This is a genomic window from Bacteroidota bacterium (assembly GCA_013696965.1).
Lineage (GTDB): Bacteria > Bacteroidota > Bacteroidia > JACCXN01 > JACCXN01 > JACCXN01.
In genome coordinates, this window is the sequence record JACCXN010000024.1 from 1 (window position 1) to 52,991 (window position 52,991).

The window sequence follows — 52,991 nt, forward strand, 5'->3', positions numbered from 1 at the left end:
AAATAGAAAAACAATTTTTGAACCTAAAAACAAATGATATACCTTTGACCAAATTGTGCACTCTTGTTTCCATTTTCTGTGCACTCTTATTTACCATTTTCTGTGCATTGTTGATTACCGACTACAACTTAACTTCATTTGAAACCATTTCAGCTATGCTTGTAATACCGTTAAGACAGGCCCGACAGCTTAGCGTACGGAGTTTGGCATGCTGCAAGCGTAACTAAAAGTTACAGGATAGGTTCCACACTAAGCCCTTCCCACAGGCTGGCCCGGCAGCTTAGCGTACGGGGTTTCATTGACACAGCAACAAATTAATTCACCAACAACTTTCTCCTAACCACTTCCTTACCTATTATAACCTGAACAAAATAAATTCCTTTTGAAAGAAAGCCTACTTCTATTTGTTCCTTGTTTTTTACTTTTTTATTCAGAATGTTTTTTCCTGAAAACGCTGCAATTGTTAAATCAGCATAATCTCCTTCAAAAGAAATGATGAAATGAGTAGTTACAGGATTAGGGTATAGAAAAAAAGAATTCAGGTCTAAATGATCTGTTAAATTAAGAGATCCTGCATATAAAATTTGTGACTTAGCCCAGCAGTCCTCCCCTTTAAAGGATACTATTAAGTGATAAGTGGCTGTTGAGTCATCTGGGGTGAAGCATCTTTGGTAAGCTCCATAAGAAATCAAACTATCATTTTTATGCCACATATAAAAAGTAGGCGGTATACTATCATAAGGATAACAGAACTGACCACTTTCATCTATTACCTCTATTTCATCAAAATCTACAATAAACAAGTCTTTGAACAAAACAGAATCTTCTCCCGAAGTATTTCTTATAACTACTGAGGCTGAATATTTGCCTGAATCATAATACGTCATTTCGGGATTAAACTTAAAAAGGGTATTGTCCTGAAAGACATATTTATATCCTTCAATTTCCCATTTTAATGAGTTCACATTTTTAAAAACAGCTCTTATTATTTCCTTTTTTCCAACACAGGTGATGATCGTGTCAGTTTTTAAATAGACCTCGGGTAAAGGTTGTTTCTTATTTGAGTTTATTTTGGCTAAAAATTGTTGACCGTTAGAACCAATTTCATAGGATCCCAATGTTGCAAATTTTTCACATGCACCTGTTAAAAACAAATTATTATTACTGATTGTAATAGATTGAGATCTAATTGAATAATAACTAGCATTGTTTGAACTCAATGAGTATTCTAATTCTGAATTAAAACTCTGCACTAATAAACCTGCTGCATTTAAGTCTGATCCATATGAAATACTCCCTGCAGTTGCTAATTTTTTACCATTTATTGCAAATGCACAAGGGTTATTTGCGCGATGAGTTTGATAAAACTTTCTGTTTAAGTCTTCATCTAAATATCCAATTCGCGAATGCCCTACTGAATGATTTGCCCCTTGTGACATATAAACTAAAATTTCCCTTTGATCAGAAATTTCTAATCCAATAATCCTATTGTAAATATGGTTGGCATCTAATGTATGAGACTTTACAAACTTTCCTAAAGCATTAAATTTCAAAACAATATAGACCATTTCATAATTCGGTTCATAAATATTCTTACCTGAAAAACTTGTTACTAAAATGATATTTTCTTGATGATCTAATCTTGCTTTAAAAATTGTTGCAGAAGGTTCTATTACATTTCCCCAAGAAGTTGTATCGGGGCTAACCTCAATTTCATTTGCAATTAAATTAGTGCCTAAAAAATCATATGTAGCAAAAAATGCATTTTGATAAGTGGACATAGAGGCGAAGTTGTGATTTGCAATTTTTCCTCCATTAGTAAAGGAACCAGCGAGTAGAATTTTTTTTGAGCTTATATCAATACTTTTTACTTCTTCATTTACTGGTCCTCCATCTGTTTTAATCAGCTGTAAATTTCCATTACCATCATAAGAAGCAATAAAAATATCCCTTCCACCTGCTGAGGTATAATTTCCTGAACCTGATTTTAATTTACCAGTAAAACTGCCTCCAATATATGCTGTTTCAGCCCTTGCTTTGAGTTCGATCATTTCAATTGTATCGGTACTGGCAAGTGTTTTCCACCACATTATGTTTCCCTGATCATTGAATTTTAAAACAAAACAATTTGATTTTTCAGAAGATTTTATAGTTGTTGTTCCAATCCTACATGAACCTTTAAAGTTTCCCGAAGCAAATAGGTTTCCTTTTTCATCGGAAGCCGTTTGAAGATTTTCAATTCCTTCTGCTTCTAATACCCATTCCCAGTCCTGGGCAAACAGATTAATCCTGAATAGAATTAATACAATTATTATTGTAAGCATTTTCATTTTATCTCTTTGAAAAAAACAGTAAAAAACTCTGCCTTTTTTGTTACAATATTTATTATTGAAGTTTTGGAGGTTCCTTAAATTAAGAAGGAAGAAACATTTTCTCATGATGAGGATATTTAGCTCCTTTTTTTACATAAAGAAATATTTATCAACCTATTTAATGTAAAAGCGAAAAGTGCTTGAGTAATGCACTTTATAGTTGACCTATACCAAATGCTTTATCCATCAAACAAAAAGGAATAATTTTGGAAATATTACAGTCTAACAAATTGTGTATGAAAAAATTATCCTCATTACTGTTTTTGATTTTGTTCCTTGTTTCAGGATATGCCCAGCAAATCCAATGGGCAAAAAAAAGGCAGGTACCTTATGGTGCTGCAACTGAAATTTTAACTGATAAATGGGGAAACATTTATGAATATGGAGGAACTTCTTATCAATCCAAATCCTATTTGCAAAAATTTTCTTCCTTAGGGGACAGTATTTTCTCCATAACCTGGCAACCCAATTTTTATATTTCCAAATTAATTTATAATGGAGAGGATCATTTTTATTTTGCTGGTTATTTTTCTAATGAGCATACCTACAATGGCATTACTATAAAAAGCAGAGGAGGAAGAGATGGTATGTTTGGCAGAATGGATTTAAACGGCAATATAGAATGGTTAAAAAGCTTGGGAGGGTCAGGAATGAACTCAGTGAATTCTATTTATTTTAACCAGATTACCAATCAGTTAATTATTACAGGAGGGATAGAAAATGAGATCTATCTTAATAATAATTTTCAAGGAAATTTTTCACAAAGTGCCTTTATTGCCACATTAAATCTACAGGGTGATTTAATCTATTTAAAAACATATGATTTTCTAGATAACTTGGATGATGTTTATGGATCCAATGCAGGAATTGAAGTGACAGGAGACAATTCCGGGAATTATTATTTATTGTTTGACAGGAAAGGGTTACATCCACTTGAAGCCCCAGAACCCAGAGCTGGAAGATATGTGGGAAAATTAACTTCCAGCTTTGATATTATTTGGAGCAAATATGTTAATGGGCCTGGATGTTATTATGGTTGGTCATTAAAAAAATTAAAACTCGATAAGGCCGGAGATCCTTATTTATTAAATTACTGTAGTGGTAAATATGGTGGTACGGGCACTATTATTCAATATAATGCTAAAACGGGAAATTCTTTATGGAGTTATAGTTATAAATGTGAAATAGGGTATACAGATTTTCATTTCACCAAAGATAATTCACTTTTCCTGACAGGAAATGAAGGAGCAAACATTTATCCAGGCCCAGGTACCTCTAGTGGGTATCATATCATTAAAAAATTTGATGCAGATAAAAAAATATTAGGAGAAACAAGATTTCATGAAGCCCGGATACATGGAATAACCGAAGATAATCAGGGAAATTTATATGTGATTGGGCAAACACTAAGTGACACAGTAGCCATAGGAAATGATGTTATAATTAATACCGGTCCTTATTATGCTCATTTTATTTCCAAAATTCAGGATATTCCTTGTACTCCGCCTTTAGTTAATATTTCCGCAAGATATTTTTATGATTATAGATACCATTTCTGCTTTGGAGATACAGCTACTCTTGAAGCAACAGATGGGTATACAAATTATGAATGGTCAACAGGAGAAACAGCAAGAATTATTAAATCTGCCGAAAGTGCTACCTATTGGGTTAAAGTTACTGAAAAATCAGGCTGTGTTTCCAGGTCACAAGAATACACCACTTATTCACATAGGGGTCCTGCTGCATCAAATATCTGTTTAATTACTGTTGATGAAGAAACAGGTAATAATAGAATTTTATGGCGTAGCGTTGATTCTTATGGAATTTTATATTATAACGTTTATAAGGAAGTTTCAGAAGGATATTTTGAATTTATTGATACCGTTTCTTATAATAATAATGCTGAATATATTGACAGTATGTCCTATTCTTTTGAAAAACCAGCAAGATATAAAATTTCAGCTGTTGACACTTGCGAGTACGAATCCACTTTGAGTGAAAGTAATAGAAGCATTCATTTGAAAGTGAAAAAGGAAGATCAAAATTATATTTTATCATGGAACGCCTATGATGGATTAAACTTCAATAATTACTATATTTTTCAAGGCCCTTCTCCCGAAAATTTAACTTTAGTTGATTCTGTAAAGCTTGAACAGTTACACTATGAAACCTCTATTGGATCTACTCCTTCGTATTTTAAAGTGCAAGCTACCAGACCTTATGGAGGATGCTCGAACCAATATGGGATTTACTATAAAAACTCTTCTTCCAATATTGCTTATGATAAAAATCCATTTACAGGAACAACAGAACAAAAAGGAAATGAAATGAATTTTTTCCCAAACCCCGTAAAGGATTTTATTTCAATACAAATTTCAGAAAAAGGAACTTATGTCCTTAGGCTATACAATGTTTTAGGAGAATTGATTAAAAGAGAGATTATAACTGAAAATGTTTCCAAATTTTCAATGGAATCATTACAACCAGGCATCTATTTTATATTAATAGGTGATGAAAACAACCTGCAAAGATTTAAAATAATAAAAAGTCATTAAAGCCAAGGTTGGAAAATAAGCAGTGTTTTCAAAAAAGATTAGACCAATGTTGGGCGGCTTTCAGGTGGGGTTTATAGAATGAGCAGGAAAAGTAGTAGAATGCACTGAATTTTGCAAACCACAAAACCCTTTACTTGAGGCACCTGTTGCGAAGCTTGAGGAAATACCAAAAATGCAAATATTTTCAACAGATTAACAAATGTGCATTCTCTTCATACTTTTCATGAGCTTCCGTTTTTTCTTTTTTATTTTTTTGTCTTACTTATAATTTTCTGAATTCTTATATGTCTCATTCCAATAAATATATCTCATTTCTTGAAATTAAAAACTTAGTTAGTTGAGCCTTAAAAAGATGTTAACACATTGATTGTTAGTATTTTGAAAGCAGAAATATGTGTTTTATTTTGCAAGATTTCGTATATTTATTTCGTAAAACTTGCAAATTGAAACTATGTTATCAAAACCAAAAATATTAAATCAGTCTAGTTTTTTCTTTTCTTTACCAGACACTCTAAATCAACGGCATCCTTTGTATGTTTTAGCCAACAGGGTTGATTGGCAGATGTTTGAAAATGCATTCAGCCCACTTTACTGCCTGGATAATGGCCGTCCAGCCAAACCTATTAGATTGATGGTGGGATTATTGATTTTGAAACACATTCTTAACATTTCAGATGAAAGTGTTGATGAACAGTGGGCCGAAAATCTTTACTACCAATATTTTTGCGGCTACCAAGAGTTTTTATCTTCTGCTCCATGTGAAGCCTCTGAGTTAGTTCATTTTCGTAAGCGGAGAGGTGAATCAGGGATAGAATTGATTTTAAAGGAAAGCATTCGAATTAATGAAAATAATGGCGATGACGAAAATGTAAGCATTGATACAACCGTTCAGGAGAAAAACATTACATTTCCTACAGATAGCAAGTTGCATAAAAAACAAACTTACACAAGAGTATTAAAAAAAATAAGTGTAGATCAACGCTTTCGGAACCATCAAAAAACAAAGCAAAAGCACGAAAAGCTGATAAAAAGGTAAAAACAATTGCAGGGAGGTTAGTTCGTGAATTAGAACGAAATCTCAAAACGGATTCTGTGCATCAAAAGGTAATTGTACTTTTTAAACAGGTGCTTCAGCAAAAGAGAAACAGTAAGAATAAAATTTATTCATTACATGAACCAAATACAGTATGTATTTCTAAAGGGAAAGAGCATAAAAAGTTCGAGTTTGGCAATAAAGCATCATTCATTTACACCCAAAACACCGGTGTGATTATCGGAGCAATGGGTTTTAGGAACGAGTTTGACGGACACACCTTAGAACCAGCTTTAGAACAGGCTGAAAGAATGGTCGGTAAAGTGCCAAAAAAGCTGCGGTGGATCGAGGCTATCGCGGAAAAATCAAAAAAGGAGAAACTCACATTCTAATACCAAAGCCCTTCAACAATAAAACACAAACAAAGTATCAGCAACAAAAACTAAAACAAGCACACACCACTAGAACTGCAATCGAACCAGTGATAGGCCATCTTAAAACAGATCATCATTTGGGCAGGAACTTTTACAAAGGTATTGTGGGGGACAATATCAATATTATTCTAGCTGCTGCTGCTTTTAATTTCAAAAGAATGATGAACAAATGGAAATCATCTTTTTGTTCTCTTTTTCAAAAACATATTGTCAGTTTTGAAAATATGTTTATAGAAATATTTATTCTAAAATGGGGTTTTTAAGGCTCAACCAATACTTATTTACATTGTTGATTTACACCCCTTTTTAATTCATTTTCCTTCAAATTAATATATTCATAATCCTATACTTCCCCTCAGAAATATCATTTCCAATTTGCCCGATCCATTTTTTTGAAAAGAAAAAGGCTTTAATTTATCAACTCTTAAGGCTTAGGTTTGCTTTTTTCAAATGCCTGCTTCATATATTTATCCTGGTATTGTACCCATGCAGCAAGCCTTTTTCTTCCTTCGTTCTCATAGTCTTTTTTTGTGTTTACCACGTTCTTTTTTTCATCAGGGTCAAATTCCAAATCATAAATTTCATGTGAATTGCTCGTTGCGTTATATATGAACTTGATTTTATCATCTCTGTATCCAAAAAGGAAATCAGACCATGGTGCATAAAAATAGGTCCTGGGAATTCTCTCCCTGTTTAATAGGCTCTCGCCTTGCCATTCTTTAGCTGGTTGCAGGTTAAGCATATTAAAAATGGTGGGTGCAATATCTATATGTCCAGCAATTACAGGATTACGTGTACCTTTAAACAATACTGGATTAATAAAAATCAAGGGAACATGAATGTTTTCCTCGTATAACTTAGAGGCATGGCCGGTTTGCCCGTGCTGACCAAATGCTTCGCCATGATCAGCAACAATTACAACCAAAGTAGAATCCATAATATTACTCTCCTCCAAAAATTTTAATAGTTTGCCTATTACTGCATCAGTATGATTAAGTGCATTCAAATATTTGTTAAATTCAGGATTGTCAACCTTGTAATCAACTTCTTTTTCACTTGTAAGAAAGTATGGGTAATGCGTTTGATACGTCCAGAGGACTGAAAAAAACGGTTTCGACTTATCATCTGAAACCCATTTTTTGAAATCATTGACAATACATTCATCATCTGCGCCATCAGAATTTTCCCAGGGATTTTCTTTTACAATAAGTTGATTTGATGCACAAGTCCCATTTTTAAAATCGCTAACCACATCAAAATCTCTGAAAGACAAATATGAACCAACATTTTGAAAATCATTATCCGCAGATGTAAAAAAAGAGGTCCTGAATCCTTGCTTTTGTAATTCAGAACTTAGGGTAGGATGATCGATATTGGTATGTTCTTTCGTAATACTTTTATAGGAAATCCAGGGATAAATTCCGGCAAGTAATGAAACCATTGAGATGTTAGTGGATGGGGCATGAGCATAAGCATTTTCAAAAACCAAAGATTGATTAAAATAAGAAGACAAAACAGGTGTGGCCTTGTAATTAGAACCATATAAATTTAAATACTTTGCTGATACTGATTCCATTACGAATAAAACAACATTTTTTATTCTGGCACTATCGATTTGTTCAACCCGCTTAATTTTACCTTCTTCAAACTCCTGGTTGTATTCTTTTGTAACTTCAAAACTTAGAATGTCAGGGTTCAGGTTCGTATCTATCATTGAACTTAGGAATGCCATTATAGGGTTTTGCAATTTTCCCTTATCTTTAAATGATTGATCTATTGTTAAATAAGAAAAGGCATAAAAAACAACCATTGAGCCCGGAAAAGCATAAGAAAGAATTTTTTTATATTTATTAGTATGCAGGCTATTCCAGACCGATTGAGTTATTTCCTTTAAAATATATAACGATACGCACAAGGCAAGGATATTGACTATTAGTTCAAAATTGATATTGCTTGTAAAAGCATTTCGTGCATCAACACTGCCCAAGAAATCAGAATAATAAAGCCATTGATAATTAAATGGGGTGCCAAGCATTTCAACAGCTTTAATATTAAATACGCCAACTACCAAAGAAAAAAAGCAAAGAAAAATAAAACTTCCATTCATAATTTTGCTTAAAAAAATCCTGTTTTTAAAAAAAACATGGATTACATAAAACAAAATATATAAAAGTGTAATATAAAATACATCATATACCGATGCTTTAAAAACATCAAGGGTAAGCAAAGAGTACGATGTATCTACATCATATTTTATTCCTGCTGCGTTGGCTCTAATTAGAATAAGAAAAACGGCAAGGGAAACAGTCCAGGCTTTTCCTGAATGAAGGAATGAATTCTGATTTTTAAAAAATTTCTTTATTATTAGGTATTTAAAAATTAAATAAATCAGTATAAAAGCTGAAAGAATATAAAAAGAATTTTTTGCAATGTTTGGAAAAGCTTGTGGCCTGTTTACATAGATAATTGCTTGTTCAGAAGGCATATCCATTATTTCACTATTTGATCGTGTAATTGGAAAGTCTTCTTTTTCATCCCAATATTGACATTCTTCAAAAGAAAATTTAATTTTATTTATCATGTATCCATAATTCAAAACGGCTCCTTTGGGCACGGTCAAGGTTGTAATAAAAGTGCCTTTAACGTTCTTCATGGGAATTCTCATAATATTATTTTGAACGAAAGAGCCTTTTGGTCTTAGTGCTTCAGGAACAGAACTCCATCCATTAATCCCCCATACAAGATCCACATCAGCAGCTTTTGGGAAATGATATTTAATGGTAGTTGTTATTAAGGCCGAATCATTGGAAAAATTAATTATTTCACTAAAGTTCATCACTTTGCCAACTTGTTCAATAGTGGTTATTTGGGGCACTATTTCAGATACTGAATCCCTTGCAATTGTGCTATACTCTCCTGTCCAAATATAATCATGGGGAAAATCAGGTGTTTCTGTTTTTATACAAAAACCATAATTTATTTCACTGTTTTCATGCGCTATAATATCAATTGAATAATAATGGCCTTGCTGTTTCATAGGACTATGCATTATTCCATTATTAATTAATGTTCCGGCAGGCCTTAGTTCAAGTGGAGCTACTTTCCATTTTTCACCTCCCCAAACAAAGAACACTTCCCCACTTACAGCTAAATGGTATTTAAAAGAATGGGTAACCAGTTTAGCATTTGTAGGAAATACTAAAAGGGAAAAAAGACTTGTGAAAATTAAAATTAAATAGTTGTTCATCTGCTTGATATTTATTGTTTTTTAGTGCTTTTTTTAATCTTAAAACCTTTTGAAGCAGTGTATACATTGTTGTTTTTGTCATACACATATGCATAGATTCTGTAATCACCGATCTCTGTGGGCAGGGTAACTATTGCAGATTCCCCTTTATCTATCGCTTTAATATTAGGTAATTTCTCAAGCATTATTTTTTCCCCACTGCTGCTCCATTGCTCTGTTTTATATAAAAACCATTCATACCTTATATTTTTGTTGGATTTCCAGTCTGCATTTAATTCTAAGCCGTAAGTAACTTGTTTTGCCCCTGCAACTTTTTCTTCTGGCTTTTTAATGCTTATGTAGGATGTATTTAAATCTTTTTTATCGTATTTCCAGAGATTTTTTAAGGCATAATAAGTCGGTTTTAACCTCCCTTTGTAATCAGTAATGCCATACCAGGTATTCGTGCCTTCCATCCTGTCTCTCCAGGAATAAATAACTCCTCCTAAATTATGCCCCTTGAATTTTTCCACATAATTAGTCCATTCATCTGTATATAGTTTTGCCTTATGAAAATCATTATCTTCCAACAATATCATTTCCTCATCAAATTTTGTAAAGTTTGGATTCCAATAGCCACTAGGACCAAATTCTGAAATCAAATAAGGCCTTTTAGCATCAAAAGCAGATGTAATATCCTGAAGCATTTCAAGTTGTTGGGTGTAATAGGAATTAATGGCAATAATGTCAAGTGATGGAGCATTTTTCTCATAGGCTACTAATTCTCCTGCCAATTGAAACCAATCATGTTCACATGCAGTAATTACCGGTCGGCCAGGATCTAATTCATGGATTCTTTGGGCCATGAATTCTATCATTTTTACATACTCTATTCTCACTTTAGTCAAATAAGGATAAGAGAATTTAAATTTTGTTAAGCCCCAAGCCTCATTTCCGATAGTCCATGAAATAATAGAAGGATCATTTCGGTATCTAACAACCGTATTTTCTACTTCTTTAATGTATTTGTTAACTTGAATTGTGTCAGTAAAATAATCTACTTTGGGATCAAACCAAAAACCATACAGAACCTTTAAATCAAATTTTTTTGCAGTTCGCAATACATTTCGGTCATAAATTCCAGGGTTGTATCTTCTTATAGAATTTGCCCCCATGGCTTTAATCAATTTAAAATCCTTGGTAACCTGTTTTCGTGTAAGGGGGTGGTTGCCATCTCGCCAATCATGACCTGGATTATAAGCAACCCCTTTAATATAAAATGGTTTATCCTCAACCAATAGTTCAAAAGAGCCCGGTTTCCCTTTTATAAATTTTCGTTGTGTGTGTTTTTTTAATTTATAGCTATAATATTTTGATTTCTTTTTTACTGGATCATCAACAAATGGAATTTTTGCCATAACTTCTCTAATCGTTGGATATAAGTTAACGGAATCTTCCAGGGTCCATTTAATGTAGGTTGGCGGGTTTTTTACTGAAGAATTTGGAGGCCAGTTTTTATCCTGGTCGCTGTTAAAAAAAACCACAGAGCTTATCTCCTTATATTTGTTTTTTATTTGTTTCAATGCTGTAGACATCCATTCGCCCTGGTCTCCTCCATAAGTAGTTGAACCGAATTCCGCAAGCATGATAGGTTTATCAATAATCAAAAGATTGTCTCTGAAACGCTCATAAAGTTTTTCGAATGAAATCCATTTTCCACCTGCCTCTCCAAAATTCAATGCTGTAATTGCTACCCAATGAACATAATTTTTTCCAGGATAATATTTTTTCACGTTTTCACTATCCCATGGACTATACACCCAGGTGACATTGGACACTCCGTTTTTTTCGAAAAAAACATACACATATCTCCATGCTGCAATAAAGTCCGCTGGTGTATTGCCACCAGAGGTTGACCAAGGATAGGCAGGATTATCGGGCTCGTGAGCGAAGCGTATAAAAACAGGGTCCCCAAAATTTCTTATCTTCAAAGAATACTCCATTAAGTATTTATCAAACTTCCCTGCTGCTATTGCCTTGCAAACCCCCTTGTTGTTTTTTAATTGGGGATCTAATTCATAATCAGGAAAGGTATTGGACCAGGGTTCCCAGGTTATCATTGGAACAGCCCCTTTATTTGTTATTTCTTTTAAAAACTTTTCCGGAAATTCTTCAAGGCTTTTTGTCCCCCATGCCTGATAAAAGGAAATAATATCAAATGACGTATTAAATGATTTTTCTAGCCCTTCTACAGGATCTAAAGAATAATTTTTTTCGAATTCAGGAAAATAAACCCCAGTATAAAAGCCACCCTCTGGCTTTTCGAAATTACCTGGTTTAACATTACTTAAAAACAAGAAAACACTTAGCCCAATAAAGAAAAATGAACTATACGTTATTGTAGGATTTAAAATAGATTTTGTTCGCCTTTTAAATAAACCGAAAGGAATAAATAAAGAAAAACTGAATTTTGAATTCAATATAGGATGCTTTATAAATTTCCAAACCTTATTCCTGCTTAAAAAAACCATAAGAATAAGAATAAAGGCATTTGTAAAAGCAAATGATGCTATTGCAATACTATAAGGGGTCCAATCTATATATAACCCATAACCTATAGCAGCAAAACACAATACAAATACGAATAAATTTGGTATGAGTACCTTCTGATTATCGGATTCGTTGTTTTTAGGAGTAGGTATATATGGAACTTTGATCCTCAAAATGCTGTAAATCAATCCGAGTAAATATATCCACCAGGTTGCATTCCTTACTATCCCCCCTGCAAGATGCAACCCTCTTTCTTGTTCTTCCATCAGCCATCTTTGAGCGTATAACCTAATAGCCATTGACAAGCCGCAAAGGGGGACAAAGAACAAAGCAAAGTTATTTAAATCAATTGCCCATGGAACTTCTGCTAAACCTAGTGCAAATAAGGGAATGATTATGTCAATTAAAGTAATTAAGCCAAAAAGAAAATAGAATGGAAGAGTGAGATAATGTATTTTCTGTCGAAAATTAAATTTGTTAAACAATTTTGGGTAAGTACAAAACAACAATTCAAATGTTCCACGCGACCACTTCAATTGCTGAGAATAATATGCGCTCAAAGTAGATGGAACCAAACCCCTTGTTAGTATTTCGGGAATATAAACTGATTTCCAACCTTTACTGTGAATTTGCATTGCTGTGTGCATGTCCTCAGACAATCCTGCAGCATGACCGCCAATAGAATCAAGAGCCTCTCTTCTAAAAGCACAGTTTGCGCCAATTGATTGGGCTGTGCCATAAGTATTCATGCACATCATCATTGGGCCATAAAAATGATAGGTTTGTTCTGCTGCTGCCTGCGCTATAAAACTTTCCTTCTGGTTGTAATAGCCTTGTACGGACTGCACAAAACCAATTTTGCTATCCTCAAAATAGGGTATTACCCGGTCTATCATTTCTGGAATAGGAATGTGATCAGGATCAAGAATAATACATATTTCCCCTGATGCTTGTTTTAAAGCATTGTTGATGTTTCCTGCTTTGGCATCTTTTTTCACCTTTCTTGTAACATGTATAACCCCCAAATCTTCACAAACTTGTTTAAGCTCAGCATCATTACCCTCATCGCACAAGTAAGATGTATGTGGATAGCTTATGTTTTTTATAGCAATTAAGGTATTAATAATCATGTCTTTTGGCTCCCCTGGGCATGCTGTGGTAAAAACATCTACTTTCCATTTGGTTTTTATCTCTGGCACCTCTGGTATGCTTACATCCCAGTAATGATACCATTCATGTATCATTTTTAGCAACTTAAACACAAGAGCAGAGGACAGCAGCCAAAACAGGACCGGATGCCCTATGTGTATAGGATCAAAGAACCATTTTGCAAATAAAAGGATGATAATTATTCCGAATACAATGAGAATTCGAATGATTGTTTTATCTTTCTTTCTTATAGAAACAATCCTTGTGACATTTGGTTGAAGAATTTTTCTATTTTCCATTTCCTTTTATTTTAATAGGGGTTTGAATTAAAAAAGGAATATTCCCAGTTGCTGCTTTATTCAGATTGTGGTCAAAAACATAAACAAAAAGCCGGTAAGCTCCATTTTCATTGGGTGAATGAAAAGATACATTTCCGCCTTCGCAATCGAACAGAACTTCTATGTATTCTCCTGAATTAAATGTGGATTCATTTTCTTTAAACAAGGCCCATTTTATATTCAATTCTCCTTCATTTGTAGCCCTGCTTTTTACTTGTGCAGTAATAACCTTCCCTGGTGGAAGAGTAATGTTATCATAAGCTTGCTTTTTTTCCAGGGTTAGGGTGTTCAAAACAGGTGCTTTGGTTTCAGGCCAGTACCCTGTCCACAAATAGCTTAACATATCTACCATTGATGTTGCTTCCCCTGTATTTAGGAACAAGCCAAAAAGGGTATGTGTTCCTTCGTTTTTACTTCCCCAAATAAAAACATAGGTTCCAAGACACAAACCCTTGTCTCTTTTAATAAAATTTTCATAATTGCTCTGACAAGTCAAGGCTTTTTGTGAACTGCTTTCCTCAATAAATGCTTTCCAGGGAGTTACAGCACTCTCCCAGTAACCGGATGCGCCCCATTCGGAAATAATATAAGGCTTGTTCCACCCTGCCTGTTCAAGTATATAAGGCACACTTGGTAGTTCCTTAAAAACATTTATGCCTATTAAGTCCAAATTCTGGCAATGTTTACTGATATATTTCAATACTTTAGGAGGTGCGCCCGCAAGCATTGTTGATGTTGGGTGATTTGGGTCAATTTCATGAATCATTTTGGCTATTTCATTAACAGCATTCCAAACCTTCTTGTTTTTTTCATTCAAGTGAAGCTCATTGCCAATTCCCCACAACAACAAGGCTGGATGATCTTTATATTTTAAAACCTCGCTTTTTATAAAAAGGAATTGCTCCAAAACCTGTTGCTCGTTGTCATAGTCAAATTCTGTTTGTTTTGTTCCCATAAACAATCCAAGAGTAACTGTTAGACCCAGCGCTTGAGCACTATCCAAATAAGATTGTGCATTGTCGGTATTCCATAATCTTAATGAATTTCCGCCACTCGTTTTTAACTGATCCAAATATTTAAATCCTCCTGCCCCTTTTATAAAATAAGGCTTCCCCTCTCTATATAAAATATAGCTGTTTTCTTTTTGCTTTCTTATTTCTACTTTTATAGGTTGGGATAATAGAACTTGTGGTATTGTAAGCACAATTGCTATTAGAATATGGATAAAAAAAGCTCTCATAAAAACATTTTTGATATTTAGATAATTCCTTGTTTTCACTTTAAAATTCCTGCCATTCTTTTTATCAGATAATGGAGAACTACTATTCTGTAAAAGCGAAAGGCTCACCGAATTTTGATAAATTATCTGGGTAGTTTATTTGGGAATTTGTTTCAACACTTTGCGGAAAAAGCCAAGTCTTGATTTTACACAAGTGGGTTTAGAAATTCCACTTCGCTTGTTTAATGCAGCATTGCTTTATTTGCTGTATTTCCAACCTTTGCAATTGCCCATTATGCTCTATTAATTGATTTTCATCAAAAATGCCACAATAAAAACAAGGATAAGCATCGGAAATTAAACAAAGGGGCTTATTTGAAGCAAATGAATTTTAATGCCTGTTGAATTTGAAATTCAAAAAGGTCAATAAATCAAATGAGGAATGTGCGCAAAAGTCAATTGCTTGTTTCCTTACACTGTATTCGATTGTCTTTGCTAATATTCTTAAAAATATTTAAACAAGGAACCTAAAGCTAATTTATCTCAAAAAAGAAAATCAGCTAATGTTTTTCTAATTACTTGGATTTAAGTACAGAAAACACAAGATGTTCAAGAAAATCGGCAATGTTTTGGGATTGATTTTTTTCTGCTTTAATATCGGACAAAGAGGGTAAATGCTGTCCGAAAAACAACTGCTCATGAGCAGTCTCAATAATTGTACTTGCCAGGGAATTGGGATATGGATAATTCGTATTTACTTCCTGAATAACAGAACCTATTTTTTTATTCAAAATTTTATAGCTGCTGAAAAAACCAGCTTTGTTTTCCTTATCAACCAATTTAGTTAAATACGCCTTTGCTGATTCTGCTACCACAATTTTATGAAGAAGACTTTCATCAATATGAGAAATGGCAGGATCTTCTTTATATGACTCAGAAATAATTCTAATAATAATTTTTAATCTTTCCTCGGCAAATACTATGTTATTTGTTTGGTAATCTATTAGATAATCTATCCATGCATAATACCAGGATATAAGATAAACCAACAACTTGTGTTTATTTTCAAAATACCTGTAAATTGAGGCCTCTGTTGAATTAATTTCCTTTGCTGCCTTTTTGAAAGTAAACTCCTCAAAACCAATCTCTTCAATCAAGTGAATACTCTTGCCAATAATTTTCCGACCTAATTCAGAATCTTCTGGGTTGCGTAAGTATAATTTCTCGTTTAATTTAATTTGGATTGCGAAAGGCATTTTTAATACTTTTTAAGAAGTTATTTTCTTTTTAATGTTTTCAAATTTAAAAACACTGGAAAGTTCTGAATCGTCCTTTACTGTTACATCCAGATCAATAATTAATCCATTGTGAATATCATATACCCAGCCATGTACTTCAGGGGCTTTTCTGTTTTTCCAGGCATTTTGAATAATTGAAGTTTTTGACAAATCATAAACTTGTTCAATAACATTGAGTTCAACAAACCTGTTCAACCTTACATTTTCATCTTCAATGCTGTCTAACTCTTCCTGATAAAGTCGATATACATCCTTAATATGCCTTAACCAGTTATCAATAATTCCAAATTGTGAATTTCCCATGGCTGCCTTTATACCTCCGCAACCATAGTGCCCACAAACAACAACATGTTTAACATCAAGTACATTAACTGCATAGTCCAATACGCTTAGCATACTCATATCCGTATGTATAACCATATTTGCAATGTTGCGGGTAACAAAAACTTCCCCTGGTTTTGTTCCTGTAATCTCATTTGCAGGAACCCTGCTATCTGAGCATCCAATCCATAAAAGTGGCGGAGTTTGCCCTTTTGCAAGTTTATCAAAAAAATCAGGGTCTTCTCCCAGTTTTTCTTCAACCCACTTTTTATTGTTGTCCAGTAATGTTTTATAAAATGGATCCATAGTATTGTTTTTCGAATTTTAAATTTAAATTATTTTTCAAAATATACCTATTCTTAATTAACTTCTCGTGTTTATTAAAACCTAATGTCCGGCAATTGTAGTAACTTTTCGTATTCCAATAAGTTCTAAATTAATGCCTTTTAATTTTGCCGTTTCCTTAAAATTTTCAATCATTTCCAGTACATCATAATCTATGGAAGCTGAACTTGAACCATCAATTGTTACTACAGAATTTTCAGGAAGGTTTTCAAGCATTAGAAGAATACTTCCCTTATTTAAAAAGGTAACTTCCTCTGCTAGCATTATGGTAATCTTTTCCCCTTTTTTGAAATCTTCTTTATGAAAAAAGTAAGGGGTGCGGTAATTGTTGCGAAGTATAAAAAATATAGAAAATGCCATGCCTATTCCAATTCCTTTTAATAAATCAGTAAATAAAATAGCTGTAATAGTAACTACAAAAGGAATAAATTGGTCCCAACCCAATATATACATCCTTTTGAACAAACTTATTTTGGCCAGCTTATATCCCACAAGCAACAGAATTGCTGCTAAACATGCAAGAGGAATCTGGTTCAATAATACGGGTATGAATGCTGCGCATACCAATAAAAGAATTCCGTGAAGAATAGTAGACATTCGTGTTCTTCCTCCTGCATTTATATTTGCAGAACTTCTTACAATTACGGCTGTTAATGGAATTCCGCCTATTAATCCTGAAATCATATTACCTATTCCCTGAGCCCTTAATTCCCTATTGGTAGGGGTGTTTCTTTTATATGGATCTAGTTTATCTGTGGCCTCTACACTTAAAAGTGATTCAATACTGGCAATTATGGCAATTGTCCCTGCAATTATATAAACATCAGGATTGCTAAGATGTGTAAAATCAGGAAAAGTAAAAAAACCTATAAAATCAGGAATATTAGATGCAACCGGAAGATTCACCACATGATCCATGCTTAAAAATAATTCAGGTACTGATACTTTAAAAAACTGATTTAAAAGTATTCCTGCAAAAACTACAAACAATGCACCTGGAAGTACTTTAAACAAAGCTATCTTTTTCATAAAAGGCCTTTCCCAAAGAATTAAAATTCCAATTGAAACTACGCTTATAATTACTGCACCAAAATGCATATTTTGAAAGGCAAACCAAATATCGGTAAAGGTATTATGACCTCCTTTTTCGTTAAAAGAAAAATCCCCTTCGTAATCAAAATCATAACCAAGTGCATGAGGAATTTGTTTTAAAACAAGTATAAGTCCTATGGCTGCAAGCATGCCTTTAATAACAGCAGAAGGAAAATAATGTCCTATTATACCTGCTCTTAAAACACCAAAAATAATTTGAAAAAAACCAGCCAAAACAACCGCCACAAGAAAAGCATCATAGGATTGTAACTGATTAATTGCCGCTAATACTATTACTGTTAATCCAGCTGCAGGGCCACTAACACTTAATGGAGAATGACTGTATAAGCCTACTACTATACCACCTATTATACCTGAAATAATTCCAGAAAACAATGGAGCTCCAGAAGCAAGAGCAATTCCTAGACACAAAGGCAGTGCTACAAGGAACACTACAAGTGAAGAAGGCAAATCATATTTAAAATTGGATAACATTCCCAGTTCTTTGGGATCAGGCATTTTTTGAGCCATGAAAAAAATAATTAAATTGTTTTTTATAAATGATAGCAAAGCTACTATTAATTATAGTACTATACAAACTGTTTCTCTATTTAACATAAAAATCAACAAAAATCGCTAATTTTTACTGCATAAAAATTGATATTCTTCTTTAAATTAATTACCTTAATAATTCATTTTTTCCTATTAATTTAATTAAAAAATAATAAACAACTATTTGCATTTTATATAGTAGGAAAAAACGACAGGTTGGAGGAAAACCAATAATAATATTGACTTAATATAATTTTGTTCCTTATTTATTGATGGTTAATATTTAAAAATAGCAAGTTATATTAAAGTTATTATTAACAAGGTGTTTGATTAAAATCACCAAAGTCTTGATTATTAATCTTTATTTTTGTAACTTATTAACATAAAATTTGTTCATAAGGAACAATACTAGTTCATAACTAAATATAAATAAAGCTTGTAATTAAGGATTATTATATTGCTTATAAATTGTTTTTAAATGTTAAAATATAAAGCATAAAAGTTTGCCTTTAATAGTTGGGTATTTATTAACACCGGTTGTTGTTGCTATTTGAAATTATTATGCATTATAAAGTTAATCAACACAATGTTCATATCTTAATATTAATCTAATTTTCATCGGTTTATAAAAATATTTTTGTTAATTACCTGTTATTAATATTTGATATCTGATATAAACTAAATTAAACGTAAAAAGATTAAAACAAAACTAACACGATAATAATAATAACAAATAATTATTAAAATTTATACTATATATAAATGGATACTTTGAATATTGAGAAAGGATACTTGGATTTTGAAATAGATTCTTGCGTAGATTTGTTTGATGAAATCGAAAAACTCAAGAAGGAAAAAAATGCAGTTATACTTGCTCATTATTACCAGGATGCCGATATTCAGGATATTGCAGATTATATTGGCGATAGCCTTGGTTTATCCCAACAAGCGGCCAAAACCAATGCAGATATAATTGTTTTTGCAGGTGTACATTTTATGGCCGAAACGGCAAAAATTCTTTCACCTGGAAAAAAGGTGTTATTGCCCGATTTAAACGCAGGATGTTCCCTTGCCGATAGTTGTGAACCAGTAAAATTCGCTGCCTTTAAAGCACTCCATCCTGATCATGTTGTAATTTCATATGTTAATTGTTCAGCTGAAATTAAAGCACTTACAGATATTGTTTGTACCTCCAGCAATGCTGTTCAAATTGTACAGAGTGTGCCACTAGATAAAAAAATAATTTTTGCCCCTGATAAAAACCTTGGCAGATATATTCAAAAACAAACCGGCCGGGAAATGGTTTTATGGGACGGGGCTTGTATGGTTCATGAAATATTTTCCCTTGAAAAAATAACACGATTGATGGTTAATAATCCCAATGCAAAACTTATTGCCCATCCTGAATGTGAAGAAGCAGTATTGGAGCATGCTCATTTCATTGGTTCAACTACTGCTCTTTTAAACTATGCAATTAATGATGAATGCATGGAGTTTATAGTGGCTACGGAAACAGGAATTTTGCACCAAATGATAAAAGCAGCTCCTCATAAAACATTTATACCTGCACCTCCTAATAATTCCTGTGCTTGTAATGATTGCCCTCATATGAAGTTAAATACACTTGAAAAGGTATATTTATGTTTAAAATATGAACTTCCTGAAATAATTATTGATAATGCTATTCAAAAGAAGGCAGAAATTTGCATTAAAAGAATGTTAAAAATATCTGAAAACCATGGATTATAATTTTAATTACACCAATTATTACCTGAAATTATTTGTATTAATAATTTTTACTTTTTCATTTGTTCCACTTTCGGCCCAAAACCAAATAAACCCAGAAGGCTATAATAAGTTTTATTTTGAAGATGGAACCCTTGCAAGTGAAGGAAATATGGTAAAAGGTAAGCCAGAAGGATATTGGAAAACATATTATAATAGCGGTATTATTAAATCAGAAGGAAACAGGAAAAATTTTGAATTGGATAGTGTTTGGAAGTTTTATGATGAAACCGGTAAAATTAAAAATGAAATAAATTATGTGGAAGGTAAAAAAGACGGACGCTCAATAAATTACAATAAAGATGAAATTATTATTTCTGAAGAAAACTTTATTAACAATCAAATGCAAGGTTTTAGTAAATATTTTTATGATTCAGGCGAACTTAAATTTAAAACTAATTTTATTGATAGCAGAGAAGAGGGGGAGGGTTTTGAATATGCCAAAGATGGAAGCCTTATAACTATTTTGGAATATAAAAGAGGTTATATTTCCAGACAGGAAAAAATTAACCGAAAAGACAAGAATGGATTAAAGCAAGGTGTTTGGAAGGATTTTTATGAAACAGGAGCAATAAAAACCGAAGGCAGGTATGTAAATGATAAAAAAAATGGATATTTTAAGCAGTATGATTTAAACGGAAATCTAAAAATCACTATTAAATATTTAGAAGATATTGTTCAGGAGGAACCTGATGAATTAAAACCTGCAGATGTACAGGTAAAATATTATAAAAATGGAAAACCAAAATCCATTGGCAATTATAAAAATAACAAGCCAGAAGGAATACACAGAGAATATGCCCTTGACGGAAGTATAACCTCCTCAAAAATTTATACCGATGGAATTATTACCGGTGATGGTATTATTGATGAGGCAGGAGTTAAACAAGGTGACTGGAAAGAGTTTTATCCAGAAGGAATATTGAGATCCCAGGGGAAATACCTTGATGGTAAGCGCATTGATGACTGGGTTTTTTACCATCAAAATGGAAAAATTGAACAAAAAGGGAAGTACCTTAAAAATGAAATTCCAACAGGAATTTGGAAATGGTATTATGAAACCGGGGATTTATTAAGGGAGGAAAATTACCGAAAAGGACTGCGGGATGGCCCAATGGTCGAATATTCAGAAACAAATACAGTTGTTACTAAGGGCGAATTTATTGATGATGAAAAAGAGGGTGAATGGTTCTATGAAATGGGAGACCATAGAGAAGAAGGCGCTTATATTGCCGGAAAAATGAACGGGGAGTGGAAGTTCTTTTATGAAAATGGAAAGTTGTATTTCGAAGGAAAATTCATTGACGATAATGCCGATGGAAAGCATAAAAATTATTGGGAAAACGGAAAGCTTAAAGAAGAAGGAAAATATATTATGGGTAAAAAAGAAGGAGAATGGCGTTCATATACAATTGAGGGAACCCTCTACCTTGTTACTTATTATAGAGATGGAATTGAATTGAAATACGATGGAGTTAAGATAAAACCCATTTTTGAAAATTAATTTTGATCTTAAAAAGGTATAATTAGAACAATAAAACCTTCTTTTTATTCTCCCCATGAATAAAAAAAGTGGTTTTTATCGACTTCGAAAAACTCTTTTATGTTTTTACAACAGCTTTTTGAAATTAATAAAACAAACTAAACCAGCCAGTGTTATTTGGCTTTTTAAATGGCAAAAAAAGATACTAAAGAACTATTAATTGAAGAAGTAAAGCTTCTTAAAGAAAAAATTGCTTTGCTTGAAATAGAAAAAGGAAATATATCCTTTCAGGAAAATTTTTTCCCAGGCCTTGCCGTAATAAATAAGCACGAAAAAAACATTGAAAAAAACGAAGAACGTTTAAAATTAGCTTTGGGGGCTTCGGGCATTGGTGTTTGGGAATGGGACATTAGCTCAGATAAAATTAATTGGTCAGATTCAGTTTATGATTTATTTGAAGTTAAAAAATCAAAAGAAAAATTAATTCTTCAATCCCACCTTTCAATAATTTACTCCGAAGATGTTTCTTATTTTCAATCTATTTTAAATAGTTCTATTAAAAATAATGTACCATTTGAGTTAAAGCACAGATTGGAAAAACACAAAGAAAACTGGATTTTGTGCAAGGGTATAATATTGACTGAAAACAATGGCTTAGCGTATAAGGTAATTGGTAATGTTATGGATATTACCAACCGGATTAAACATGAACAACTTTTATTGGCATCTCAGGAAAGACTGAGAAAACAAAACAAAGCATTATTGGAATTATCGGGAAGGGTAAACGTTAAAATGGGAGAAACGCGCCTGGTGATTAATGATGTTTTAATTACTGCTGCCGATATTATGGAGCTTCCAAGGGTTGGCCTATGGGTTTTAAATGATGAAGAGGACTGCCTGAGCCATTTTGCAGGATACTACAACAAAAATTTTTCTACCGAAAACAGGGTATTAGAATTAGCAAACTATCCGGTATATTTCAATGCAATTCGGAATAAAAACGTAATCGTTACACAGGATGTTTATTCCAATGATTTAACGCGGGAATTAGTAAGTTACTGCAGCAAAAATAAAATTACCTCTATGCTTGATATTCCCTTAATTGTGAATGGCAAAATAAAGGGAATTGTTTGTTTTGAACAACAAAATTTTATACGCAACTGGACCTTGGATGAGCAAAATTTTGCTGGAGCGGTTGTAAATATTATTGCACTTGCCATGGAGGTCTCAGAAAGAATAAAGGCGCAAGAGCAATTAAAATTATCAGAAAAAAGCTACTATGAACTTTTCGACAATAGCCCTGAATTAATTTATATACAGGATAAAAACAGCGTTTACATTGATGTAAATAAAGCTGTAATTGAGAAATATGGCTTAACAAGAGAACAAATAATAGGAAATAAACCGGATATGCTTGGGGCATCAGGAATGAACGACAATGCATTACTGCTGGAAAAAATCAATTTAGCCTGGGAGGGAGGCTCCCATAAGTTCAACTGGTGGGGCAAAAAGAAAAACGAGGAGGTTTTTCTCAAGGAAATAGTAGTAAGGAGAGGCAGGTATTTTGGTATGGATGTAATTATTGCATCAGGAAGGGATATTTCAGAACAAAAAAAATATGAAAACCTATTAATAGAAAAAGAACAAAACCTGTCAATGGTTTTAAATAACATTGATTATTTAACATATAGTTCAGATATTATTAATGGAAACATTGAATTAAAATACATTAGCCCCCATTCTCAAAAAATCATTGGATTTACAACAGCCGAATTTATTAGCGCCTTAAAAAGCAATGGGCTAAAAGACCATTATCATATTGACGATGTTCCTAAATTAATGAAAGCTGCGGATGAAATAAAAAACACAAAAAAAAGCGCAACCCTTATATACCGCTTTTTTCATAAAACAAAAAAAAGGTACATATGGATTGAAGAATCCATTTTTCCACAATTTGATAACCAGGGGAAAAGGAGAGCAAATTTTGGAGTTTTAAGAGATGTAACTGAAAGAGTTACAGCCGAACAAAGCCTGATTAAAAGCGAAGAAAGATACAGGTTGTTATTTGAAAGTAATATGGCAGGGGTTTTTAGAACTACCATTTCTGGAAAAATCATTGAGTGCAACAAGGCCTTTGTAGATATATTTAAATATGATTCGGTTGATGAAATACAAGGAAGAAGTGCTGCGGAATTATATGCCAGCAAAAAAGAGAGGGAAATATATATTGAAGACCTCAAAAAATATGGAAGCCTTTATAATTACCAAATAAAGAGTGTAACAAAACAGGGAAAAAACGTGTGGCTATTGGCAAGCGTTACCCTTGTTAATCCAAGTGAAAAAGAAAGGGAACAGGAAATTTTAGGAACCCTTATTGATATAACGGAGCTTAAAGAAGTGCAGGAAACATTGCTTGAGAACGAAGAAAAGTTTAAAAGCATTGGCGAATCTGCCCCGGTGGGTATATTTTTAACAGATATTGAGGGAAGGCCTGAATATATTAATCCAAAGCTTCAGCAATTAATTGAAATACCTCTAAACGATACTGTTGATAAATCCCTTATTAATAGGATTCATCCGGGAGATTTTAAACAATTGCTAACAAGTACAGATTTTGCATTAAAAAACAAAGGCGATTTAAATATTGAGTTCCGATTAATAGGTGAAAAAGCCCAGTTAATCTGGGTTTGTTTAAATGCAACTGTAAGAAAAAACTCAAAAGGAGAAATTGCTGGATGGGTTGGTACCGTTGAAGATATTACAGATAGAAAAACCTCAGAGGATATTATTAAGGAAAGCGAACAGCGCTTTAAACTTTTATCAGAAGTTGCCATAGAAGGCATTGTTTTAACCGAAAATGCTGTGGTTTTTGATTGCAATAACCGATTTTATGAAATGCATGGATACACTTCAAAGGAAGAAGTTATTGGAAAGCACGTTTTAGATTTTTTAATGCCCGAATTTCATCAGCAGGCTTTGAAAAGCATGGAGTTTAAAAAGTCAAAATCAAGCGAAGTAATTGCAGTTACCAAAACAGGAAAACCAATTACAATTGAAATCAGCGGTATGCAAATTCCCTATTACGGTAGAAAGGTTAGAGTTTCTGTGCTTTATGACATTAGCCAGAGAAAAAACATTGAAAATTCTTTGAAGGAAAGCGAACGCGCCCTTTCAACGCTAATGAGCAATCTTCCCGGGATGGCCTATCGTTGTCAGAACAATCCTTCATGGACAATGGAATTTGCAAGCGCAGGTTGCCTGGAGTTAACCGGATATAAATCCAAGGAACTTATTAAGAACAATAAAATAGCTTACGATCAAATAATTCACCCAAAAGACAAAGAAAGAGTCTGGAAAATCATTCAAGGTTCCCTTGCAAGCAAAAATTCTTTCGAATTGGAGTATCGAATTATTACAGCCTCGGGAAAAACAAAATGGGTGTGGGAGCAGGGGGAGGGAGTGTTTGACGAAAAGGGAAAAGTAAAAATCATTGAAGGATTTATTACCGATATCAGTGAAAGGAAGGAATTTGACAGTCTTATACGCCAAAGTAGAAAAAGTTTTAAGGATCTTATTGACTTTTCTCCGGTGGGGGTTATAATTGTGCAGGGAAAAAGTGTAGTTTTTGCCAATCCGGTTGCAAGGGATATTTTAAAAATTTCCGACAACTTTAGAATTGATAAGGCCTCGATATTTGATTATTTGCAACCCGAGTACCATGCAACTGTAAAAAACAGCTTAGGCCGCATTAAAAAGGGCGAAAAACTAGCTTTTGCTGAAGTTAAGGTAAGATCAACAGATGGAGCAATTATAGATATTGAAACCAATGGAACAATTACTAATTTTTTGGGTAAAGAGGCAATACAAATTGTTTGTCACGATATTTCCTATCGCAAGCAGCTTCATAATGAGCAATTAAGGGCCGAAGTGGCAGAGGAGACAAATAAAATACTTAAACAAGAAATTTCCGATCGCGAAAAGGCTGAAAAAATGCTTATTGAAACTCAAAAATTCACAAGAAATATTATTGACAGCTCCCTTGATATTATTTGGGCTACCGATAAAAATGGATTTATCATCGAATTCAACGAAGCGGCACAAAAAGCCTTTGGTTTTGGTTTGAATGAAATGAAAACCCAATCCCCACAAGTTTTGTACGCTGTAAATGAGGATTTTAATAAAAGCAATAAAACGATTATCAAAACGGGTACCTTTTCTGGAGAAATTAAAAACAAAAGGAAAAACGGGGAAATATTTACCAGCTATATGTCTGCATCCTTTCTTTTTGATGAGAACGGGGATCAGATTGGGTCAATGGGAATTTCCAGGGACATAACCGGATTGAAGCTGGAGGAAGAGAGAAAGGAAACTCAATATGCAATAACAAGAATACTTTCAGAAGCTCCCTTCTTCTATGAAGCCGCCCCTGCTATACTAAGTGCATTCGCTTTCGGATTTAATCTTGATTATGGCGAAATATGGCTTGTTAACAATCAAAACAATGAACTTGATTATTACTGTGGATTTGTTAATCCTAATTTTAAGCAAACAGCATCAAAAAAATTTCAGAATGGTTCAAAAAAGATGAAATTTTCTTCAGGAGAAGGCCTGGCAGGTAAAATTTGGAGTAATAACAAAACAATGTGGATTGAAGATTTAGAAAAATCCTCAATTTCTCCTCTTAAGAAAGAAGGCCTGATGGCGGGATATAACAGTGCTTTTGGATTTCCGATCAAAAGTGGAAAATTAACTCTTGGGGTTTTCAACTTCTTTAGTAGCAATACCATTAAAGAAAATCATGAATTATTAAACCTTTTACCAGTAATTGGCTCCCAGATAGGGCAATTTATTGTACGTAAAAAGGCAGAAGAAGAACTCAGGGTCAGTGAAGAAAGATTTAAAGCTATTTATAATGTTGCCGCTGTTGGGATTGCTAGGGTGAGCCTAACCGGGAAATTTATACAGGTAAATCAGCGCTTGTGTGATATTTTTGGTTATACAGATATTGAATTATATGCTAAAACATTTCAGGAATTTACCTATTCAAGAGATCTTCAAAAAAGTATTCTGTTTCTAAAAAAGCTACTTTCAAAAAAAATAGAAAAGTTTACTCAGGAAAAAAGATACATTCATAAAAATGGAAGTATAATTTTTGTTAACCTAACCGTTTCTGTTGTAAAGGATGAAGATGGAAATCCCGATTATTTTGTTTCTGTATTTGAAGATATATCAGAAAGAAAATCATCAGAAGAAAAAATATTTAAACAGGCAGCAAAACTCAATTCAATTTTTGAAAGTTCATCACATCAAATATGGACACTTAATAGAAATTATGAATTAACGTCATTTAACCAGAATTATGTAAGAGCAATAAATAAATTCTTTAATGTTGAACCCCTTTTAGGAACAAATGTACAAAAGGCAAGTAAATTATTGCTGGATGAGAAGACCTTTGAGCAGATAAATAAGATATACAAGGAAGCCTTCAAAGGTATACCCCAGCATTTTGAGATACCATATTATTCTAAAGAAGGCAAAAGCATCTGGTTGGAAACCTTTCTAAATCCTATTAGGCTTGAAAAGGGAAAAATTGAGGAAATTTCATGCATTGCTCAGGACATTACCGGAAAAAAAATAATTGAGCAACAAATTAAAAGCTCGCTTAAAGAAAAAGAAGTGCTTCTTAAAGAAGTTCATCATAGGGTGAAAAATAATTTACAGGTAATTTCAAGCATTCTTAACCTGCAATCCTCTAACCTGACAGATAAAAAAGTACTGGATGTATTAAAGGAAAGCCAGGACAGGATAAAGACAATGGCATATATTCATGAGAGTCTTTACCAATCAAAGGACTTTAGCCAAATAAATTTTTTGGAATACATTGATAATTTATCAAGGAATTTATTACATTCATACCGCGGTCATAATAATTTTGTCGATTTAAAGTTAGATATAGATAAAGTTTACCTAAATTTGGATTTAGCTATTCCATGTGGGTTGATAATAAATGAATTGGTTTCAAATGCTTTAAAGTATGCATTTCCAAAAAACAAAAAGGGAACCATTTTTATTGGTGTGAAGGTTATGGCTGATGATCTTCAAATTACTGTTAAAGATAACGGAATTGGCTTTCCACAGCATATAGTTTTTAAGAATACAGAAACCTTAGGTTTGCAGCTAGTTACCGCCTTGTCTGAGCAAATTTGTGCTACAATAAGTATGGAAACAAAGTTGGATCAGGGCACAAGTTATATATTGAGTTTTAATTACAAATTAAATAAAACAAATCCCAATGGCAAAAGTTAATATTTTAGTAGTAGAGGATGAAAGCATTGTTTCAAAAGATATTCAGCATAGTTTAAAGAAACTTGGATACAATGTTGTTGGAGCAACCGCAACGGGCGAGGAAGCAGTTACTCTTGCTGAGGACACTAATCCAGATATAGTATTAATGGATATAATGCTAAAGGGCGAGATGAGTGGTATAGATGCAGCCTTGAAAATCAAAGAAAAATTTAGTATACCAATTATTTACCTTACTGCTTATGCCGATGAGAGTACCTTGAATAAAGCCAAAATTACTGAGCCATATGCATACATTCTTAAACCGTTTAAGGAAATAGATTTGCATACTTCAATTGAAATGGCTCTTTTTAAGCATAAAAAGCAGGTGGAGCTGAAAAAGGAAAGAGATTTTCTTTATTCAATTGTTGAGGGTAAGGATAGTGCAAATATAATTTTTGTTAAGTCCAATTTAAAACTTGTAAAGTTAAGAACAGAGGAAATCTATTATGTAGAAGCCCTTAAAGATTATGTTGTAATAAACACCATTAAGGCCAGATATACCATTCATTCCACAATGAAGCAAATGCAACAAAAGCTAGGCAGTGATTTTGTAAGGGTGCACAGATCATACATTGTGAGAATTGACAAGATTTCTACTATTGAACAAAACAATTTGATTGTAGAGGACAATAAAAAAATAATTCCAATTGGTGGTTCATATAAAGATGAACTTTCTATAAGATTAAACACTATTTAAGGTAAAAAAAATCTTTTTTAGGTTTTTTAAATTTTTTAAACGAATAAAACCTGCCTAAGACCTTTTTCTTAAGCAGGTTTTTTTATGGATTGAGCTTTTTGAAGCCTCACTGAGATTAATGAAAAAAACAGTAACTTTAGTTGTAAACAAAATTAACTATCCTTTTTTTCAAAATTAACTATGGTTAAACACTACAAAATTAGTATAAGCGGGAAGGTTCAGGGTGTTTTTTTTCGCAAATCTGCTTCTAAAAAAGCAAAAGAACTTGGAGTTGCCGGAATTGTATTGAATAAACCCGAGGGAAGCGTTTATATAGAGGCCGAAGCAGAGGAGGCTGTATTGGGAGAGTTTATTGTTTGGTGTAAAAGAGGGCCTATTGGCGCGAAGGTGGAAGATGTAAATATTTTTGAAGGAGATTTAGTAAATTATGATCAATTTGAAATCATTAGAAGCAATAATTCTTAAATAGGGATTTTGTTGAAACAATAATGGGTTTTATGCCATAAAATATTGAAATGGTATAAATTAATTATATTTTTAAGACGAATCTTTACCTATTAGCTGTAATGGAGGATATTATTATTTAAATTTGAACATTAATTCAAAAGCATTATAAATAATAACGAATATGCAAGAACTAAAATTAGCCCTGGGAGCCGATCATGCAGGATATAAGTTAAAAGAATTGATTGTAAGTTATTTAAAAGAAAAGAATTACCTTATAAAAGATTTCGGTACTAACTCAGAGAGCAGCGTTGATTACCCAGATTTTGCCCATCCCGTAGCTCAAGGAGTACAGGATGGCAATTATAATTTTGGAATATTAATTTGCGGAAGTGCCAATGGAATTAATATGACAGCCAATAAATACCGTAAAATACGTTCTGCTTTATGCTGGAAATCAGAAATAGCCGAACTTGCCAGATTGCACAACGATGCAAACATCCTTGCCCTGCCTGCAAGATACATTTCAGAAGAGGAAGCCATAAAAACCGTAGATGTGTTTTTAAATACAGCCTTTGAAGGTGGAAGGCATCAAAAAAGAGTAGAAAAAATTAACCAGTTGTGTTAATTAATTTCTGGTATTGGTCCTTACAGGCCTAATTGTCTATCATTTACAAAGCATTAAAATTATTATCCCTAAAGAATAACATGAGAAAACCATTGATACTTGTTGCTTTAATAGCATCAGCTTTTTCTTCATTCGCATCAGGAACTAAAGATTCACTTGCTAATAAGTACGCATCAACAATTTCAGTAGATGATTTAACCAGGCATTTAACAATTATAGCTTCAGATGAATTTGAAGGCAGGGAAACAGGAAAGCCCGGACAGAAAAAAGCCGCTGAATATATAAAATCTCAGTTTATTGCCTTTGGATTAGAGCCAGGAAACAAAAACAATTATTTTCAAAAATATCCGGTAATAATGCAGGATCCCGCAGGAGTGGAAATTATGGTTAATGGCAATAAATACAAATTCTTAAAAGATTTTTATTATTTCCCCGGCTTTGGGGATACAGTAATGCATTTAAATGAAATAACGTTTTTGGGTTATGGAATAAGTGATAAAAAATATGATGATTATGAGGGTTTTGATGCAAAGGGAAAAGCGCTTGTTGTATTAAACGGAGAGCCCAAAAACAGCAAAAGCCAATCCTATGTTACAGGCAATAAAACTGTTTCAGATTGGACAGTTAACAATAGAATGAAAAGCAGGATTGCTTCAGAAAATGGCGCCTCGGCCATGTTTGTTGTTGTGGAAGATTTAATGGCGAACCTTAAAACAGTAAAATTTTTTATTGAAAATCCCACGATGAAACTTGATAACAACAAACCAGCTTCTTCCAAAAGGATTCCTGTTTTTTACATCAGCAAGAAAATGGCAGAAGATTTATTTCCCAATGTTGATAATGAAAATAGAATGACTAGGTATGAAAAGCAGATTTCAAAAAATGGCAAACCTAAAAATGAAACGCTTAATTCTAATGTAACTTTGTCAATTCAAAGGGATAGCGAAAAAATTTCTTCGGAAAATGTATTGGGATATGTGGAAGGAAGTGATTTAAAGGATGAATTACTGGTTATTACAGCGCACTATGATCATTTAGGAACAGACGGAGAAAAAATATATAACGGAGCCGATGATGATGGATCAGGCACTGTTGCTGTAATGGAAATTGCGGAAGCTTTTGCAAGAGCCAAACTTGAAGGAAATGGACCGCGCAGGAGTATTTTATTTATGGCAGTTTCAGGGGAAGAAAAAGGTTTGTTCGGTTCGCAGCATTATGTAGAAAACCCGGTTTTCCCGCTTTCCAATACAATAGCAAACCTTAATATTGATATGGTAGGGCGTGTGGATAAGAAGCACAAAGACAATCCAAACTATGTATATATTATTGGTTCAGATAAATTAAGCACGGAGCTGCACAAAATAAATGAAAATGCTAATTCAGCACATACAAACCTTATTTTTGATTACACTTACAACAAGCCCAATGATCCTAACAGGTTTTATTACCGTTCCGATCATTATAATTTTGCTAAAAACAACATCCCTGTTATCTTCTTTTTTAACGGCACACATGATGATTACCACAAATCTACCGACACAGTAGACAAAATCAATTTTGAGGCCCTTAAAATGCGTACAAAGCTGGTTTTTTATACTGCATGGGAATTAGTAAACAGAGATGAGAGAATAAAGGTGGATGTGGTTTCAGATTTTAAATAAAAAGATTTTCTGTTTTAATGCTTTTCGATTAAGCTAAACGATTTTTTTTTGCATTAAAGAGAATTGAATAACACAAGTTGAGGTGTAAACAAAGGCAGCTGGTTTTCTGTTCTTTAAACCTCTTCATTGTGCTTGCCCTTCTATAAAACCATAAAACCCTATAAGTACCTTTGCTGAGAAACAAGGCAACACCCTTTTATTGCCTCAAGGTTTTGCTATTACAGGATTTGAATTTTGCGCAGTTAAAAGAAAAGGAGGATATAATTTAGCGATCAGGCAAATTATTAAAACAGACAACATTAAAAGCATCCGGTAAAAAGGCATGCTTAAATTTAAGAAATATAATATTGCTTATTCTAAATTAATTCCTGTAACGGCTTCGTTGATGTTTAAAAGATGATCCCCTAGTTTTTCACAGGAAGAATAAAGGCTGTTGTAATACAAACCTGATTTAATGTTGTAGTCGCCCTTTTCAATGCTTTTGAAGTGTTCATCTCTTATTCGGTCTCGCAGATTGTTTATTTCATTTTCAACCTCAACAGCTTTCTGTATGTTTTCCTTACCCTCTGGCGCCTGTAAATTACTCATCATAACCTCAAAGCCTTTATTGTTAAGGTCAAACATCTCATTTAAATTATCTCTCTGGTTTTGGGTAAACCATGCCTTGTCTTGATTTTTACGATTGATACTTAAAGACATCTGGTAACAGATATCTGCAATTTTTTCCATATTACTTATTACCCTGAGCATTGAGCGAACCTTATGAGAGCCTTCCTCACTCATTTCTTCCTGGGAAACTTTAATCAGGAAGTTTGCAATTTCAAGTTCCATGCTATCACATATTTCTTCATATTTATTGGTGCGGCTGAGCAAAGATTCGAATTTTTCCTTGTCCTGCTCCTGCAATAATTCCGGAATAAAACCGAACATACGTTGTGTTCTAAGACCATATTTAACGATCTCTTTTCGCGCTTCAAGAATAGAAAGTTCTGAGGTATTCAGTAAACCTGTGCCAATATACTCAAGTCTATACTCCTCATCAATAACACCTTTGGAGGGCTGCACTTTAATTACCAATTTTTCAAGCAAAGGAATAAAGCCAATGAATAGCGCCACATTCATTAGGTTGAAAAGAGAGTGAAAAATGGCAATAGCAAACACCATTACTTGTTGCCTTACTGCAATGTCGGTAGAGAAAGGGGAGAGTTGAAAATTACTAACAAGAAACCAATCAATAAAGTTTAATATATAGCTAAAAACAGCAAGAACCCAAATTACCCCAAAAATATTAAACAAAAAATGAAAACGTGCCGCCCTTTTAGCATGAACATTTCCAACAATTGCCGCAAGATTTGCAGTTACCGTGGTACCAATGTTTTCACCTAGAAAAATTGCTGCTGCAATTGGAAAATCTATATATCCTTGGGCTATTAATGCCAAAGTAATTGCAGTTGCCGCACTGGAGGACTGAACTACTACAGTTAAAATTGTTCCAAAGAGGACAAACAGCAAAATCGAACTAAAGCCATACTGGGTATATTCCTGAATAAAACTAAGAATATCTGGGTTCGATTTAATATCAGGAACAGATTCTTTTAAAAAGTCTATTCCAATAAACAAAAGACCAAAACCAATTACGAATTCCGCAATACTTCGGTAGGTGCTATTTTTATGGAAATAAAAAGGAAGTGCGATTCCCATTAAAGGCATAGCAACAGAAAGAATATTTACCTTAAAACCAAAATAGGATATCATCCAGGCGGTAAGTGTTGTTCCCACGTTGGCCCCCATAATAACTCCCATTGACTGAGCGAGGGTTAATAGCCCGGCATTCACAAAACTAACAACCATAACGGTTGTGCCTGAAGATGTTTGAAGCAACACGGTAATTAAGAACCCTGTAAAAACACCCATAAAACGGTTGGAAGTCATTCCGCTTAATATGCTCCTCATTTTCTCACCCGCAGCTTTCTGTATACCATCACTCATCACCTTCATCCCGAAAATGAACACACAAAGAGCCCCTAAAAGCTGAAGAAAATCTAAAAAACCGTAATCCATTTTAAAAAAGTTTTGCTCGTAATTACTACCTCAAATCAGAGGCAAAAGTAAACAATCTAAAAGAATTACTCTTTATTCGTGATTGTTTTATTTCTATGGGTTAAAACTTTGGCCTCAATTAAGGAATTAACCTCTTTGATATTAGAAACAAGAGCTAAATAAAATAGAAGGATCGGGGCAATTTTGAAGGTATGAAGTTCTCTCTTTTATAGTGCATACACCAGGATAGTCACCCATTGCTCCTTTAAGGTCATTTATTAATTGAAAATGAAGATGAGGGGGCCAGTTTCCATTTTCAGGGAAATTCCCTGTTAAACCCACTATTTCAGAAGCTTTTATGCTTTGTCCAATTTTAAACCGGTTCAAAACCTCTGGATCAAGATGACCATAAAGGGTAAAAAAAGTATAATTATCCAACTTGTGTTCCAGGAGTAATGTTGGTCCATAATCTCCATAGTTGTTGTTGTCCTTAAAGCTGTGCACTTTTGCATCAAATGGGGAATGAATTGGAGTTCCTTCTTTTGTCCATACATCAATTCCCAGGTGGATGCAACGCTTGTCTTCATTTTCATTAAAGAGATTGCTCCTTTTGTAAATTTCCCTATGCTCGTTGTACCCTCCTATGCCAAAGCAAGCCCCAGAAGCTGCTAATACACCTTTAACATAGCAATTAAAAACAGCAGTATCGGTTAAATCCACTAATTTAAGCGATTGGTTATGCACAGAAAAATCAAGGGGAATTGTATTAAAAGGTTTCATTTCTGTATAAACAGGAAAAGCCTTAGAAGCATTTTTTTTTAAGATTTCAAGCAAAGTCATAACTAGCGGTATATGAATCTAAAACCTAACTGTTGAATTAGATTTCCATAATATTTATTCATGTTTTTGTCTATCCATTTTGTGTTTTTGTACTGCTGGCACATTTCAAAGAAAAGCATATCAAAAATAGAGCTTGGAAGAAAGGCAACATCAGAAGTATAACCCGAAACAGCTAGTGCATTGGTAGCTTCAAGAAATTTAATAATTCTTGATTTATCAATTTTAAGTGTGCTGCAACTTCCAAAATGAATAATCATATTGGAGAATTTTCCCCTGGCAATCTCTGCAAGTTCTTCAAGTGTTACCTTTTCTTTTCCAAGATATATCAGGTTAGGATCTCCATGGAAGGCTAAATAACAAATTGAATATTTGACTGCATATTTACGCAAAGTATATTTCTTAAGATAATGGCTAAGCTGTTCCCTGGTTGCACAGTTCTTGTGAATGTATTTAATGTTGGAATTAACCTCTAAAAAATCAAGAGCTGAACGAATACTTTGCTTTACAGAAAGATCGCTGGTCCAATCGCCTTCCAGGCAACAAATATGTTTATCGTAAGCTTTTGCCAGTGCCATTTGATTTTGAAAAAACAAGTTTGGGTAAAGGTAGAAGTGTTTTTTTTAAAAAAGGAATGAAGTGAAATTATTTATTGTAAAAGAAGCCTTTCGCACTAAAAAAAGTATTGCTTTTTTGTTATTCGAATTCTGAAATTATCAATGGTAGCTTCATTCTTACTTGTATTCCACAAATAAATGCTTAAAAAACATCCCGGGTCATTGTGTTTGTAAACAACCGAATTAAAAATGTTTGACCAATGCTTGTTGTCAATTAACTGCTCATCAACTGCAATTCCTTCCCATATTCTGCTACCCTTAGGGTTTTCTATTGATATTATAAATATCAGGTCTCTTGAATAATTATAATTTTCTGCTTTTATCCATAAATCCGATTCAATGGTTAAATCGCCATTTGGAATACTATCAAGCATAATTGAAAATGAACCAGAATATGAATTTGCCGGTAAGTTTTGAGAAGATTCAAAGTCATCAAACTTTATTTTTTGATTATTCATTGATACATTCAATGCCCTACTGCTGTTATCTCTAAAATTAATTACTGAACTGACATATACAGTATCCTGATTTTTTTCAGCTTTATTAAAAAACCGCAAGGCATAATCCGGCTCATTCTTAAAATCTATTTGTTCCCATTCTATTGATACATCAGTATTTATAATATCCTGATTGGAACATTTAAACATTATTTCCTCAACATGGGCGTCCTTAACTTTGTTTGAGGGATTAAAAATATAAGGATTTATCCATATGCCGTCCTTGGCATTCTTTGGTACTATGCGGTATTTATGAATTAATCCATTGGAAAGTTTAAGATAAACCCAGAACTGTTCATCCTTATAAAGAAAACTTTTAACCGATTGTAAAATACTTTTCTCAAAATCTAATTTTGCCCTTAAAAGGCCACCTGTTGCTTCTGGAACTTGCAACCAATTCCCCCATTTAAGCTTGTCTTTTGAAAGGATAGATTTATTGGTTTCCAGTTGTTTATCCCTTTTTTTATACAGCAAAAACTTAGCATCGTTATAGTAGGGTTCATAACTACTTAAAATTTGTAAAATAGTTTGAGGTTCATCATTGAGTAAATACCTGTTATCTATGCTATTTAGATTGCCGCCATTAATATCCTTTGTTAATTTATTTAATTCCCAAATCAACCAATCAGGTGCTTTTTCAGAAATGAAATGATCCGCATTTTGTTTGTCTAACCAGGTTGTATAAGCGGCATAGCTTTGAATTACCGGCCTGGGCTGCCAATTTAGATTATTGGCTGCAATAATTGAATAATCCCAGGGATAAACATCTACGGTTTTGGTATGAATTGAATCAGCAATAAACGAAGGAAGCCTGTTTCCTGCTATGTTTTCAATACTTTTTTTCTCAGCTTTGGATTTTATTGATGAATAGTCAGAAACAAATTCTATAAAATTGTTTGACCGAATTAATTCATAATTAAATGATTTATAATTCAAGGCATGAGTCATATTAAAGTAGAAAAGAAAAACGCCAAGCAATGCAAGGGCTATGTGTTTAACAGTATTTTCTTTGGAAAAAAGAATAAATACAAGCATTCCAATAAGAAGATAAATTAAGAAATCATTTACATGATAAATATCCTCTCTGGACATTCCATGTTTCCATGCTGCAAATAAACTTAATGAGAAAAGTACCCCATAAAAAATGGATTTTTTTGATTTAAATAGAAATGGAAGACCAAACGTGATTGCCAAAAACAGGGATAATACCCACCAGTTATTGTAGGGGTAAAAGGAGGCGGCAGACGAATTATCCTGGGCCAGATGGAACATTCCTATTCCATAGCTTATAAAGCCTTTAAATGTGCCATACATAATTAGCCAAATGCTTACCATCATACCTAATATGGATAGTATATCAAACAACAGTTTTTTATAATTTCTCCGTGTGAACAGGTAATAGCTTAAAAAAGAAAAACAGATAATGCCGGATATGACTGCTACATAGGACTTTATGTATAAAGCAAATGCAGTTAACACAAATGCACCTATTTTAAATCCACTGTTTTCCGATTGGTAATAATTTGCATAAAAAAGGATCACATTTGCCAAAATAAGGTGATTAAATGAGGCTATAATTGAAATGAAATAAGCCGAAATTAATGCAATCAGCCATTTGTCGTTGCCCTTGTAATCGACAAGTTTAACCAGATTTAATACCAGGATTATTTTTAATAATGTTAATGCTGCAGAAGCTATTAAAATGTTTTCATGCAAAGGGTACATAAAAAAGGCTAATGGCCCATGTGGAAAAATAATATTTTTACCTAAGCTTAAGCCATTCGCAAACAAATGATTATAGACCCAAAACAGGGGAGGGTCTATACCAATTGACATGGTAAAATCATTTTCAGGAAAGGTTCCAATTATTACAAGAATGCCTATAATTAGGACTTTAAACAGATCAAAAATGTTTTTTCTGGTAAATAAAGTTGTAGTTACTTGAAATAAATTACGTTTCATCCTTTTCTTTATTGAACTGAACTTGTTATTAACGCCAAAAACATTTTTTTCAGATTAATTTCCATAATGATACTGTTTTTGCCTGTTTAATTACATAATTGTTTCCAAAACCTTATGCGATTTTATGTCTCCTGATTTAATAAGATGGGCTTCGTAATAGTTAATTAAAAAGTTCAGCACTTCCTTTCGGGTTGCTTTAGCAAGCGTAAATTCGTATTGATCCATAACAGGCAAAGATTTTATATGTTGTAAACAATGAATTACGTCCTGGGATATTGGTCCATAATTCATCATTAAATCCACAGAATTTACTCGGTCTTCAATAGAAAAGCCTAAAAATCGGCTTAATTTTATCATGAATATAAGAGGAAAAAAGCCCAGGTTATCTTCTTTTATATCAAGGAGTTTTACTGTATTGCTAACGAATTCATACAGGGCTGGATTGGTTTCTTCTTCTTTAATACACTTAAGCAAAACTTCACTCATAAAGATTGCGATAGCTGTTTTGTAAAAATTAAAAGGAATTGAGGATCCAGAATTGGTAATATTAAGCTCTTTTAGGTAATGTAGGGTTGATTTTTCTTTATTTATAAAAACAAGCTCAAGTTGCGCCATTGGTTGTAATACATTTGATCTGATTGCGGACTTTTTATTCCCAACTCCCTTGATTAAAAAAGATTTCAGACCTAAATTTTCGGTGTATATTCTGGCTATAATGCTGTTTTCGGAATACTTTAACTGGTGGATAAATACACCATTTGTCTTATGTAACATTTTTTATAGGTCAGTAAATAAGCGAAAGATTTTAATTTGTCACTAAAATTTTAGTTACAATTGTATTTTCACCTTCCTTGTCTGAACAAAAAACAAGATAAACACCTGTTTTGGCTTTTTCGCCTCTTAACGTAAGGCCATTCCAGATAGCTTGTCCACCTAAAGCGGTAGTTTCGTATACCAGGTTTCCACTAATATCCGTAATTTTCACATCAACATCTTTTACAAGTCCTTTTATGGCAATTAATCCTTCATAATCCGATCTTACCGGATTTGGATATGCATATACTTTATTGAATGCATTAGCACCTTCTGTAGCAGTTCCCCTGTAGGATATCAAACCTTTATCTGTTCCGAAGAATACTTCCCCATCATCAGTAATTGCAATGCTTCGAACGCTGTTGGAGAACAATGGACTATTGGCGGTATTGAAAGCTTCAATTTGTTCTGTTCCGTCTGCAGACATTAGAAAAACTCCTCCATCTAATGTACCGAACCATTTTCTGTTAGCTCCGTCAATTGTAATTGCGGAAACGGTCTCTTTGTCAAGGAGAAGTTGAACGTTACCATCCTGCTGTAATTTTATTTGTTGGGCATCAAAATTAGTTTCAAATACTGCATCGGGGTTATAGAAAACGGCAATTCCATTTTCAGTTCCTACCCAAATTTTTCCATCATGGTCCATTGCTATACTGCTTATTGTGGTGCTTGGCAATGCACCCTTTCCTGTTTCTGCATTTAGTACCACAGATCTGTCATCCGATTGATCATCTATAGTATTGTTGTCATCATATACAAGAATTCCCCCACCCCTGGGGTAAACGATCCATTTGTGGTTGTTTTTACTTATTAATATCTGGCCAATGAAATCACCAACAGCCTTGGCAGGAATTTCGAATGATTTCCATGATCCATCCTTTTTCATTACCGACAATGGTTTATAAGCACCCCAGTTTGTAACCCATAAATTATTGTCTTTATCATATGCGGAGCTGGAAATATTCACTTTGTACTCCAAGGGATTTATGAACAGGTTCTCAAGTGTGGAATTTTCACTGGAATAAACATTAGAAATGGCTTTATTGGTAACTTCTATTAAACCTTTGCTCCAGGTTGAGGCAAAAACCTGATCATTGTTTTTTGGATTTACAGTTAAATTTAGTACATCATAAACCTTGTTTCCTGTTAAATCAAATGTGGGTAATATATGCCAGGTCTCATCGGATAAAAGTGAAATATCATCAAAATTTTGGGTACTTGCCCATGAGTCTGATCTTGAGCCCGCAGCTACCCATATATTGTTTTTTGCTGATGTTATATGATTAACATTATTAGAAACAGGCCCCTTTGGATTTATTAATTTGAAATTAGATGCATTTACCACCCGGATTAATCCCTGGCCTAAATCCGCTATCCAGTATATGTTCTCATCATCCCTTAGGATATGCCTTGGTTTAACCCATTGCCCTGTAAAATAATCGCTGATAATAAACTCTCTTTCTCCCTGAAGATTCCATACAGATGCCTCATAATCATGGGTAAGTAATATTGAGTTGTTATGAGCTTCAATACTATGAACTGTGTTGTTGTTTCCCTTGTTTAAGTAGTTCCATTGGTTATCTTTATAATAGAACAACGAATCGTTGTTTCCAATACTGCTTCCCTTTACGATTACCAAAACACCATTTACAAGTACCATGTTTTTATAGGAAGCATCGGGATCTGGCAAATCACTTCTTTTGGACCAGGAATTATAATCTGAAAGATTATTTGCATTTAGTTGAGCCTGGTATATTCCGCTGTCTGTTGCAGCATAAATAGTTAATTCATCTGTAATTACTTTATTTGTTTTTATAGATGCTCCAAGGTTTTTATAGTAATACGTTTCCTTAATTTCAACTTTATTCATATCAACCACAACAATTCCAAAACCTGTTGCAAGATAGGCCAGGTTTTCTTTGAAAGTAATATTGTATATTTTCTTGTCTCCTAAAATGTTACTGCGCCTAATATCTGCCAGATTGATTATTTTATTGTTTTTTAAAACATCAATATTGGAATTTGAATAGGCTATTAATAGAGAATTTGTTGTTTTATTGTATGCGATGTTTTCAAAACCAATATCCGACAAACCATTAACTTTACTGTGTCTTTCAATAGACTCATCCAGTTTGTTGTAGGAAAACAGGCTTGTTTGTGTTGCACAATATACCTTGCCCCCACCTTCAGCAACTGCAATTGCTTTTGTATAATTTAAATGGTCGCGCCATTTTCCAATTGCTGGTTCTCCTGCGGAGACATTAAAAAAGCAGACAATGAATAAAAATAGAGTTATGATTATTTGGTTCATCCGGATTTTTAAGGTTTAATTGCTCAAAATTAGCAAACGGGTGGAACTAACAATAATTGTTTGACTAATTTTAGGAATAGCATCTGATTTTTTCTAATTTACTGTCTCTTGTCGCGGAAGTCCTTTGTTTTCCAGGCATTGGCAAGGGGCTTGCACAGGCGTTTTTTGGCGCAACATCTTTTAAAAAACAACCCGTGGCCCCAAAACCACCTAAGGCTTGTAAGAGGGTCCCAAAAAGGCTTGTTCTTACGTTTTTTTAAATATATAGATCTGACTTGAGTACCCGTGCTTAATATTGCTTAAATTGGAGCTAAAGCCATTGAAAAAACCCTTAATTAAATTTGATTTTCCAGTTTTGTTTTTTTCGCTTAACAATGAAACATAAAAGGCATCAAATTTCATGGGAAGTATTTTTGTGCAAGTCATTTTGTGTTTTTCAAAAATACTTACAATAGATTTTTCTGAGAAATGGTACAAGTGCCTTGGTACATCATATGCGGCCCAGAATTTTCCATAATAGTCTGCATCTGCACTTGATGAGTTTGGAACTGCAATTACGGCAACACCGTTTTCTTTTAGTAAATTACGGATCTCTTGTATTCTTTCATTTAAATTGGGTACATGTTCCAGCACGTGCCACATTGTTATTATGTCGTATGATTTGGGAGGAAGTTTTTGCAGGTAATCCTGGTCCTCTATCTTTAGATTGTAGTTACTTTTAGCCCATGTCCGTGCATCTTCATCTGGCTCAATTCCCTGAGTTTCCCAACCGCCTGTTTTACAAGTGTTTAAAAATTCGCCAGTGCCGCATCCTATGTCTAAAAGCTTGCCCTTGTGGGCAAAACTATTTATTAGTTTTAATTTGTTTTTTAGTGTGTGCTTGCGAACCAATTGGTACAAAAAGTTTATTATTCCCTTTTTAGTATTTGAATGTGAAACATAGTCCTCGGATTTATAGTACTTCCAAAGATCTTCTTGTTTTGGTCTTGGGTTGGTAAATTTAAAAGCACAAAGTGAACATTGTGCAATTGAAAAATTTTTTTGTGAAACAAGATAGTCCTTGCAAACTAAAAATTCAGTCTGTTTTTCGCCATCACATACAGGGCATTTTTTTAATACTTCCATGTTTTTTATTGACCATGTTCCACGTGGAACATTTAGTTTTGGTTTTTTAGGTAATAATTATTGCGTTCAGTTGTGAACAATGTGTAGTCATTTTGTGGTTTGTTCTACGTGGAACATTTTGTTGGGTGTTTTAATTTAATGTATTTGCGTTTTTAACAAATGAATTGTTGTTTTTATGTTGTTTTAATTTGGCCTTGGTAGATGTTTTTTCTTTTGTTTTTCTTTTTTATTGCCTCCTTAGGCCGAGTTGTTTACTTTGTAAAAATGCTTTGGTGTTTACTTTTTTGAATGTTTGTTTCTTTTTTCTCTAATTTAAACAGCTCATTAATTAAATAAGCTGTTTATGTTCCACGTGGAACATGTGTTTTTATCTTCCCAAATAAACAATTAGTATTGATATGTCTGAAGGTGAAATTCCGCTGATTCTGGAAGCCTGGCCGATTGTTCTGGGCTTTATTTTAGAGAACTTCTCTCTTGCTTCGTTGGAAAGAGAGGTGAGTTGATGGTAGTTGAAGTCCTCATGGAGTAAAACCTCTTCAAGTCTTGTGTGCTTCTCTGCCATTTCGTTTTCTTTTCCTATATAGCCCTCATACTTCATTAGTATTTCTGCTTGTTCTATGCTATGGGTATTGTATTTAGAAAAGAAATCAGAAACTTTAACACTAGACTTAATAAAATCAGAAAGCTCTATTTGTGGCCTTGCAAGTACGCCAAACATTTTCACTTTTTGAGTAAGCGGAACAGAGTTTTTCAATTGCAATTGAGGGTTCATTTCCTCAGGAGAAATGCTCTCTTTTTTAATGTAGTGAATAATTTCAGATGATTCTTTTATTTTCTCTTCCACGGCTTTCATTCTTTCAGCGCTAGCCAAGCCAAGTTGATGTCCTTTTGGTGTCAGGCGTATATCCGCATTGTCCTGCCTTAATAATATCCTGTACTCAGCCCTCGAAGTAAACATACGGTAAGGCTCATCAGTACCTTTTGTAACCAGGTCGTCTATCAATACACCTATGTATGCCTCCGAGCGCTTTAAAATAAACGGTTCTTTTTCAGCGACTTTTAAATGAGCATTAATCCCTGCCATTAATCCCTGGCATGCCGCTTCTTCATATCCTGTAGTCCCATTTATTTGGCCTGCAAAATATAAGTTAGCTACAATTTTGGTTTGTAAAGTAAGGTCTAATTGCATAGGAGGGAAGTAATCGTATTCAATTGCATAACCTGGCCTGAACATTTTTACATTTTCAAAGCCTGGAATCAAGCGCAGGGCTTTTTGCTGCACATCTTCAGGAAGCGAAGTGGAAAATCCATTTACATATATTTCAATGGTGTTCCATCCTTCCGGCTCTACAAAAATCTGGTGCCTTATACGTTCAGCAAAACGCGTTATTTTATCTTCAATTGATGGACAATATCTTGGGCCCAGGCCCTGTATTCTTCCTTGGAACATTGGAGATTTTTCAAATCCTGTTTTTAAAACATCATGAACTTGCTCATTCGTATAGGTAATAAAACAGCTTTTCTGCTTTTTCAAATAGAGTGTATCGGTAAAAGAAAACTTGCCTGGTTTTTCATCTCCAGCTTGTTCTTCCATTTTTGAATAATCCAGAGAACGGCCATCCAATCTGGGAGGAGTTCCTGTTTTCATTCTTCCACTTTCAAAGCCTAAATTTACCAATTGTTCGGTTATTCCTGTGGCTGCCTTTTCACCTGTTCTTCCTCCCCCAAATTGTTTGTCGCCAATATGAATTACTCCATTAAGAAAAGTTCCATTGGTAAGGACAACCGCCTTTGATTTAATTTCCAAACCCATGGAAGTTATCACTCCACAAGCTTTATTGTCTTTTACAAGAATACTACTCACCATGTCCTGCCAAAAATCAACATTGCAGGTTTGTTCAAGCATAATTCTCCATTCCTGGGCAAAAAGCATCCTGTCGTTCTGTGACCTGGGACTCCACATAGCAGGTCCTTTGGAACTATTAAGCATTCTGAACTGTATAGCAGATTTATCACTTACTATTCCTGAATAACCACCCAAAGCATCTATTTCTCGCACAATTTGTCCCTTTGCAATTCCGCCCATAGCAGGATTACATGACATTTGAGCGATGTTCTGCATATTCATAGTGATAAGCAGCACTTTTGATCCCAGGTTGGCAGCAGAAGCAGCGGCTTCACAGCCAGCATGGCCAGCACCCACAACAATTACATCATATTCTTTAAACATTCTTTTTTTGATATTAATTAAGCGAAATTCCTAAAATCATTCACAGAAAGACCATTACTTTGTATTCAGTTTTAACATTAACGCAAGGCTTAATTCAATATTTGCCATTGCTTAAGATCACTTTTTTACAGGACTATACTGTTCAAGGTAAAAGTTTTCTTTGTTTCTCATCAGCAATTTATCCTGTTTTGATTTGTCTTTATAGCCGCATAAATGGAGAACTCCATGAATTAGAACCCTTTTAAATTCAGTTTCGAAGTCTGTCTCAAATTTTTCTGCATTTTCTTTAACACGTTCAATACTAATAAAAATATCACCGGAAATAATGCCTTTTTCAGAATAGTCAAATGTAATTATATCTGTAAAAGTATCGTGTTTCAAATATTCCTTGTTCAGATTTAAAAGGTATTGATCATCACAAAAAATAAAACTTATTTGAGATGCTGTTTTATTTTCATTTGACAAAGTGTTTATAATCCATTGTTTAATTAAGGTCTTTTTCTTAAGGATAAAAGAAGTGATTTGAGAATGAAAATCTATACTTATGTTTTTCATGGTAGGGGATGCAAAAGTGCAAAAATAAAAAAAGACGGACAATATCTCCGTCTTTTAAAAAAGCATTAAGTGCAAATTCAATTAATTACAACAACTAAATTTAATGTTAACGGTGGTTCCATTGTCTTTAAATTCAATTGCGTCAGAAAGATGCCTCATTAAAAAAACGCCTCTTCCATTTGGTTTTTCAATGTTTAATGGATCGGTAGGATCAGGCAGGTTGTTGAAATCAAAACCAGTTCCCTCATCTTTTATAGTAAAGAATAATTCATTGTTGATGGCTTTAAAAGAGATGAAAACTTTTTTATCGGGGTTTGATTTGTTGCCATGATAAATGGCATTGTTTACAGCCTCGGTTAAAGTGACCAAAATGTTGCCATAATGATCTTCATTAATTTTATATTCTGAACATATTTGATCAATTAGCTTTTCAACCAATATTATATTATCAGGCAAAGCTGAAAATTCAATTGTTTGTTTGTCCATTAGTAGCATGTCTTATTCTTCTATATTGTTAAAATAGTCTGAAACTTTATTTTTGTAGAATGGGCTCAAAGTTGGAGGAACGGTTTTAAGGAGTTCTGCTTCTTTTTGCTTTAGCTTTTTATACTCAAAAAACTCAGCAGGGTTACTAAAATTGTCATTTTGTGCTTGTTTTGATTCTCTTTTTTCATCCATTTCCCTTTCACGTTCAGCATTTTCAGCCTCAAGTAAGCGTGTCATGATTTCCTGCTGGCGTTTCAAAGTCTCTTTTGTAATGTTTTTATTTACCAGGTCAGTTTCAGTTTCTTCCATTTGTTTGCTGATTTTATCCAGGTTTCCCCCGCTTCCTTTGCCGTCCTTTTGTAGTTCTTGCGAGAGTTTTTGCAATTGTTGTCTTAATGCAGCTTGTTGCGCAGCTATTTTAGCCAGTTCCTGACTTGAATTACCTCCACCGCTTTTACCACCTTTTTTTTGACCTCCATCCTTTTGTCCCTCTTCTTTCTCCATTTGCTCTTTCATTTTCTGGATCTGCTGATTGATTTTTTCCTGCATTTTTTTCATGTTTGCCGCAGAAGGTTTCGGAGCACCACTGGAACCCGGCTTATTGCATTTTCCTTCACCGAATTTCTGTTTGCCCATTTGCTCTTGCATCTGCTTTAAAACTTCATTTAAAAGCAATGCAAGGTTGTTTACAGATGTCATTGCCAGTTGCTGTTTTGCAGAGGCTTGAGGTGTTTGTCTTTCTGCAAGGTGGGAAATTGATTTTTCCATGTTTTTATTTATGGAACTAATCTCCCTGTTAACAACTGCATCGAGCTGTGGCACACGTTTGCTAAGTGCAAACAAACTATCTTCTATTAATTTTGAATCATCTTTTAGTTTTTTCTGTTGCTGGGTATTCTTCAGGTATTGAGGGTCATTCTTATCTGTAGTTTTAAGCTTAACCATTAATTCTTCCTGATCAAAGGAGAGCTTAACAAGATTTTCTAAAATTTCCCTAAGTGCATCAATGTCCTCCTCAGCCTGTTCCATTTCACTTTCCATCTGCATTTTTTCCATTTTTTGAGAAAGCTCCTCCATTTTTTTTGCAGCTCCTTTTTGTGAATCTGAAGCCTTCTTGTTTTTCTTTTTTTCAATATTGTCACTGCTCTCCTTCATGTCATTTTCTATATCCTGCTGGTCTTTTTTTGTGTCCTCCATAGGATTTGGACTTTCAAGTTCCTGGTTCTTTTTTTCAAGGTTTTCAAGATCCTTTTTAAGTTCTTCAAACTCTTTATTTAATTCATCTTGCTTTTGTTTAAGGTCCTCGTTGTTGTTGTTTTTATCCTCGGTTTTTTCGGATAAATCTTTTTGTTTTTCAGCTAATTCATTGAGTTTATCTATTGACTCCTGTAGTTTTTGGTCAAATTCAAGCTGTTTAAAAAGCTCCAGGGAACGATCCAATTCCTTTTCGATGTCTTTGTTGTCCAACTTCATTTGATCAATTGTTTCCTGCAATTTATCCTTGTCGAGTTGTTCCAGTAGTTTTTCCAGTTGTTTGAGCATCTCCTTCATTTCATCCGTTAGCACCTCCTTAAAAAGCTCCTGTAGTTGTTCTTGTTTTTCAAGAATTTTTTCATCCACCTTTTTATATTCGGATTGCTGGCGCATGTTTTCCTTGTTTTGCTTTTGGATATCTTCTATTTTTTTCTGAAGTTTTTGCTGCTTGTTAATTAGATCTTCAATCTTTTTCTTATCGTCCCAGCTAAGGTTTTTCTTTTCCAATAACTTTTTATTCAAATCATTGAGTTCTTTTTGCAAATCACGTGCTTCTTTTAAACTGGATTCCAGATCCTTTTTAATTTCCTGGTTGGTTTTTTCCGTATTAGATGAAATTTCCTTGAGGGAAGGAGCTTTAAAAACCCTTTTATGGGTTCGTGATGACTTAGCACCGCTTACACCATCATTATCCCAAACCTCAAAATAATATTCAATTTCATCACCTGCATTTACCGTCAATTGTCCTAAGTCCCAAAAATGAAAAAATTGATTGCTGTTCAGTGTTTTATTAAAAGGCAGATCGGTTTTTTGGCTTTTGGCAGAATCAGAATTCAAATATTTATAATGAAAAGATAATCTGGTAAACCCATAATCGTCTTTAATATTCCCGCTAAAATACAACCTCCTTGAAGAAATTGAATCGGAGCGCTCTTCCACCTCAATGGATGGATGCTGATCCTGAATAACATTTACTGCATATGCAACAGAATCCTTTCCTGTTAAAAATTCATTTGCTGTTTTAACAGTATAGGAGGCACTTTTGAAAAATGTATGTTTAACTGTGTATTGATCTGGAGCGCTTGGTGAAAAAACCTGAACACTGTCATTGAAATTTATTCTTAGGGCTTTTGTGTTTCTTGTATTAAAGGTCCATTTTACTTTTGTTCCTTCAGGTATTACTAAATCCCCGGAATTTTTCAGGGTTTCATTTTTTCGTCCTATGTATTTTGGATAATCAAGTTCCACAATAAAATCAAGTACAATTGGATTGGGCAATACGGATAATTCGTATTCTTCAGAGTATACATTGTCAGAAAAGAGTTTGAACTTGAGTGTTTTGTGGATATTTTTAAACAAATATTCAAACTTTATTTTTCCATCTTTATCAAGTTTAAAACTGCTGCCATTAAATTCTATATATGCATTTTCCGGAATAACATCTCCAGTAACTTTTACCTCCAATAAAAAATCTTCATGCTGAACTGATTGAAGGCTGTTGTTTTGAATAATGAATTTAAAGGGTGCAGGTTTTTCGTAATAAGTATTGTAATCAATGAGTCTTTTTGTGCTTTCGGTAATTACCCCGGGAGCTGCAAATAAAATAAACACTATTGCAAGAAGTGGAATAAGTGCATATTTGAGGTGTTTTTTGTTTTCAGTTAAATCAATAGCAGAGGCAAAAGGAATTGGTTTTAATTCAGAAATTTTCTGATTAATACTGGCCTCCATAAGTAGGTTTGGAGAATTATCTGAAGACAAATTATTTTCCTTTTGAGAATTGTATTGTTTATTAAGTTGCAAGGCATTAAGCAACTTATCCTGAATATTTGAAAAGTGACTTCCAATAATTTGTGCGGCCTGTTCATGTGAAATTATTTCTCCAAGTTTATATAAGCTTGACAAGGGAATGAAAATGTACTTAACAAGGATAAGAGCTGATAATGAAAGAAAAGAATAAAAAACAATGGCTCTCCCCAGGGTTTCAAAACGGGCGAAATATTCTAATGAAGCGGTGGAAACAAAGAAAAGCAATACCAGGGCAATGCTGTATATGCCGCCCCTAACCAATTGGTTTTTGTAGTATTTTCTTATAAACTCATCGAGTTTTTCAATGAGTATTTTATGATCTGTTGCCATTTAATTACCCGTAATTTTTCCTAAACGTGTTCGCTTGTTTTTTGTTGCAGTTTTACAAAGATAGTCATTGATAAATTGAAAATAAAAAATTCCAAAAGGAGTTGGGGTAAAAGGCTTTATGGGGCTTAAGGGTTTAAAAAAATCAGCTAATTTGAATTTATTATCCAGTACATAAAATCCTGTCAGGAAGATTTCATACAAAGACAAGATATAAAGGGTTTATCAAACGGCATTCCTCAATTTCTCATCTACAATTTTAAATGCATTTCATGAAAACAACGCAAATCAAAAACAATGCAAAAGGCCTAAGGATAAGAGGCATGATAAAAATGGCAACAAGGTAATTGGTGGAAGGAAGATTAGCAAAACTCTTTTTCGATACTTATAAGAAATCAGGGCTGCTTGTGAATATATTCAATTATTGATTCTGGAGACATGTAAATTTGCAATTTGTATTGCTTGTAAACCTCGGGCACATGATCTGCTTTGTGTGTTTTACTGCAAAAATCATATACTTGCCAGCCTAAACCCCTGTCTATTGCTACCTTGTCGGTATCCTGTTCAAATTTTGCCCTGAAGCTTTTTGAGTAATAAAGTATACCATCTAAAATAATGCGCCATGAACTGGTTTTTGTATAATAGAGAATATGTGCAAGTTCATGACCAACAATTCCAACCTGTGCATTAAAGGGAATATCTGAGAGAAGCAATCCCTTGTTTTTGCTTTCTGTATTGATGTAGATATAATATTGACGGTTTTTGCGGCTGCTAAATAATAAAGAAAAAGGGTCGGGCCTTGCAGCCATAGAGTATGCACCTTTTGTATAAACGAAAGAAATTTTTTCTCTTTTTAATTCAGGGTAATAAGATAATGCTAAAAGACAAGCTGATTCAAATTTTTCAGGCATCATCTTATTATCGTAAAATTCTTCCTTAAGGCATGCTGTAGATTGCTTACATTCTTCTATTGTGAATTTCTCTCTTGGGGTTTGTCCGGAAGTATCCTTATTTGTTGCAAATAAGGTAATAAATAAAACCAGGAATAACTTTAGGGAATTTTGCAAGCACATAGACCTATAAACGGACTTGTTAAAAAAATGTTACATTTTTTAGCATGAAAAAAATTGGAGAAACCATTGGCAACAAACAGCCTTAGAAGTTTCTGAACCTTCCAAAAACCCCGAGAGGAAGCTTAACCCCAGAAGTTGCATTTAAAAACAATTCACCTGTTTTTAAATCTGTGGATTTTTTAACTGCATGGGACAATAAATTTTCAATAATAAGGGAAGAAAAACCAAGTGAATAAGTATTCAGTACAAGAAAATGATTTTGTTCATCCAAAAGGTTTAAAACCTCTTTTATCATCTCGTTAATATTGTCCTCCAGAATCCATTTTTCTCCTGTTGGCCCGTGTCCAAAAGCAGGGGGATCTAATATAATTCCATTGTATTTATTGCCTCTTTTCACTTCTCTTTTTACAAATTTTAATGCATCTTCAACAACCCATCTTATATCTGAAAGTGATGATAGTTCCATGTTTTCCCTTGCCCATGAAACAACTTGTTTAATTGAATCCACATGAACTACATCTGCTCCTGCTGCCTTTGCAGCAAGGGATGCACCACCAGTATAGGCAAAAAGGTTTAAAAATTTTGGCTGCTTTTGAGGCATATCCTTAATTGCAGAATAAATGTAATCCCAATTGGAGGCCTGTTCAGGAAATATTCCAACATGTTTAAAGGAAGTTAATCCCAGGCGAAAACGGATGTCCACTTTTTCTGAATTATCTTTCAAATTGTATTGAAGGTTCCACCTATCGGGCATTTCTTTTAATTTTTGCCAATTTCCTGAGGAACTGGATTTGGCCACAAACTTCACATGTGCTTTTTGCTCCCATTCTCTATGGGATAATTTCTTGTCCCATACGGCTTGGGGCTCGGGCCTAATGGTAATATATTTGCCAAAACGTTCGAGCTTTTCAAACATTCCGCAATCTATTAATTCGTAATCATTAAAATTCTGAGGGGTAAGCAGTTCCATAATCAATTTATCAATTCCTTCATGCAGCTATTTTCTAATGGCCGAATTGATTACTTTTAAATTAAAATAATCTATTTTTGCGGCTTCAAAATTACAATTAAAAAAGTAAATGCATGGAATTGAAAACCAAGAATACCATTATTTTTAAATAAAAGGTAGATTTTTTATTTTCAAACCAGCTCAATACATTGAATATCTATTATTAAAAACCAAAAAATGGAAAACAGAAGAGTAAGAGTGAGATTTGCACCAAGTCCAACCGGGCCATTGCACATGGGAGGCGTGAGAACAGCCTTATACAATTATTTGTTTGCAAAAAAACATGGAGGAGATTTTCTTTTAAGGATTGAGGATACGGATCAAAACCGTTTTGTTCCGGGTGCTGAGCAGTATATTATTGAATCTTTAAAGTGGTGTAATATTTTTCCTGATGAGGGAGTGGGTTTTGCTGAAGGGGATTGCGGTCCTTACCGTCAATCAGAGCGCAAGCCCATGTACCGGGAGTATGCGGAGAAACTTATTTTAAGCGGCAATGCTTATTATGCTTTCGATACCACAGAAGATCTTGAGGAAATGCGAACAAGACTTTCTGCTGCTGGAGTTTCCTCTCCACAATACAATGCCATTACCAGGCAATCTATGAAAAATTCCTTAACCTTTTCTGAGGATGAAGTAAACAAAAGACTTCAGGAAGGCCAGGCTTATGTAATCAGGATGAAAATCCCAAGAAATGAAGAAATAAAACTTCTGGATATAATACGTGGATGGGTTGTGGTGCATAGTTCACAAATGGATGATAAGGTTTTATTTAAATCTGATGGCATGCCTACTTACCATTTGGCAAATGTTGTAGATGATTATTTAATGAGCATAACGCATGTTATCAGGGGAGAAGAATGGCTTCCATCAGCCCCATTGCATGTGCTTTTATACAGGTATTTGGGATGGGAAGAAAAAATGCCGCAGTTTGCCCACCTTCCACTTTTGTTAAAACCAGATGGAAATGGGAAGTTAAGCAAAAGAGATGGAGACAGATTAGGCTTTCCAGTTTTTCCTATTGAATGGTACGACCAGGCATCTGAGGAAACATATTCAGGATACCGTGAAAAAGGATTTTTTCCCCAGGCTTTTGTAAATATGCTTTCTTTATTAGGCTGGAATCCGGGTACAACACAAGAGATTTTTTCTATGCAAGAGTTAATAGATGCATTTTCCCTTGAAAGAGTAAATAAATCCGGAGCAAAATTTGATTTTGAAAAGACAAAATGGTTTAACCAGCAGTATCTGCGCATGGAAAGCAATGAGTCACTTGCGGAAAAGCTTAAACCTATTATATTGGAAAATGGAATTGCTCCAAAAGATGAATTTATTGCCAAAGTTTGTGGCCTGATGAAGGAAAGGGCAACTTTTGTTAAGGATATATGGAATGAGGGCCAGTATTTTTTCACAGCCCCTAAGGAATATGATAGGGAAGTGAGGATTAAAAAATGGAAACCAGACACTTCTGTTTTACTTATTGAATGGAAAAATATTTTGATGGTTTTGGCTGACTTTTCTCCATTATCCATTGAGCAGGCGTTTAAGGATTTCCTTGAAGTGAAAAAAGTTGGAATGGGAGCTGTGCTTCTGCCCTTCAGGTTAACTGTAACAGGAGCAGGGGCAGGTCCTTCTATGTTTGATATATCAGCTTTGCTTGGCAGGGAAGAGGTGGTTGCCAGAATTGAAAAAGCTGTTGAAGTAATTGAGTTACAGTAATTAGGAATACATTGGATAAACTGTTCAAATAACATGGGAATAATTCACATTGAGGGCATGGAGTTTTTCGCTTTTCATGGTCTTTTGGAAGAAGAGCAAAAAACAGGGAACAGGTTTGTTGTAGACTTGAAATTAGAAGTTGATTTTACAAAAGCCGCTGAAACTGATGATATACAAGGTACGGTAAATTACCAGGAAGTTCATGAACTTGTTAAAAAGGAAATGTATGAAGCATCAAAACTCATAGAGCATGTTGCAAAAAGAATACAAACTTCTGTATTAAGGGAGATAAAAGGAGTTCAGAGTTTAGAGGTAAAGGTAATCAAGTTTCGTCCACCGGTTAAGGGTATAATTGAAAAAGTAAGTGTTGTCCTTAAATCCTGAAACATCAGCTATAAAAAAGTGCTCGAAATGCGCTAAGAATTTTGAATGCAAAAACAAGGCAGGTGGTTGCTGGTGCGAATCATTTAGTATGGATAAACAAATGCTGAATTATCTTGCCAATACATACTCCAACTGCCTTTGTCCTGATTGCTTAAAACAATTCCATGAGAAATCCAATAAAATTAAACTTGTTTAATGAATACAATTTAGTAATTTTGCACCGGTAACAAAAAATGGTCCTGTGGCCGAGCGGTTAGGCAGAGGTCTGCAAAACCTCGTACAGCGGTTCAAATCCGCTCGGGACCTCCAAAAAAACCCTAAAATTGGCGCAAGTTAATTTTAGGGTTTTTTTATTAAAAAAGGCTTTGTATTTTATACTATTTATGATATAACTCATCATCAAATTAATTACTATTCTA

31 protein-coding genes, 1 tRNA gene and 1 pseudogene are annotated in these 52,991 nt (G+C 33.8%); 13 read left to right on the forward strand and 20 right to left on the reverse strand.

Annotation, left to right across the window (positions count from 1 at the left end; all coding sequences use genetic code 11):
* Positions 1 to 314: 314 nt before the first annotated feature.
* Positions 315 to 2,324, reverse strand: a complete 2,010-nt coding sequence (locus H0V01_04185; protein MBA2582571.1) for a T9SS type A sorting domain-containing protein — start codon at positions 2,322 to 2,324, stop codon at positions 315 to 317.
* A 284-nt stretch (positions 2,325 to 2,608) separates the two neighbouring features.
* Between H0V01_04185 and H0V01_04190 the strand changes: the two genes are divergently transcribed.
* A complete protein-coding gene (locus H0V01_04190) occupies positions 2,609 to 4,927 on the forward strand; it encodes a T9SS type A sorting domain-containing protein (protein MBA2582572.1) in 2,319 nt (772 codons plus the stop codon).
* 451 nt (positions 4,928 to 5,378) lie between these two features.
* Positions 5,379 to 6,579, forward strand: a pseudogene (locus H0V01_04195) (IS5 family transposase).
* A 239-nt stretch (positions 6,580 to 6,818) separates the two neighbouring features.
* On the opposite strand, the gene H0V01_04200 reads toward H0V01_04195, so the two are convergent.
* The 6 genes from H0V01_04200 to H0V01_04225 all read right to left on the reverse strand — a co-directional run bounded on the left by H0V01_04200 (position 6,819) and on the right by H0V01_04225 (position 18,427).
* Positions 6,819 to 9,641, reverse strand: a complete 2,823-nt coding sequence (locus H0V01_04200; protein MBA2582573.1) for a sulfatase-like hydrolase/transferase — start codon at positions 9,639 to 9,641, stop codon at positions 6,819 to 6,821.
* An 11-nt stretch (positions 9,642 to 9,652) separates the two neighbouring features.
* Complete coding sequence (locus tag H0V01_04205; protein ID MBA2582574.1) at positions 9,653 to 13,618, reverse strand: glycosyltransferase; 3,966 nt, start codon at positions 13,616 to 13,618, stop codon at positions 9,653 to 9,655.
* Entirely contained in the window at positions 13,608 to 14,897 is a 1,290-nt protein-coding gene (locus H0V01_04210) for a DUF4434 domain-containing protein (GenBank protein MBA2582575.1), read from the reverse strand. The genes H0V01_04205 and H0V01_04210 overlap by 11 nt, the downstream gene beginning before the upstream one ends.
* Before the next feature lie 554 nt (positions 14,898 to 15,451).
* Positions 15,452 to 16,132, reverse strand: a complete 681-nt coding sequence (locus tag H0V01_04215) for a TetR/AcrR family transcriptional regulator (GenBank protein MBA2582576.1) — start codon at positions 16,130 to 16,132, stop codon at positions 15,452 to 15,454.
* A gap of 12 nt (positions 16,133 to 16,144) precedes the next feature.
* Positions 16,145 to 16,801 carry a carbonate dehydratase gene (gene can / locus H0V01_04220; protein MBA2582577.1) on the reverse strand — a complete coding sequence of 219 codons (657 nt, stop codon included), beginning with the start codon at positions 16,799 to 16,801 and terminating at the stop codon, positions 16,145 to 16,147.
* 81 nt (positions 16,802 to 16,882) lie between these two features.
* Positions 16,883 to 18,427: a SulP family inorganic anion transporter gene (locus tag H0V01_04225; protein ID MBA2582578.1), complete on the reverse strand. Its 1,545-nt coding sequence runs from the start codon at positions 18,425 to 18,427 to the stop codon at positions 16,883 to 16,885.
* Between the two features lie 819 nt (positions 18,428 to 19,246).
* Between H0V01_04225 and nadA the strand changes: the two genes are divergently transcribed.
* The 7 genes from nadA (at position 19,247) to H0V01_04260 (ending at position 31,527) form a co-directional block, all read left to right on the forward strand.
* Positions 19,247 to 20,233, forward strand: coding sequence for a quinolinate synthase NadA (gene nadA, locus H0V01_04230; GenBank protein ID MBA2582579.1), 987 nt, complete (start codon positions 19,247 to 19,249; stop codon positions 20,231 to 20,233).
* Positions 20,223 to 21,773 carry a hypothetical protein gene (locus tag H0V01_04235; protein ID MBA2582580.1) on the forward strand — a complete coding sequence of 517 codons (1,551 nt, stop codon included), beginning with the start codon at positions 20,223 to 20,225 and terminating at the stop codon, positions 21,771 to 21,773. The genes nadA and H0V01_04235 overlap by 11 nt, the downstream gene beginning before the upstream one ends.
* 168 nt (positions 21,774 to 21,941) lie before the next feature.
* Positions 21,942 to 28,058, forward strand: a complete 6,117-nt coding sequence (locus H0V01_04240) for a PAS domain S-box protein (protein ID MBA2582581.1) — start codon at positions 21,942 to 21,944, stop codon at positions 28,056 to 28,058.
* Positions 28,045 to 28,794: a response regulator gene (locus tag H0V01_04245; protein MBA2582582.1), complete on the forward strand. Its 750-nt coding sequence runs from the start codon at positions 28,045 to 28,047 to the stop codon at positions 28,792 to 28,794. Before H0V01_04240 ends, H0V01_04245 begins: the two co-directional genes overlap by 14 nt.
* A gap of 180 nt (positions 28,795 to 28,974) precedes the next feature.
* Positions 28,975 to 29,259, forward strand: a complete 285-nt coding sequence (locus tag H0V01_04250) for an acylphosphatase (protein MBA2582583.1) — start codon at positions 28,975 to 28,977, stop codon at positions 29,257 to 29,259.
* A gap of 163 nt (positions 29,260 to 29,422) precedes the next feature.
* Complete coding sequence (gene rpiB, locus H0V01_04255) at positions 29,423 to 29,866, forward strand: ribose 5-phosphate isomerase B (GenBank protein MBA2582584.1); 444 nt, start codon at positions 29,423 to 29,425, stop codon at positions 29,864 to 29,866.
* A gap of 80 nt (positions 29,867 to 29,946) precedes the next feature.
* The gene (locus H0V01_04260; protein ID MBA2582585.1) at positions 29,947 to 31,527 is read left to right on the forward strand and encodes a M28 family peptidase; all 1,581 of its coding nucleotides are present in this window, start codon (positions 29,947 to 29,949) and stop codon (positions 31,525 to 31,527) included.
* 351 nt (positions 31,528 to 31,878) lie between these two features.
* Here the strand turns inward: H0V01_04260 and H0V01_04265 are convergent, their stop codons facing one another.
* The 13 genes from H0V01_04265 to H0V01_04325 all read right to left on the reverse strand — a co-directional run bounded on the left by H0V01_04265 (position 31,879) and on the right by H0V01_04325 (position 50,433).
* Entirely contained in the window at positions 31,879 to 33,588 is a 1,710-nt protein-coding gene (locus H0V01_04265; GenBank protein ID MBA2582586.1) for a Na/Pi cotransporter family protein, read from the reverse strand.
* Between the two features lie 141 nt (positions 33,589 to 33,729).
* Complete coding sequence (locus H0V01_04270; protein MBA2582587.1) at positions 33,730 to 34,347, reverse strand: peptidoglycan DD-metalloendopeptidase family protein; 618 nt, start codon at positions 34,345 to 34,347, stop codon at positions 33,730 to 33,732.
* 62 nt (positions 34,348 to 34,409) lie between these two features.
* On the reverse strand, positions 34,410 to 34,982 hold the full coding sequence (locus H0V01_04275; protein ID MBA2582588.1) for a hypothetical protein: 573 nt from the start codon (positions 34,980 to 34,982) through the stop codon (positions 34,410 to 34,412).
* Between the two features lie 95 nt (positions 34,983 to 35,077).
* On the reverse strand, positions 35,078 to 37,480 hold the full coding sequence (locus tag H0V01_04280; protein ID MBA2582589.1) for a hypothetical protein: 2,403 nt from the start codon (positions 37,478 to 37,480) through the stop codon (positions 35,078 to 35,080).
* 90 nt (positions 37,481 to 37,570) lie between these two features.
* Positions 37,571 to 38,254, reverse strand: a complete 684-nt coding sequence (recO, locus tag H0V01_04285; protein MBA2582590.1) for a DNA repair protein RecO — start codon at positions 38,252 to 38,254, stop codon at positions 37,571 to 37,573.
* Positions 38,255 to 38,285: 31 nt separating this feature from the next.
* The gene (locus H0V01_04290) at positions 38,286 to 40,604 is read right to left on the reverse strand and encodes a T9SS type A sorting domain-containing protein (GenBank protein ID MBA2582591.1); all 2,319 of its coding nucleotides are present in this window, start codon (positions 40,602 to 40,604) and stop codon (positions 38,286 to 38,288) included.
* A 246-nt stretch (positions 40,605 to 40,850) separates the two neighbouring features.
* The gene (locus H0V01_04295) at positions 40,851 to 41,729 is read right to left on the reverse strand and encodes a class I SAM-dependent methyltransferase (GenBank protein ID MBA2582592.1); all 879 of its coding nucleotides are present in this window, start codon (positions 41,727 to 41,729) and stop codon (positions 40,851 to 40,853) included.
* 367 nt (positions 41,730 to 42,096) lie between these two features.
* A complete protein-coding gene (mnmG, locus tag H0V01_04300) occupies positions 42,097 to 43,959 on the reverse strand; it encodes a tRNA uridine-5-carboxymethylaminomethyl(34) synthesis enzyme MnmG (protein MBA2582593.1) in 1,863 nt (620 codons plus the stop codon).
* A gap of 117 nt (positions 43,960 to 44,076) precedes the next feature.
* Entirely contained in the window at positions 44,077 to 44,514 is a 438-nt protein-coding gene (ybeY, locus tag H0V01_04305) for an rRNA maturation RNase YbeY (protein MBA2582594.1), read from the reverse strand.
* An 81-nt stretch (positions 44,515 to 44,595) separates the two neighbouring features.
* Complete coding sequence (locus H0V01_04310; protein MBA2582595.1) at positions 44,596 to 45,000, reverse strand: ATP-binding protein; 405 nt, start codon at positions 44,998 to 45,000, stop codon at positions 44,596 to 44,598.
* Between the two features lie 12 nt (positions 45,001 to 45,012).
* Positions 45,013 to 48,393 (reverse strand): DUF4175 domain-containing protein, encoded by a 3,381-nt coding sequence (locus tag H0V01_04315; protein ID MBA2582596.1) that lies wholly within the window; start codon positions 48,391 to 48,393, stop codon positions 45,013 to 45,015.
* A 392-nt stretch (positions 48,394 to 48,785) separates the two neighbouring features.
* The gene (locus H0V01_04320; protein MBA2582597.1) at positions 48,786 to 49,457 is read right to left on the reverse strand and encodes a hypothetical protein; all 672 of its coding nucleotides are present in this window, start codon (positions 49,455 to 49,457) and stop codon (positions 48,786 to 48,788) included.
* Positions 49,458 to 49,545: 88 nt separating this feature from the next.
* A complete protein-coding gene (locus tag H0V01_04325) occupies positions 49,546 to 50,433 on the reverse strand; it encodes a class I SAM-dependent methyltransferase (GenBank protein MBA2582598.1) in 888 nt (295 codons plus the stop codon).
* A gap of 216 nt (positions 50,434 to 50,649) precedes the next feature.
* On the opposite strand from H0V01_04325, the gene H0V01_04330 reads away from it, so the two are divergent.
* From H0V01_04330 to H0V01_04345, 4 genes are all read left to right on the forward strand, one after another.
* Positions 50,650 to 52,188 (forward strand): glutamate--tRNA ligase, encoded by a 1,539-nt coding sequence (locus H0V01_04330; protein MBA2582599.1) that lies wholly within the window; start codon positions 50,650 to 50,652, stop codon positions 52,186 to 52,188.
* Between the two features lie 33 nt (positions 52,189 to 52,221).
* Positions 52,222 to 52,572, forward strand: a complete 351-nt coding sequence (folB, locus tag H0V01_04335) for a dihydroneopterin aldolase (GenBank protein ID MBA2582600.1) — start codon at positions 52,222 to 52,224, stop codon at positions 52,570 to 52,572.
* On the forward strand, positions 52,556 to 52,768 hold the full coding sequence (locus H0V01_04340; GenBank protein ID MBA2582601.1) for a cysteine-rich CWC family protein: 213 nt from the start codon (positions 52,556 to 52,558) through the stop codon (positions 52,766 to 52,768). The genes folB and H0V01_04340 overlap by 17 nt, the downstream gene beginning before the upstream one ends.
* Positions 52,769 to 52,807: 39 nt before the next feature.
* Positions 52,808 to 52,881 (forward strand) — tRNA-Cys (locus H0V01_04345).
* Positions 52,882 to 52,991: the final 110 nt, after the last annotated feature.

Excerpts from the sequence above, each read along its gene's own strand:
- H0V01_04185 (MBA2582571.1), bottom strand. The coding sequence starts at position 2,324 with ATGCTTACAATAATAATTGTATTAATTCTATTCAGGATTAATCTGTTT.
- H0V01_04190 (MBA2582572.1), top strand. The coding sequence starts at position 2,609 with ATGAAAAAATTATCCTCATTACTGTTTTTGATTTTGTTCCTTGTTTCA.
- H0V01_04200 (MBA2582573.1), bottom strand. The coding sequence starts at position 9,641 with ATGAACAACTATTTAATTTTAATTTTCACAAGTCTTTTTTCCCTTTTA.
- H0V01_04205 (MBA2582574.1), bottom strand. The coding sequence starts at position 13,618 with ATGGAAAATAGAAAAATTCTTCAACCAAATGTCACAAGGATTGTTTCT.
- H0V01_04210 (MBA2582575.1), bottom strand. The coding sequence starts at position 14,897 with ATGAGAGCTTTTTTTATCCATATTCTAATAGCAATTGTGCTTACAATA.
- H0V01_04215 (MBA2582576.1), bottom strand. The coding sequence starts at position 16,132 with ATGCCTTTCGCAATCCAAATTAAATTAAACGAGAAATTATACTTACGC.
- can (MBA2582577.1), bottom strand. The coding sequence starts at position 16,801 with ATGGATCCATTTTATAAAACATTACTGGACAACAATAAAAAGTGGGTT.
- H0V01_04225 (MBA2582578.1), bottom strand. The coding sequence starts at position 18,427 with ATGTTATCCAATTTTAAATATGATTTGCCTTCTTCACTTGTAGTGTTC.
- nadA (MBA2582579.1), top strand. The coding sequence starts at position 19,247 with ATGGATACTTTGAATATTGAGAAAGGATACTTGGATTTTGAAATAGAT.
- H0V01_04235 (MBA2582580.1), top strand. The coding sequence starts at position 20,223 with ATGGATTATAATTTTAATTACACCAATTATTACCTGAAATTATTTGTA.
- H0V01_04240 (MBA2582581.1), top strand. The coding sequence starts at position 21,942 with ATGGCAAAAAAAGATACTAAAGAACTATTAATTGAAGAAGTAAAGCTT.
- H0V01_04245 (MBA2582582.1), top strand. The coding sequence starts at position 28,045 with ATGGCAAAAGTTAATATTTTAGTAGTAGAGGATGAAAGCATTGTTTCA.
- H0V01_04250 (MBA2582583.1), top strand. The coding sequence starts at position 28,975 with ATGGTTAAACACTACAAAATTAGTATAAGCGGGAAGGTTCAGGGTGTT.
- rpiB (MBA2582584.1), top strand. The coding sequence starts at position 29,423 with ATGCAAGAACTAAAATTAGCCCTGGGAGCCGATCATGCAGGATATAAG.
- H0V01_04260 (MBA2582585.1), top strand. The coding sequence starts at position 29,947 with ATGAGAAAACCATTGATACTTGTTGCTTTAATAGCATCAGCTTTTTCT.
- H0V01_04265 (MBA2582586.1), bottom strand. The coding sequence starts at position 33,588 with ATGGATTACGGTTTTTTAGATTTTCTTCAGCTTTTAGGGGCTCTTTGT.
- H0V01_04270 (MBA2582587.1), bottom strand. The coding sequence starts at position 34,347 with ATGAAACCTTTTAATACAATTCCCCTTGATTTTTCTGTGCATAACCAA.
- H0V01_04275 (MBA2582588.1), bottom strand. The coding sequence starts at position 34,982 with ATGGCACTGGCAAAAGCTTACGATAAACATATTTGTTGCCTGGAAGGC.
- H0V01_04280 (MBA2582589.1), bottom strand. The coding sequence starts at position 37,480 with ATGAAACGTAATTTATTTCAAGTAACTACAACTTTATTTACCAGAAAA.
- recO (MBA2582590.1), bottom strand. The coding sequence starts at position 38,254 with ATGTTACATAAGACAAATGGTGTATTTATCCACCAGTTAAAGTATTCC.
- H0V01_04290 (MBA2582591.1), bottom strand. The coding sequence starts at position 40,604 with ATGAACCAAATAATCATAACTCTATTTTTATTCATTGTCTGCTTTTTT.
- H0V01_04295 (MBA2582592.1), bottom strand. The coding sequence starts at position 41,729 with ATGGAAGTATTAAAAAAATGCCCTGTATGTGATGGCGAAAAACAGACT.
- mnmG (MBA2582593.1), bottom strand. The coding sequence starts at position 43,959 with ATGTTTAAAGAATATGATGTAATTGTTGTGGGTGCTGGCCATGCTGGC.
- ybeY (MBA2582594.1), bottom strand. The coding sequence starts at position 44,514 with ATGAAAAACATAAGTATAGATTTTCATTCTCAAATCACTTCTTTTATC.
- H0V01_04310 (MBA2582595.1), bottom strand. The coding sequence starts at position 45,000 with ATGGACAAACAAACAATTGAATTTTCAGCTTTGCCTGATAATATAATA.
- H0V01_04315 (MBA2582596.1), bottom strand. The coding sequence starts at position 48,393 with ATGGCAACAGATCATAAAATACTCATTGAAAAACTCGATGAGTTTATA.
- H0V01_04325 (MBA2582598.1), bottom strand. The coding sequence starts at position 50,433 with ATGGAACTGCTTACCCCTCAGAATTTTAATGATTACGAATTAATAGAT.
- H0V01_04330 (MBA2582599.1), top strand. The coding sequence starts at position 50,650 with ATGGAAAACAGAAGAGTAAGAGTGAGATTTGCACCAAGTCCAACCGGG.
- folB (MBA2582600.1), top strand. The coding sequence starts at position 52,222 with ATGGGAATAATTCACATTGAGGGCATGGAGTTTTTCGCTTTTCATGGT.